The sequence below is a fragment of the Stenotrophomonas sp. YJH_SMC_73 genome, assembly GCF_059370155.1.
Window position 1 is genome coordinate 1 of sequence record NZ_JCAFTJ010000014.1, and the last position, 56,076, is coordinate 56,076.

Sequence of the window (56,076 nt, forward strand, 5' to 3'; positions counted from 1 at the left end):
CCACCCACCGCACTGCCGACGGTACCGTTCAATGCGCCACCGACTGCGCCCACCGTGTTGTTGAGCGTGCCGCCCACTGCACCGCCGACCTGGCCAACCGTGCCGTTCAGTGCGCCACCCACCGCACTGCCGACGGTACCGACAGTGCCGTTCAGAGCGCCACCGACTGCGCCTACCGTGTTGTTGAGCGTGCCGCCCACTGCACCGCCGACCGTACCGACAGTCCCGTTCAGAGCGCCACCCACGGCGCCGCCGACCTGGCCAACCGCGCCGTTGAGCGCGCCGCCCAATGCACTGCCAACAGTGCCGACAGTACCGTTCAGAGCACCGCCAACTGCACCACCGACTGCGCCGACCGTGTTGTCGAGCGTGCCACCCACTGCGCCGCCGACCTGGCCAACGGTGCCGTTCAGAGCTCCACCCACCGCACCGCCGACGGTACCGACGGTGCCGTTCAGTGCGCCGCCAACTGTGCCGACCGTGCCGTTCAGAGCACCGCCAACTGCACCACCGACTGCGCCGACCGTGTTGTTGAGCGTACCGCCCACTGCGCTGCCGACCTGGCCAACGGTGCCGTTCAGAGCGCCACCCACGGTGCCGCCGACCGCACCGACCGTGTTGTTGAGCGCGCCGCTCACGGTGCCGCCAACTGTGCCTGCCGTGCCGTTCAGTGCACCGCCAACTGCACCACCGACCACGCCGACTGTGTTGTTGAGCGTGCCGCCCACTGCACCGCCGACCGCGCCGACTGTGCCGTTGAGTGCACCGCCCACTGCGCCACCGACTGTTCCGACAGTACCGTTCAGAGCGCCGCCCACTGCGCCACCGACCGTGCCTACCGTGCCGTTCAGTGCACCGCCAACTGCACCACCGACTGCGCCCACCGCGTTGTTGAGCGTGCCACCCACTGCACCGCCGACCGCGCCGACTGTGCCGTTGAGTGCACCGCCCACTGCGCCACCGACTGTTCCGACAGTACCGTTCAGAGCGCCGCCCACTGCACCGCCAACCGTGCCAACGGTGCCGTTCAGCGCACCACCCACCGTGCTACCGACCGCACCCGCGGCACCGTGAAGCGTCCCGCCGACAGCATCCACTGCTCCGCCCACCAGACCGCCGACGCCCAGCGCGCTGTGCTGCGCGGCTACGGTTGCCTGCCCGGCCAGCTTCAGGTTGCGATCGGCGACTACTTCCTGGCCGTCCGGCGCCTGCACGCGCACCTTGCCCGCGGCGCCGGCATCGAACGCGGCACTGATGGCGCGATCATGCGTGTCACCCGGCAGTTCCTCCTTGGCCGGCAGCGTGACCGCCGCCGTCGCCCGGGCCTGGCCCTGCCCCACGATGTGATGGCCAGCCACCGCCAGATGCGCGTCGGTGTCGCCGTCGACAGAGGCCTTCAGGGACGAACCGCTGAGGCCCGCTGCCGCCTGGGCACCCGAATCGATCGAAGCGACCTGATGGCCAGCGATGCCGACCTTGGCCCTGGCGCGCGCATCGGCAGCCACGCCCAGCGGCGCCTGCGCGCCCGGCGCAACGTGCGCTGCCAGCGATGCATCCACCTGTGCCGCCTTGATCGCAGTGTTGCCCAGGCCGACAGTGGCGCGTACATCGGCCGCCAGCGCCGGCACGGCCACCTGCTTCGGCGTGGTGTTCGCTGCCAGCTTCACCTGCACGGCGGCCGGCAATACGTCACGCACCACCGGCAGCGATGTGGTGTTCAACTGCAGGCCCAGGCGAGCGTCCGCACTGATCGCAGGGCTGCTCTGCGCCTGTCGCGCGGCGGCAGCCAAGGCCACTTCCGCGTCGACCTTGACCGGCATCGGCTGCGCATACTTCGCCGCAAGCGCTTGCAGGTCGCGCAGCGACTGATTGGTTTCCGATGCCCCTGCGTGGCCGCTGGCCAGCGCGCACAGCAGTGCCAGGGCCAGCGCGGTGGGCATCAGCAGGAAGGCGCGCGGATCGCGTGCGGCACCGCCGCCGCTGTCGCCGGTGGCCAGTTCCGAGGCCACAACCAGAGCATTGAGCTGGCGGTTCCATACACGCCGGTAGATGCGGTTCATGAGCATTTCCCCCGTAGGCGAACAACTGGAATGTCAGTGGACTTGCCGTTAGGCAGGTGACTGACATTTCAGCGGTTGCAACGGTGGCGGCGCACTTCAATCCGGCACGGCAATCGCGCATTCCGGCAAATCCACGGCCGGAATCGGCAGCCGTTTATGCAGAAGCGGCAACATGATCGGCAAGCGGATGTGCAATTCCGGCACGAATGCCGCGAAAACCCTTGCGGGGCTTGGCTCAGGCCGGTTGGCCGATCTGCGCGGGCGCGCGCATCAGGGTATCGCGCGGCAGTTCGCCGAATACCTTGCGGTAATTGTCGGCGAAGCGCGAAAGATCCCACAGGCCGCAGCTGAGGGCGATGGCTTTCACCGAGCGACGGCTGGAATCGGCCATCGACAGGCTGCGGCAGGCCGCGCACAGGCGCAGCATGGAGAGATACCGGTTGGGCGAGGTTCCAAACAGGTCCTCGAACGCATAACGCAGGCCGCGCTCGCTGACCCCAGCCGCATCGCAGATTTCATTCATGTAGATATTGCGGCGCAGGTTGAGCCGCATGAAGTTCTCTGCCCGCTGTGCGATCAGATAATGCGTACGCCGTGCACGGCTGCAACCCGGGCGATCCGCCGCACCGGCACCCAGAAGGGCCTGCACATGCTCGTGCAGCAGGGTTTCAGTTTCTTCCGGCTGCAGGCCTGCACCCTGCCCCAGCTGCAGGTGCAGCTGCTGGTAGTGGCGTGCCAACGGCGTGCCTTCGCTGGCCAGATTGAACAGTGACAGTGCCTGGCCAGCGGGAGGCGTGCTGCGCAGGCTCAGTTCGGTCAGCTTGCGCTGCACCCGTGCCACCGGCAGCAGCATCAGGGTCATGTGCGTGCCTGGGCTCAGGGTGAACTCACTGATGCCTTCCGGCATGATCGTCAACGCCATCCCCGGCGTGAGCGGTACGCCATGGCACCAGCTCAGCGTCTCATCGGTGGCGTGCAGGTACCCGAGCATCGCCCAGTCCGGCGGCAGCATGAAACGGCCGCGGCAGTGGAAACCGCAGCTGATGCTGCAGAACAGGGCTTCCTCGTGCACGCGCGAAGCGAATGCCGCACGTGGCCCATTGCCATCGAGCAGCAGCAGTTCGACATCACAGACACGAAGCACGCCGCTCAGCGTGGCCAGGTCTATCGACCGCAGGCCGCTGTCGCCGCTGTCTCCTACCCCACCATCGACCATGACAGTGTTGTCCCCCGTTGATCCGCCATGCGATGCGGCCCCCACTGCCTGACAGGGCGCGCAGCGATCCAGAAACCACTTCCGTTGTCGTGCAGGCCGCATCGGCTCCGATGCGGCCAACCATGGAAATGCAACAGCTTGAATGCGAGTATGCCCGATAATCGGCGAAGGTAAACCCGCGGGCTGCAATGAAGAAAAAAGATACACAGATGAAGAAAATGTCGGCGCCATTGGCATGGTCCTCGCATGCGCCGGAAAATGGAAATCACATAATCTGCACGACCATGAATCGTTTTGCCTTCGAACGGATTCTCGTCACAGAAACGGCCTGAAAGTTTCAGCATCGCGGGGTTTCTGCCGAATTTGCATATAGGTTCCTGTTGCAGCCAACTTCCATTCAGGCAAAGTCGATAGCACGGTGATCCGGCCAACTGATCCGGCCGCACCCAGGGGGACAGCATGACCACGCACGCATCATTGGATGCCTCGACCACCGGCCCCGGGCCGAGCGGTCGCGACCGTGCGGCTGGCGGCCTGCCTGGAGACGATCACCCTGCTTGAGCACAGCGGGCCCATCCCGCCGTGCCTCCTCCGCCAGGACGCGCGGAGGCCCACGGACGATCCCGGCGGAGCCGGGCCACCGCCCAACGCAGGTGTACTGCATCCGCAGACAGGTAGAGGGAGACATTGGTCATGAACGCATCGATCCGCAAATTCCTGAAGGAAGAAGACGGTGTCACCGCGCTCGAGTACGGGCTGCTGGCTGCCGTCATCGCTGGTGTCCTGATCGCGGTCGGCAACGACCAGATCAAGGGGTTCTTCGAAACGCTGTTCAAGAACCTCTCCGCACTTGCCACCAAGGCGTCGGGCTCGACGACCTGAGCGGCGACCGCGCGCGGCCGGCAGAGCCGCGACGGTGAGGCGCATGGAACCAGGCGAAGACCGTCCAGTGACGGACGACGGAGTGTGCGATGACACTGCTGGGATTGTTGGCCATCGGCGTATGCCTGCGGATCGCGATCAGTGATCTGTATGCCCGTCGGGTGCCCAACGCCTGGCTGATCGCCGCTTGCGTGATCGCCACCGTGGTGATCGTCTTCGGCCAGTTCAGTGCGCCGCGCCAGCCGTGGCTGCCCCACGTTGCCGGCGCGGCGCTCGGCCTGTTGGCGCTGCTGCCGTTCTATGCCCTGCGCTGGATGGGCGCCGGCGACGTGAAGTTCTTTGCCGTGCTGGGGCTGATGCTGGGCTGGCAGGCGCTGCTGCCGGTCTGGCTGGTCGCCAGCCTCGCCGCCGGGTTGCACGCCGTGCTGGTGCTGGCGGGCCGGCGCCTGGGCGTGTTGCTGCCCGGCCACCTGCAGATGCAGGTGAATCGCACCAGCACGCAGTGGCACGCGCATCCGGCCCTGCGCGACATGCAGGCCGCACGCCAGGGACGACGTGGCATTCCCTATGCCGCCTACCTCGCACTCGCCGCCATCGGCTGGGTGCTGGCAAGCATCTACGGAGGTGCACCATGAACATCCGCAGCCCGCGCCGGCAACGCGGCGTCGCCAGCATCGAGTTCGCCCTGATGCTGATGCTCGGCCTGTTGCCGCTGCTGCTGTTCACCTTCTCCGGGGTGATGATCATGGCAGCGCAGCAGACCCTGGCCACCGCCTCGGCCGAAGGTGCGCGCGCCTCGCTGCGCTACGGCACCGCCGGCGAACGGCGCACCGCCGCCTGCGTCGCCGCACGCACCTCGATGCAATGGCTGCTGCAGTTCTCCAAGCAGAACGTGGACTGCAGCGCGGGGGGCAGCAATGCCATCGTGGTGTCCGCGCAGGCGCCCTGCGCCGGCCTGGCCACGGCCCAGTGCATGACCGTGACAGTCAGCTACGACTACGCCAGCCATCCCTTCCTGCCCGGCACCGCCACGCTCTACAAGTGGGTGATGCAGGCTCCCATCCGCAGCGTCGCGGTCGCCCAGCTCGATCTCGGCAGCGGCAACTGATGACCGGTATTTTGGAGACGGTTCCATGCTCAAGTTGACCCGCATCGCTGCCGTCGCCCTGATCGGCCTGGCCGTGCTGCTGGCGCTGATCGCCTTCATGATCGGGCGCAAACCGGCCGCACCGGTCACGGCCGCGCCGATCGCGCACAACGAAGTGCAGGCCATCACGGTGGTGGAAGCCGTGGCGCGCCTGCCCGCGGGCGAGCCGATCAGCGCCAACGACCTGCGCCTGGCCCAGCGCACCTCCCCCGTCGCCGGTGCCGCCACCGGCATCGCCGCCGTGGTCGGCAAGGTGCCGGTGCAGGACATCGCCGAAGGCAGCCCGGTCAGCAGCAGCGCATTGGCACAGGGCTTCTCTCTGCAGCTGCGGCCGGGCGAGCGCGCACTGGCCGTGCCCGTGGACGAACTGGTTGGTGCCGGCAACCGCATCCTTCCCGGTGACTTCGTCGACGTCTTCCTCAACCTGCGCAATGCCCAGCCCGGCATCAACAGCCCCGCCGAAGCCGCGCAGACGCGCCTGCTGCTGTCGCGCCTGCGCGTGCTGAGCTATGGGCAGCAGGACATCGCGCCGGTCGCCTCGGAAGCCACCTCCAATAGCGAGGCCGACACCCGCAACGACCCGCGCGCGGCCGACATCACCGGCAGTGGCGGCAGCCACAGCAGCAATGAAGCCCCGCAACCCGCGCGCAGCGCGGTGCTGGCGGTACCGGTGGCGGACGCCAATCGACTGCTGCTGGGTGCGCAGCAGGGCAAGCTGTTCCTGGCGCTGCGCAATCCCGCTGATACGGGCCTGCCCGACCTCGCACTGTTCCCTCAGTCGCGCGGCGTGATCGATCCGCTGCGTGGGCTCGACGCAGAGCAGCAGCTGGCACTGCAGCGCCCGGAGAACCACGCCTTCGCCGGTATCGACGGCGACGCGCTGGCCGGCCGCGGCAGCGCCCCGCCACGCAGCAACGCGGATGCACCCGCGCGTGCGCCGGCGCCCCGTCGCAGCGCCCCGCGCGCTTCGGGTATCGAGATCATCCGTGGCGACAGTTCCGCCCCCCGTGGCTCCCTTTGACCTGCATCGAGCGCATCCATGACCGAACGTCGCCGCCGTCCACGCCTTTCTCCCCGCCAGCGGTGGCTGGCCCTGCTGCTGGTGCTGCTGGCACCGGCAACGAGCGTGGCCGCCGATGACCTGGTGCTGCAGGCCCGTGAGCAGCGTCCCTGGAACCTGCCGGCCGACCTGGAACGGGTGGCCATTGCCGACCCCGGCGTTGCCGACATCGTGATGCTGCGCGGCCAGCGCCAGGCGCTGCTGGTGGGCAGGATGCCCGGCACCACCACCCTGCTGCTGTGGCACCGCAAGCAGGCCGAGCCGCAACGGGTGACAGTACGGGTGCAGAGCGCCGTACAGGGCGCGGCCAGCACCGGCGGCAACGATCTGGTGTTCACCCAGCAGGACCAGCAGGGCCTTTTGCAGGGAAGCACTGACAGCGTGCTCTCGCACATGCAGGAACAACGCACGGCGGCGATGGCACTGGGCAAGGAAGGTGCGCTTGCCGATACGTCCACCATCAGCAGCGGCGGTGTGGTCCAGGTCGAGGTCAAGGTGGTCGAGTTCAACAAGACCGCGATGAAGCAGATCGGCATCAACTTCCAGAACCGCAACGGCGGCTTCGCCTACGGCTTCGCGCGGCCCGGCACCGGGTTGCCGGGCAACACCGGCCTGCTGCCCGGCATGAAGGAAGGCAACAGCAGCAACGAGGCCGTCTCGCCGATTTCCTCGGCATTCCGCCTTGTTTTCGGCTCGACCAAGGGGCTGTGGAACGCCGATGTCGAACTGCTGCAGGCCAATGGCATGGCCCGCGTACTGGCCGAGCCGACGCTGGTGGCGCTGTCCGGGCAGAGCGCCAGTTTCCTGGCCGGTGGCGAACTGCCGATCCTGGAACCGCAGGGGCTTGGCACTACCACCATCACCTACAAGCCGTTCGGCATCGGCCTGACCGTGACCCCGACCGTGCTGGCAGCGAACCGCATCGCGCTGAAGGTAGCGCCCGAAGCGAGCGACCTGGACTACAGCAATGCCATTGTGCTCAACAACGTGCAGATTCCCTCGATCACCACCCGCCGCGCCGACACCACCGTCGAGCTGGGCGATGGCGAGAGTTTCGTCATCGGGGGCTTGGTCAGCTCCAACATCGTCTCCAACGTCAGCAAGATTCCGCTGCTGGGCGACCTGCCGATCATCGGCTCGTTCTTCCGCAACTTCGATTACAAGCGCCAGGACAAGGAGCTGGTGATCATCGTCACCCCGCGCCTGGTGCAGCCACTGGCGCGCAACACCGAACTGCCGCTGCCCGGCGAACGCGAAGCCAGGCCGCATCTCCCCGAGTGGGGTTCCTGGTTGCTGGGTCCGGTCAGCCAGGACCCGGTGCCCGGATTCTCGCGCTGACTCCATGATGCCTGCGATACCACGCCCATGCCCTACGCCACCGCCCAGCCGCTGCATCCGCAAGGACCGCCAATGAACCTGGTCCTGTACGGCATCGACCGCGAACTGCTGCCCCGGCTGGCCGCCAAGCTGCCGCCGAGCACCGCCCTGCATTGGCAGGACAGCAACGCCCCCACCTCCGCCCAGGACCTGCAACGCGGCCCGCAGAGCCTGGTGCTGCTCGACTTCCGGCCCGAGCATGCGGCCGCCTCGAGCGTGCTGGCGCAGCAGCTGCAGCAGACCCAACCGGACCTGCCCCTGGTGGCCGTGGGCGCCACCAGCGCCGGCCAGGTCGAAGGCGTGGTGATCGCGCTGCGCGCTGGTCTGCGCGATGTACTGGACCTGGACAGTGACGACGCAGGCATCGAGGCGGCCTTGCGGCGCGCCCTGTCTCCGCGCCCGGCAGCGGTTGCCCAGCACGCACACAAGGCACGCCTGATCGTGCTGCTGGGTGTGCGCGCCGGCGTCGGCACCAGCACCCTGGCCGCACATCTTTCGGTGCTGGCGCAGCAGACGCGCGCCCTGGCCCAGGGCGAAGCCGTGCAGCAGGACGGCCTGCTGATGGAGCTGGCGCAGCCCTCCGGCGACCTCGCGCTGTACCTCAATCTCGACAGCCGCTTCCACTACGAAGACGCGCTGCGCAATGCCAGCCGCATCGATGCCACCCTCGCCCGCACGGCCATGGCGCGCCATGACTCCGGGCTGGTGCTGCTGGATCGTGCCAGTGGCAGCGATGCCGTTCCGCCCTCCGATCCTGGCGCGCTGCTGCAGCGCCTGCGCGGCGTGTTCGCCAGCGTGCTGTGCGATGCCGGCGGCTGCCCGTTGCGGCAGCTTCCGCCCTTGTTGCTGGACCAGGCCGACGAGATCTGGCTGGTCACCGATGCCTCGATCGCCACGCTGGTTTCTCTGGACCAGGCCCTGAAGCACCTGGCGGGCCAGCGTGAGCGCGAGAAGCGCCTGCAACTGGTGATCAACCGCCACGATGACAGCAGCGGCATGAGCCCGGAACAGATCGCACGCCGCTTCGAAGTACCGCTGCTGGCGACGCTGCCCGAACGACCGCGCGTGCGCCTGGCCGCCAGCCAGGGACACCTGCTGCTGCAGGATGCCCCGCGCGACCCCTATCTGCGTGCCCTCGCCCCGCTCGTGTCGCGCCTGGATCCGGCCGCCTGCCCGGTCCAGCCGCATGGCCTGCGGGAAAGACTCTCCCTTGCCCTGGGTGGATCGCAATGGAAGACAAGGTAACCCCGTTCCCGCATGCCGTTGCCCGCCCGGTACTGCCCGAATCTGCCCCGGGCCACCTGCCGTTCGCGCAGACCGAGCAGTACCAGAAGGTGCTGTCGGCCGCGCATGAGCATCTGCTCAACAGCATCGAGGACGAGCGCATCGACATCGATTCCTGGGCCCCGGACACCATCGCCCGCTGGGTGCAGGTGCAGACCGTGGGCTTCATCCAGGAATGGCGCATCCCGATCAACGAAGAAGAGATGCAGGTGGTCGCCGAGGGACTGGTCAAGGAGCTGACCGGTTTCGGCCCGCTGGACGACCTGCTCCACGACCCCTCCATCGAAGACATCCTGATCAACGGCTTCAAGGACGTGCACGTTTCGCAGGGCGGACAGCTCAAGCGCGCCACCCAGCGCTTCACCGATGATACCCACCTGCTGCGCATCCTGCGCCGCATCCTCGCCCCGCTCGGCCGCCGGCTGGATGATTCCAATCCGATGGTCGACGCGCGCCTGCCCAACGGTGGCCGCCTCAACGCGATCATCTCGCCGCTGGCGGTGGACGGACCGATGGTGTCCATCCGCAAGTTCCGCAAGGACCCGTTCACCCCCGACGAACTGCTCGCCAAGGGCACCTTCGACGCACCGATGCAGGCACTGCTGAAGGCGATGGTGCTGGGGCGCTGCAACATCCTGGTCTCCGGCGGCACCAGCTCGGGCAAGACCTCGCTGCTCAATGCCCTGGCCAGCTACGTGCCGGCCGATGAGCGCGTCATCACCGTGGAGGACACCGCCGAGCTTTCGCTGAACCATCCGCACGTGGTGCGCCTGGAGAGCCGCATCGGCGGCGCCGAGGGCCAGGGCGCGGTCAGCATCCGCGACCTGGTGCGCAACAGCCTGCGCATGCGCCCGGACCGCATCGTGGTCGGCGAAGTGCGCGGCGCTGAAGTGCTGGAAATGCTGCAGGCGATGAACACCGGCCACGACGGATCGATGGCCACCATCCACGCCAACACGCCGCGCGACTGCCTGTACCGCATCGAGATGCTGGCCGGGTTTGCCGGCTTCCAGGGCAGCGAAGACAGCCTGCGCCGGCAGATCGCCAGCGCCATTGATTTCATCGTGCAGATCTCGCGACTGGGCAGCGGGCGCCGGGTGCTGGTCTCGATCACCGAGATCACCGGGGTCAGCGACAACCTGATCACCACCCAGGAGATGTTCCGCCACGAGGTGCAGATCGATGGCACCGGCCGCGAGACCGACCGCTGGATCGGCCTGGGCTTCCATCCGCATTCGCACAAGCTGGAGCCGTTCCGCCAGCAGCTGCGCGAATCACTCTACGGGGACTTCTGAACATGGGCACCGGCCTGCTGCTGGGCGTGTTGAGCATCATCTCGGTGCTGCTGGCGCTGGCCGTCTGGCTGTGGGGTACCGCCAGCAGCCGTGAACAGCGCCAGGCCTCGCTGCAGCACACCGAGCAGCAGCTGGCACGCGGCAGCACGGCCGGTGCGGTGCCGGCCGGGCCTGCCGTTGCGGCGGCGAACGATTCGGCCCGCCCCGCCAGCAGTGGGAACCGCGCATTACCCTGGGATGGCGTCCTGCAGCGCGCCGGCCTGCAGCCGGGCTGGAAGCTGCCACTGATGCTGCTGGTACCGGGACTGGTGCTTGCGGTCGTGGCGGCGGTGCGGCTGGGCACGGCCTGGATGTTTCCGCTGACCCTTCTGCTGTACCTGCTGGGCTGCTGGCTGTGGGTGATGCGCCGGATCACGAGACTGCGCGCGCAGCTGCTGCACCAGATGCCGGACTTCCTCGACAACCTGGTCCGCCTCACCGCGCTGGGCAACAGCCTGCAGGCCGCGTTCCAGGTGTCTTCGATGCAGACCAGCGCGCCACTGCGCGGCCTGCTGGACACCACGGTGCGCTATGCGCGCAGCGGCATGGAGCTGGATCGTGCATTGAGCCTGGCCGCACAGCCGTACCGGATGGACGTGCTGAAGGTGCTGGCAGTGGTGATCGGGGTGAGCGTGCGCATCGGCGGGCGCGCCGACCAGATCCTGCAGCGCATGGGTGATTTCATGCGCGACCTGGAGCAGGCCCAGCAGGAGCTGGCCGCCACCACTTCGGAAACCCGCATGTCGGCCTGGGTATTGGGGCTGCTGCCACCGGCCAGTGCGGTGCTGATGGCGATCTCCAGCCCGGCGTTCTTCCAGCCGGTGCTGCATGACCCGCTCGGCCACAGGATCCTGCTGATCGCACTGGGCCTGGAACTGCTCGGGGCGTTGCTGCTGTACCGCCTGGCCAAATCGCTATGACCGCCCGCAGCTACCCGGGAGGTGCCCGATGAGCGCCAGCGCCTGGTTCGCCCTTTCGCTGCTGGTGCTGGCAGCGGGCGTCGCCCTGCTCGGCATTGCCGGCTGGGTGCGCAGCCATCGCGAGCACCGCACCTCGGCCGCGCTGAAGACCGCCCTGCAGCCGCGCGAGGAAGCCCGCGACACCGAGGCCACGCGCCGCGACTCGCTGGGCTGGCTCGAGCGCTTCGGGCGCTCGCTCAGTGGTGGCCGCCTGGAGGCCGCGCTGCTGGCCAACGAGGACAGGTTGCTGCTGGACCTGGCCGGCTGGAACACGCGCCGCGGCACCGCCATCTATCTCGGCCTGCGCCTGTTGCTTGCGCTGCTGGTGCTGGCGCTGGCGCTGGCGTTCAGCAGCGCGCACGGTCTGGCCAGGGTGATGGTGGTGATCGGTGCGCTGGCGGCCGGGCTGCTGCTGCCCAAGTTCGTGCTGTCGTCGTGGGTCAAGCGCCGCCGCCGCGCGGTCGAGAACGAACTGCCCTTGCTGATCGACCTGCTGCGCCTGCTGCAGGGCGTGGGCTTCAGCATGGACCAGAGCCTGCAGACGCTGGGCGACAAGCTGCGCGATGCGTTGCCGGTACTGGGCGGCGAACTGCAGGAAGCCAACGTGGCCTACACCCACGGCCGCACCCGCGCGCAGTCACTGCGGCGCTTGAGCGAGGTCTACGCCGATGACGACCTGGCCAGCCTGATGCAGCTGATCCTGCAGGTGCATGCGCACGGCGGCGCCGTGCAGGAACCGCTGCGCCAGTTCAGCATCCGCCTGCGCGAGCAGCGCCGCAACACGTTGAAGGAAAAGGTCGGCAAGCTCTCGGTGAAGATGACCGTGGTGATGATGCTGACCCTGTTGCCGGCACTGATGCTGGTGCTTGCCGGTCCAGCGCTGGTCGCGCTGGCCACCGCCATGTCCAAGATGGGATCGCCCTGATGCCTGCCCTGCGCACCCCCTGCCTGCTGCTTGCCGTCGCCCTCGCCACCCTGGCCAGTGGCTGCGCATCGACCACGCCGAAGTACGTGCGGGCGCCCAGCCTTGCGCCGCCGGAGCCCGATCCGCAGGACAGCCGCAACACCTATCTGGAGCTGATCGAGCGCATGCAGCAGCAGGGCGCCTGGTATGCCTCGCTCGCCCACGTGGAGGCCTTCCGCCAACGCTATGGTGATCGCCCCGCCCTGCGCCTGCTGCAGGCCGACGCCCTGCGCGAGACTGGCCAGAGCGACGCAGCGGTAGCGCTGTATCGCGAGCTGTCCAGCGGGCCACAGGCCGCTGCGGCCGCCCACGGCCTGGGCCTGATCGCTGCACGCCGCGATGACGACGCCGGCAGCGAACAGGCGCTGGCGCGCGCCACGCAACTGCAGCCCTTGAACACCGACTACCTGGGCGACCTGGGTTATGCGCGGCTGCGCGCCGGCCAGTTCGACCAAGCGCGCGAGCCGCTGGCCAAGGCCCTGGAACTGTCGCCAGGCAACGCCAAGGCCACGGCCAATCTCGCACTGTGGGCGCTCCTGCGCGGCGACCAGGCCACCGCGGAGCGCCTGGCGGCACAGGCCAACCTCAACGACGAAACGCGCCGCAGCATCCAGCAGCAGGCCCAGCAGATCCGCACGCGCCTGCAGCAGCGGCAGGCGGCGGCCGCCGTCAACGCCCCTGCGCCTGCGTCCGCGGCCAGCAGCGAACACGGCGCCCGTGCGTCGGGCAGCACCCGGCTGGCAGCCGAACCACGCCGCGAAGCACGTGACGAGCGCGATCCGCAGCGCCTGCCACCGTCGATGCTGGAACGCTTCAGCACCACCGAACACCCGACCGGAAGCACACCATGACTGCGATGCGCCTGACCCGACGCCTGTTGCCCGTGCTGTCCTGCCTGCTTGCTGCCGGTGCCGTGCAGGCCCAGCAACAGCCATTGACCGGACAGATGCTAGGTGGCCCCTTGCCGTCGGCACCGGCCGCAGCACCGATGCAGGCCGAGCCGCTTCCCACCGTGGAGCTGGCCGCACCCGCCGCATCCGCGGCGGTGGCAGCGGTGCCACCGGCACTCCCCGCAACCGACGGTGCCCCGCCGGCAACACCGCGTGCGCGCCTGCAGAGCGGCGAAGCCACCCGCAACCTGTTCCGCCTGCAGGCGTCGGGACAGCAGGCCGGCCAGCGCCTGCCGATCCTGGGTGACCAGGCCACCCTGAGTTATGCGCGTTACCTGAAGAGCTTTGAACACGAGATTCCGGACTTCTTTGAGACCGATGTTGCCCGGTCCAAGGATGCCTCCTCCTCCGGACGCTGAGGTAGGCCATGAAACGCCCACGCCAGTTCAGTTTCGGCCGCGCACGCGGCGGCATGTCGGTCACCATGATGCTGGTCATGCTGGCCTTGCTGGCGATGCTGGGCCTGATCGAGATCGGCTATCTGTTCTGGGCCAAGCGCGATGCGCAGAAGGTTGCCGATCTGGCCGCACTGGCCGGCGCGCAGCGACTGGAGTTGTGCAGCGCGGACAACAGCGACAACAGCGCCGCCCGGCAAAGCGCACTGGCCCAGAACAGGTTCGCAGGCACCTTGCAGGTCCGCTGCGGCAACTGGAGTGCCAGCCGCGGTACCAGCAACCGTTTCGTCACCAGCGTTGATGCCAGCAACCCGCGCAATGCGGTGCAGGTGATCGCCGAGCGCAGCGTGCTGCCCTTCTTCGGCCAGAACACCAGCCTGCCGACCGTCAGCGTGCAGGCGGTCGCCCGCCGCTCGGAGCCCACGGCGGTGTTCGCGGTGGGCTCGCAGCTGCTGCGCACCAATGGCGATTCCGTACTGCTGTCGACCCTGCGCCTGGTCGGCCTGGATGTCAGCAATGCCACGGTGCTGTCCTATGACGGTCTGGCGCAGGCCAACGTCACCCCATCCGGCCTGCTGAAGGCACTCAACATCCCGGTGAGCGCCAACCTCAGCGTGGCCGATTTCAACCGCCTGCTGTCGGTCAACAAGATCTCGCTGGCGCAACTGGTCGATGCCACCGCCACCGTGGTCGGCCGTGACTCGACGGTGGGCGTGCAGCTGCGCGCCCTGTCCGACCTGGTCGCCACCCAGCTGGACATCAACAAGCTCAACATCGTGCTCGGCAGCCAGGCCGGCGGCGGCGGGCTGTTCGCGGAAGTTGTCTCACCCGACGGCACCGTCGGCAGCGCACTGGAATCGAAGATCAACGTGCTCAACCTGATCAGCACCGCCATCTCCATCGCCAACGATGGCAACGGCGTGACGATCAAGGGGCTGGACCTGCTGGGCATCAACATCCAGGGCGGCGTGGTCGAGCCGCCGTCGATCGCCATCGGCGGCGTCGGCACCCGCGCCTACAATGCGCAGGTGCGGCTGATGGTGGACGTGGACAGCAACAACCTGTTCGCGCTTGGGCCGCTGCTGAACCTGCTCGGCACGCGCCTGCACCTGCCGCTGCACGTCGACGTGGCCAACGGCATGGGTACCCTGACCGGCATCCAGTGCGGCGGCAGTCCCCCCAAGGCCACCATCCAGGTCGATTCATCGGTGCTGCGTGCCTGCGTCGGCAACGTCGACCCCGCACAGCGATTCTCCAAGGCCAATGTCTGCGACGCCACGCTGCAGAACGAACAGCTGTTGAAGCTGCTGGGCCAGCCGCTGATCAACGACAGGATCACCCTGCCCGCCCTCACCGGCTCACAGAACCTGACCCTGGCTGCGGGCGAGACCGGCTCGACCCGGATCAATCCGCTCGCGATCGGTGACGCAGTGTCGAGCCTGGTCAACGAGCTGCTGCGGGTGCTGTCGGGCATGCTCAGCTCGCCCAAGCAGGGCATGAGTGCCAACGACACGGCCAAGGCGCTGGCCGATCGTTACCTGCAGGCGGCCTTTCCCACTGGCGGACGCTACAACGTCGACCAGGTCATCCCGCTGCTGCGCGATGGCGATCCGGCACGCAACCTCGCCCCGCTGGGCAACTGGACGGTGAAGAATGGCGTCCCCAAGCCCTGCCTGCTGGGCCTGACCACCTGCTGGGAAGACGGTTCGGTGTGGACCGGTTACAGGACGACCGTCACCGGCCAGGGCCTGGGCCTGCTCGATGGCCTGCTCGGCTCGCTGGTCGGCGGCCTGCTGATCAACCGCTGCGACAGCCTGCTCGGCAACCTGATCGACTACAACGGCTGCGTGCGCAACAACCTGGCGTCGTACATCCAGACCGCGCCGGCGGGTTTCCTCGATGGCGCCAGTGGCAGCGGCGTCGCCAACCCGGACGGAAGCGTCAGCTGCAGCGGCCTGCTGTGCACCGTGCTGAAGCCGATCCTGGCCGCACTGCGACCGGTGCTCAACAGTGTCGGCACTCTGCTGACCAACCTGCTGGCCAGCGTGCTGGGCCTGGAACTGGGCCGGACCGACGTCAACGTGCAGTCGATCCAGTGCAGCGCGGCACAGCTGGTCTATTGAAATCGCGCCGTGACCGCCGCCCTTGGCGGCGCCCGCGCCCATGCTAGACTCCCGGCGGGGAACCACCTTCATCTCAACCCACACTCATCCGTGGATGGTCTAGACATGCGAGAAACTTCAGGGGGCGCGGTCTTCGCCCGGCACGCGCGCAACGCAGCAGTGCTGGCCGTGGCCATGATGCTGGTGGCACCGGCGGCGATGGCCGCGCGTGGCGACCGCGAGGCTGCAGCCGAACCGGCGCGCAGCGCGCCGGTGGTGCGCAATACCGTGGACGAGCTCAAGCAGTTGATGGATTCGCGCCAGCTGACCGAGTTGCGCACCACCTACAACGGCAACTACGGCGCCAGCCTGCTGTTCAACGCCAATACCCTGACCTACTACGTCGCCCTGTTCCAGGAGAAGAACTTCTGGCGAGTGATCAAGACCGATGCGGTGGACAACGCCGAACGTGTCTACCGCACCTTCGCGCAGCAGTCCGAGCAGCTGGCCCAGGTCTACATCGACACCACCCGCCTGGAAGCCGGCAAGCGCTACACCGAGCGCCTGGTGGCCTACAACGAAGAACGCCTGCGCACCCTGCAGCAGGAAATGGAACAGCAGCAGGCACAGTCGGCGCAGGTCAGCGCCGCCCTGCAGCAGGCCCAGCAGCAGGCAGTCAGCCTCAGCACCGATGTGCAGAGCACCAACAGCCAGCTGGACGCCCTGCAGCGCCGCATCCAGATCCTGCAGGCCGAACAGGGCAACCCGGAGTTGAGCCTGCCCAAGCCGGACAGCGTGCCCTCGCCGGCACCGGCCGCCACCAGCGACGGCCGCTGAGAGCTGCACTCACGGCATTGCACACGACGGCGCCCCAGGGCGCCGTTGTTGTTTTCGGCGCTTCAGTGCACAACTTCACTGGCAGGCGTCGTAGACTGCATCATCCAGCTGCCGGCGCTGCACGAAATCCAACCGCCGACGTTTGAGCAGCGCCTGTCCGCGCTGGCGGCGCACACGCTCGCAGGCCGCCGCATCCGTACTGATCGTGATCAATGCGCCCTGCGCCCGGACGGCACGACGCGGGCGACGCGACGGCTTCGATGGCGTGACTGCGGGAACCACCGCCCCACGGGACAATGACTGCTCCGCCGGGACATCCCAGCGCCACGCCGCCCGGCCCTGGCAGGGTGTCTGCTGGTAGACCGGATGCGGTCCATCCACGCATTTGTAGACATTGGTCTGAGCCGGCGCGGCCATCGGCAACAGCAGGCACAACAGCAGGGACCATCGCGTGGCGGGCATCCGGGCATTCCACAGGCGGGCTGCGGACATCCTCGGCGCGCGACTCGGGTCCCGCCAGAGCGATATGCGTCACATCCTCTGCAATCCAGCACAGCGGTGCAAGTCCGTCGCCGGCACCTGCGCTGTACTGCCGAAGGCACCGGCAGCCTGCCGGTGCCTTCCCTCCCTTCCGCCAAGGAACCTGCAATGAGCAACTTCGTCACCGTCGCCGACGGCGCCCGCATCTTCTACAAGGATTGGGGCAACGGCCAGCCGATCGTGTTCGCCCACGGCTGGCCGCTGTCGTCCGATGCCTGGGACCCGCAGATGCTGTTCATGGGCCAGAACGGTTACCGCGTGATCGCCCACGACCGCCGCAGCCACGGCCGTTCCAGCCAGACCTGGGACGGCAACAACATGGACACCTACGCCGACGATCTGGCTGCAGTGATCGAGGCGCTGGACCTGAAGGACGCGATCCTGGTCGGCCATTCCACCGGCGGCGGCGAAGTGGCCCACTACATCGGCCGCCACGGCAGCACGCGCGTGGCCAAGGTGGTGCTGGTCGGCGCCGTGCCGCCGCTGATGCTCAAGACCGCCGGCAACCCGGCCGGCACCCCGCTGGAGGTCTTCGACGGCATCCGCAAGGGCACCGGCGGCGACCGTTCGCAGTTCTTCAAGGACCTGACCACCCCGTTCTTCGGCGCCAACCGCGATGGCAACACGGTCACCCAGGGCATGCGTGATGCGTTCTGGCTGCAGGGTATGCTCGGTGGCGTCAAGGGCCAGTACGACTGCGTGCACGAATTCTCGGAAGTGGATTACACCGAAGACCTGAAGAAGATCGACGTGCCGGCACTGGTCGTGCACGGTGATGACGACCAGATCGTCCCGTTCGATGCCTCGGCCAAGCTCTCCTCGCAGATCATCAAGAATGCCGAACTGAAGGTATACGCCGGTGCCCCGCACGGCCTGACCATCACCCACGCCGAGCAGTTCAACGCCGACCTGTTGGCGTTCGCGCGCAGTTGATGTGCCGCGGCGGCACTGTAACGGTGCCGCCGCCCCTTCGATCGCAAAAAGGGGACGGAGGGGATTAAGTCGTTTGTGCACAAACGACTTAATCCCCTCCGTCCCCTTTTTTTTCAGATGTCGGTGTGGTGATGCGGCACAGCGACAGGCAGCGGGTCATGCCCACCCACGAAGTGGCGCACCACCGGCGCACGCTCACCGCGATGCAATCCGCGCAGCACTTCCTGGATCGCCCTGTCGTCGGCGGTGATGCGTTCGTGCTGGCGCAGGTGCTCCAGCCACGACGGGGTCACGAAATACTCCAGGTGGATGCCTGGACTGGCCACGTCCTCGACCACGCCCCAGACCACGGCGCCATCGCGGCGGCGGATGGTGCCCAGTGTGCGCATCTGCGCCTGGAACGCGGCGCGATCAGCATCGTCAATGCGGTACTCGATGGTCACCAGCACCGGGCCTCGATCATTGGATACCGGTACCGACAGTTCGGGGGCTGGCCAGTGCCCCGCCGGACGCAGGTTCAGGTCTTCGGTGCCGGCGATGCGCACGCGCCACACCAGCAACCCGCCGATGACCGCACCCGCGGCAGCCACCAGCAGGGCCAGCTCCGGCGAGGTGCGCTGAGCCAGTGCGCCCCAGCTCAGGCCGCCGGCGGCCATGCCGGCAGAGAACACCATGATGTACAGCGCCAGCGCACGCGCACGCACCCACGCCGGCACTGCGGTCTGCGCCGCGATCTGCAGCGACGACAGCACGGTGATCCAGGCAAAGCCATTGACCAGCATCACCAGCGGCAGCACGTACCAGCTTCGGGTCAGCGCCAGCCCGACCAGGCTCATGGCCAGCGACAGGGTCGCCAGCAGCACCAGCAGGTCGCGATCCAGCTGCGCGCGCAGCTTCGGCAGCAGCAGCGCACCCCCCACCGCACCGATGCCGATGCAGCCGAGCAGCATGCCGTACTGGCCCGCCCCGCCCTGCATCTGCCCACGCACCACCACCGGCAGCAACGCATTCATCGCTGCGGCGAAGAAGAAGAAGCCGACCGACTTGATCAGCACCGCCTGCAACCGCCCGGCGCGGCTGGCATAGCGCAGGCCCGCTTTCAGGCCCGCACCGAAGCCTTCCGGCGGCAGGCTGGACTGCTTCGGGTCGCGCTTCCAGCCCCACACCACGAACAGCATCGCGGCGAAGGTGATGGCGTTGAAGCCGAAGGCCCAGACCGCACCGAGCTGGGCGACGATCACGCCGCCGATGGCCGGGCCGATCGAGCGCGCGATGTTGATGCCGATCGAGTTCAGCGCCACCGCCGAGGCCAGCATCGGCTGCGGCACCAGTTCGGACACGATAGCGGCCTGCGCCGGCATCGCCATCGCCGCACCGCAGCCCATGCAGAAGGTCAGCAGCACCAGCAGCTGCGGGGTCAGCATGTCCATCGCGGTCAGCGCAGCCATCACGGCGGCGACCAGCAGCATCCAGCCCTGGGTGGCCAGCAGGTACCTGCGGCGATCAACGATGTCGGCCAGGGTTCCGGCGGCCAGTGCCAGCAGCACGATCGGCAAGGTGGTGGCCGACTGCACCAGGGCCACCATCAACGGCGAGCCGGTACGTTCGGCCATCACCCAGGCGGCGGCCACGTCGTTGACCCAGGTGCCGATGTTGCTGGCCAGGATCGCCAGCCAGATCGAGCGGAACATCTGGATCTTCAGTGGGGACCAGGCGCCTGCGGCCTGTGCGGGGGGTTGCGACGCGGTTGCGTTCACCATTGCCATGCTCCAACGATCGAGGCGAACAGCGTGTCCCGGCCGCCGGCCTGCTTCAGTGCAGGCCCGGCATCGACCCAGGCCAGCTGCAGCTGCCATTGCCAGTGTTCGCTGGCCTGCCAGCGGGTTTCGGATTTGTACTGCGTGCCGATGCGGCGCGCGCCGCCGGCGCTGCCCGGCAACGCCACCAGCGGTGCCGGCGTGGTGTAGACCGCATCGGCGCGACGATGCTTCCAGGCCATCTGTACGCCCAGTTCCGTGGTCACCGCGTCGTGCAGGCGCAGTGTCAGGGTCGGCTGGACGTCCATCAGGTTGGCCGGGGCCAGCAGGCTGGCCTCGCTGAAATAGGCCGATTTCGGGAACAAGGCATTGAAGGTGCCCAGGCGGCCGTCGTGCAGATTGCCATCGCCACTGGCGATGTCGGCCTTCAGCCCCAGACGCGGCTGCAGCGGCAGGTCCGTCCAGCGCCACCCCGTATCGGTGGCCAGCGTCCAGGCGTGGATAGCGAGCGTGCCAGCGGTCGTTCGCAGTTCACCGCCCTGCGCCACCAGCTCGCTGTTCCAGTCCAGTGCACCAGCCTGGCCGAACCAGCGCGCGCCCAGGGTCTGCCGACGTTCGGTGCCGCTGCCGGCGGCAAAGCGCGCGCCGTCGCGACGGTAGTCCAGCAGGTACAGATCCCATTGTCCCGCGCCCCGCCCGCGTGCCGTGGTGGCATAGACACCCCACAGGTGGGCGCCGTGTTCGCCGCGATCATCGAGGGCACCCGGTCGGTTCTCCAGCGGACGCAGCGCCATCAGTTCAAGCGTGCCGGATCTACCCTTCCAACCCACGCGCGCACCGTCGAACGCCAGGCGGATGTTCGGCCCATCGCGCACCGACAACAGCCGCGAGCTGCCATAGCCGGCTTCCTGCCGGCCGAGTTGCAGATGGAAGCCACCGCGCTGCCAGCGCCAGTACGCCTGCTGCACGTCCAGCGCGCTGCGGTCGGTGCGGCCGGGTCCACCTGCCTTGCCATTCTCGGCATGCACGCCCAGCTGCACCCGTGCCTGCCAGTTGTCCTCGACATACGTGGCCGACGCCAGTGCACGCAGCAGACCGTAGCCGTCTTCACTGCCGCCGATACCGAATCGGGCCGGGTGGTAGTACAGGCCACGCACGCGCAGTGAGGCATCCCACTGCAATTGGCCGTCGCCGACGTCGCTGCAGCGGCCGCCGTCGCAGGCCAGCCCCAGCGCTGGCGCGGCCAGCAGCGCCAGGCTCAGAAGGCGAAGCACGAGCATCCCATCGCGCCCCAGAACGCGGTCAGGTCATCGGTGGGTGCCGCATGCCGGGCCGCATGCCCGTGCGCGCCGTGGGTGCTGCAGGCGACACCGTGATGGTGGCGATGGGCGGCGGCCAATCCGGTGGCAGCACCGCCGACGTGGTAGCCACCGAAGCGGTTGACCGGCGACCAGTCCGGCATCGCCGGCGGCAGCTGCGGCGCCAGGCCGGCGTAATCGCCGTCGGCGTGCACGATGCGGCCGCCGACCACGGTCAGCAGGCTGGTGATGTCGGCGATCTGCGCGTCATCAACGCGGAAGAAGTCGGCCGAGAGCAGGATGAAGTCGGCCAGCTGGCCCACCTTCAGCGTGCCCTTCACCGCTTCGTCGCCGGAGAGCCAGGCGCTGCCCTGGGTCCACAGGCGCAGCGCCTGTTCGCGCTCGAGCAGGTTCTCATCGCCATACAGGGCCAGCCCGCCCACGGTGCGCCCGGTCACCAGCCAGGACAACGCCACCCACGGGTTGTAGCTGGCCACGCGGGTGGCATCGGTACCGGCACCGACCGGCACGCCTTCGGCCAGCATGCGCTTGACCGGCGGCGTGTGCCGCGCCGCCTGCACGCCGTAGCGCTCGACGAAGGCTTCGCCCTGGTAGGCCATGCGGTGCTGCACGGCGATGCCGCCGCCCAGCGCGCGGATGCGTTCGATGTTGCGCGGGGTGATGGTCTCGGCGTGGTCGATGAACCAGTGCAGGCCATCGAACGGCACCTCGCGGTTGACCTGTTCGTACACATCGAGGATGCGGGTGATGCTCTCGTCATAGGTGGCGTGGATGCGGAAGGGCCAACGCTTCTCGACCAGCAGTTTCACCACATCGTGCAGTTCCGGTTCCAGCTCAGGCGGCAGTTCCGGGCGCGGCTCGTTGAACAGCTCGAAGTCGGCCGCGGAGAACACCAGCATTTCGCCAGCGCCGTTGTGGCGCAGCAGGTCATCGCCCTGGCGCGGCTGCAGTATCTCGCTCCAGCCGCGGAAGTCGTCCACTTCCTTGCCCTTGTTCTGGGTGAACAGGTTGTAGGCGATGCGCACCGTCAGCTGGTCATCGCGATGCAGCTGCTCGATGACCTGGTAGTCCTCGGGGTAGTTCTGGAAACCACCGCCAGCGTCGATCACCGAGGTGATGCCGAGCCGGTTCAGTTCGCGCATGAAGTGGCGCGTCGAGTTGGCCTGGTACTCGATCGGCAGGCGTGGCCCCTTGGCCAGCGTCGCATACAGGATCAGCGCGTTGGGCTTGGCCAGCAGCAGCCCGGTCGGGTTGCCCAGCGAGTCACGCACGATCTGCCCGCCCGGTGGATCCGGCGTGTCCTTGCTGTAGCCGCAGGCGCGCAGCGCGGCGCGGTTGAGCAGCGCGCGGTCATACAGGTGCAGCAGGAACACCGGCGTATCCGGCGCAATGTCGTTGAGCTCCTGCAGCGTCGGCAGGCGCTTCTCGTTGAACTGTGCGGCAGTGAAGCCACCGACCACGCGCACCCACTGCGGTGCCGGGGTGCGGTCGACCTGGGCCTTCAACATGTCCAGCGCGTCGCCCAGCGAGCGCAAACCGTCCCAGCGCAGCTCCAGGTTGTAGTTCAGGCCACCGCGGATCAGGTGGGTATGGCTGTCGTTTAGGCCGGGCAGCAGGCGCCGGCCCTGCGCGTCGATCAGGGTCGCTTCATTGCCCCAGCCGCGCATGATCTCCTCATCGCTGCCGACAGCGACGATGCGGCCCTCCTGAACGGCCAGCGCCTGCGCGTGCGGCTGCTGCGGGTCGAGTGTGGTGATGCGGGCATTGCGGATGACCAGCGTGCTCATGCGACGCTCCTTGGAAGTGGAATCGAGTGCGGCAGCGGCGCGACCGGCCAGGCCGAGCGCAACCGCGGCACCGCTGGCCAGCACCACGTTGCGGCGGCCGTGGTCGAGGGGATCGTGACTCATGCGAAAGCTCCCGGAAGTCGTGGACCGTCCAGCGCCCAGGCCCCCGGCCCGGCCAGGGCGATGGCCAGCAGCACCGTGGCCCACATCAGCGGGTACTCACTGCCGCCGCGCATCCAGAACCAGCCCCTGGGCAAGGCCAACAGGACGGTGAAGCCGATGAAGGCAGCGGCGGCAAGCGCGGCGATGCGGGTCTGCCAGCCCAGCAGCACGGCCAGCCCGGACAGCACCTGCAGCAGGGACAACAGCAGCGGCAACGGCGCCACTGCCGGCAGCCCGAAACCGCGCAGCTCGGTGGCGAAGCCGGCCAGCCCCGGTCCGCCGAACCAGCCAAACAGCTTGCCCAGCGCGTGAGGCAGCAGGAAGCCGCCTGCCGCCACCCGCAGCATCAGCAGGGCCAGGTCGAGGCCGTGGCCGGCCAGCATGCTCAGTGCCCGCCTTCCTGCGCGCCGAACATGCGCTTGGCGTACTGGATGCCGATGCCATAGCCGCCGGCGTGGTCGCGGGCGATGCCGGTGGTCAGGTCGTAGGTTTCACCGCGTGCCCAGTCACGCTGCAGTTCAAGCAGGTACTGCACGCTGGTCATCGGCACGGCGCCGGCCTGCACCATGCGGGTGATCGCACGCTCGTGCGCTTCTTCGCTGACATCGCCACAGGCATCGGTGATCACGTGGACCTCGAAGCCCTGCGCCAGCGCCGACAGCGCCGGACCCACGATGCAGACACTGGTCCACAGGCCGGCAAGAACCAGCCGGCGCTTGCCGATGCGGTTGATCTCATCGATTACCGGCTGGTCTTCCCAGGTATTCATCGAAGTGCGGTCGAACACCGGCTGGCCCGGGAAGATCTGCGGCAGTTCCGGGAACATCGGGCCGGAGAATGACGTCTCGGCCACCGTGGTCAACACGACCGGCACGTTGAACCCCTTGGCCCCCTTGCTGATCAGCGACACGTTGTTGCGCAGCGCGGAGATGTCGATCGTGTGGGTAGCAAATGCCATCTGCGACTGGAAGTCGATCAGCACCAGGGCATGGTCGGTGGGCGACAGCAGGGCCGGGGCGGGCGTGGCGGTGGCAAGGCTCATGGGTGGACTCCGTGGGAAACATGATCAGGGGGAAGCAGCAGGGCCGCATCGCCGGCCCGATACTGGCCGGGGCTGCAGCCGGTCTCGGCGCGGAAGCTGCGGACGAAATGGCTCTGGTCGAAGAAGCCCAGCTGCTGGGCCAGGCACGCCATCGGCAACTGCGCGCTGGGCAGCAGTTGGCAGGCACGCTGGATGCGGCGGCGGCGCACGTAGCGCAGCGGGCTGGCACCGGTGCCGCTACGGAACAGGCGCACCAGGTGGAAGCGGCTGACACAGGCAGCCTGCGCCAGCTCGGTCACCCGCAGCGGCTGCGACAGGTGCTCATCGACATAGCGCAGGGCGCGCTGCAGTGCGGCGGCCTGCTGCGGGGCAAGTGGGATGGCGGACGGATCGGGCGGACTGACGGTGGCCATGCGGGGCGCCGCGAGGGGGTGGCCCATGGTGCGTGGCCGGCGCACGATGCCCTACCCCCGTCGGTCGAGGCCGGCACCTACCCGAATGGGGGAGGCCGACGGCCGAGCAGGCGGCGCCCGAACAAGCGCGCATCCACCGAGTAGGCGCCCGGCCCCAGCATCAGCAGCGCCGCAGGCAACGCCACCAGCGGCCACGGTGCCTGCTGCGCGAACATGGTCGCGGCTGCCATCAGGGTCGCCAGCGGCGTCAACACGCCCAGCACGAGCATGGCCGCCGCCAGCCCGCACAGCACCGCCCCCCAACCAGCATGCGTGCCAGGCGCGCACAGCGCGGCGGCCAGGCACAGCCGCAGCCACAGCAGGCCGATGCCCGGACCGCGATCAGGGAACATCACGAACAGGCGCTGCATGGCCGGGCTCCAGGGGTCATGCCGGCGTGATAGCCGACCACGGCGGCCACTGCCTACCCCGTTCGGGTCACCCCGGACTGCCCCGCACCTGCCAGAATGCGCGCCATGCGTGGCCGCCCCTTCCCGTTGCAACGTCACCTGCGGACGCTGCTGACCTGCCTGCTGCTGTTGACCGCCCTGCCCGCCCTTGCCGTGCAGCGCCCGCCGGTGAGCGGCGGGTTGCCCGATTACGAGCACACGGCCTGGCGCGTCGGCCAGGGCGCCCCCGGTGACATCTGGGACATCACCCAGGACCGCGATGGCCTGTTGTGGCTGGCCACCGGCTCAGGGCTGTACCGCTTCGACGGTCGTCGCTTTGAACGCCAGGCCGCTCCCGCGGGCAGCCATTTCCCGTCCACCAACATGGTCACCCTTGCGCGGGGCCGCGACGATGCACTGTGGATCGGCTACTTCCAGGCCGGCATCAGTCAGTTTGCGCGCGGCCAGCTGCACAACTACGGCCGCGACCAGGGCGTGCCGGTGGGTGTGGTGCCACACTTCAGCCAGGACCGTGACGGCCGGCTGTGGGCCGCGATCAATGGTGGACTACGCCAATTCACTGGCCAACGCTGGCAGCCGCTGCCCGCTGGCATGGGGGTGCCGGAACATCGCGTGCAATGGCTGCTGCACGACAGCCGCGGCACCTTCTGGGTACTGGCCGACCTGAAGATCTGGGTGCGCGCGGCCGGCCAGGCGGCCTTCAAGGACACCGGCATCGCCGTTTCGCAGATGGCGACGCTGGCCGAAAGTCCGCAGGGGGAAGTGTGGCTGGCCGACCGCGTGCGCGGTACGTCGCCGCTGGCCAACGCACGAGGCCTGCTGCCGGACAGCGAGCGCGAGGCACGACGGTTGCCGGAGCTGGTGGCGGCGCGCCTGCAGTTCACTGCCGATGGCGCGCTGTGGGCAACGATGAGCCCGCATGGCGGTGTCGCCCGGGTCACCTTCGATGGCGACCGCGCCATACGCATGGAGCGCTTCGATTCGCCGCACGGGCTGACCGCCACCTCGGCCGTGCCGATCATCGTTGATCGCGAAGGCAATCTCTGGGTCGGCACCAATCTCGGCCTCAACCGCTTCCGCGCGCGCAGCGTGCACACGCTGGCGGTTGGTCCCAGTGATCCCTACCGCTCGCTGGTGCGGGCCAGCGATGGCCATGTGTATGGCTATGGCGAAGACCTCAAGCCCTACGACCTCGAGCGCACCCTGCTCGATGGCAGCGCCACGCAGCTGCAGGCCGCCGCGCGCCAGGCAGCTGCCCCGATCTGGCAGTTCGACTGGGTCAACCTTGCGCGCACCGTGGCCGGCCGCACCACGCGGATTCCGCTGCCTGCGCCGTTCACCGGGCAACCACTGCATGCCCTGCTGTTCCCCGACGACGAACAGGCCTGGGTCTGCACCGGCGAACGGGGGGTGCTGCACTACCAGCAGGGCCAGTGGCAACGCGAACGCCGCCTGCCCGAACAGGCCTGCTCGTCACTGGCGCTGGATGCCAACGGCCAGCTGCTGCTCGGCTATGCAGACGGCCGGCTGCGCCGCATGGGGGCGACGCAGATCGAAACCTTCGACGCCAGCCACGGCCTGTCGGTCGGGCCGATCACGGCGGTACTCGATCATCAGGACCTCCTGCTGGTAGCCGGCGAGGCCGGATTGGCCGTGCGCCCGGGCAATGGCCGGTTCGTTCAGGTGAGCACCGACATGGCCGGCGTCATGGAAGGCATCACCGGCATGGTGGCCGATGCGAATGGCTACCTCTGGCTCAATGGCAGTCGTGGCCTGGTCCGGCTCGGGAGCGATCAGCTGCGGCGCGCACTGCGCAGCCGGCAGCCGGTGACGCCCCGCCTGTTCGATGCGGTGGATGGCATGCCGGGCATCGCCCTGCAGAGCGGACCGATCGCCACCACCGCGCTGGCCAGCGATGGCCTGTTGTGGCTGGCCACCAACCAGGGCCTGGCCTGGCTGGACACCACCCGCTCGCACGTCAACACCATGGCGCCCAGCGTGCGCATCGGCGACGTGCTGTACGGCAGTGAACACCAGCCACTGCGCGACGGCCTGCGCCTTCCGGCCGGCACCAGCCAATTGCAGATCGATTACGTGGCGCTGTCGTTGGCGCGCCCGGAGCGCAACCGCTACCGCTATCGCCTGTCCGGGGTCGACGACGGCTGGCAGGATGCCGGCAGCAGCACGCGCGCGTATTACACCAACCTCGCACCGGGCAATTACCGGTTCGAGGTGGAAGCCGCCAACGAAGACGGCATCTGGAGCACTGCACCCGCCAGCCGCACCTTCCGCATCGCCCCTACCTTCATGCAGACCCTGTGGTTCAAGCTGCTGTGCGCCGCCGCGGTGCTTGCGCTGCTGGTCCTGGCGGTGCGCATCCGCAGCGGGCAGCTGGCTGCACTGTTCCGTGCGCGCCTGCAGGAACGCCATGGCGAACGCGAACGCATTGCCCGCGACCTGCACGACACGCTGCTGCAGGGCAGCCAGGGCCTGATCCTGCGGCTGCACGCGATCAGCCAGTCGCCGCAGACCCCGGACAGGGTGCGCGGCCAGCTGGAATCGGCGATGCAGCTGGCCGAACGCAACCTGGCCGAGGGCCGGGAGCGGGTCAACGCACTGCGCGACGGTCCTTTCGCGGGCCGCGACCTCGCTTCGGCGCTGGCCGATGTTCACGCCGAATACGCCGGGCACGGCACCAATCCGCTGCGCCTGACTGTGGAAGGCGCAACACCACCGCTGCAGGCCGATGCCGCCGAGGAAGTGTTCCTGATCGGCCGCGAGGCCATCCGCAATGCACTGCGCCACGCCAATGCCAGCGCCATCGAGGTAGAGCTGTCCTACGGCGCGCGGTGCTTCCTGCTGCACGTGCGCGACGATGGCGTCGGCATCGCCGACGAAAATGCCGGGCATGGCCATTGGGGCCTGCAGGGCATGCGTGAGCGCGCGCAGCGCCTCGGCGCGGAGCTGCGGCTGTGGACCCGCCCCGGGCTGGGCACTGAAGTCGCGCTGGCGGTTCCCGCCCGTCGCCTGTATCACCGCCGCCCATCGCGTTGGCGCTGGCCCTGGAGTAGAAGCCACCATGACTGAGTCCCCTGCCCCGATCGGCGTGCTGGTGGTCGACGACCACCCGCTGCTGCGTGACGGCCTGGCCGCGCTGCTGGGCGCCCATTCCGACCTGCGCCTGCTCGGCGAGGCCGCCGATGGCGAGGAAGCCATCGAGCGCTATCAGCAGCTGCAGCCGGACGTGGTGCTGATGGACCTGCAGATGCCACGCCTGGATGGTGTGGAAGCCATCGTGCGGATCCGCGCGATGGACCCGCGTGCGCGCATCATCGTGCTGACCACCTATCGCGGTGACGTGCGTGCGGTACGGGCGCTGCAGGCCGGCGCCAGTGCGTACCTGTTGAAGGACATGCTGCGCCACGAGCTGGTCGATACGATCCGCATGGTCGCTGGCGGCCGGCGCGCACCGATACCACCGGCAGTCGCTGCGAGCATTGCCGCACATGTGGTGGAGGACCGGTTGTCGCCGCGCGAGACGGAGGTGCTGCGGCATGTGGCCGGTGGCCTGTCGAACAAGCGCATCGGCGAGCGCATGCAGATTTCCGAGCAGACGGTGAAGGCGCACATGAAGAGCCTGATGGACAAGCTGGGCGTGGGTGATCGCACGCACGCGGTGACCCAGGCGCTGCGGCGCGGCATCATCAGCCTGGACGACAGCGGTCACGATTAGGGGGTTGTTCGGCAGGGCTTGCAGCCCTGCACCTGCCGCGGCATTCAAGCAACAGCAACAGCAGAAGCGGCATTCCGTGGGTTGGCGGGGCGGTGTCGGAGTGCGGGGACGCTGCAAGTACGTCCCTGCAAGCTTGGCAGCCGCATCCATGCGGCTGACACCCCGCACTCCGACACCGCCCCACCTCTGACGGATTCCGATGGCGTTTGGTAGGTGTCGACCTTGGTCGACACTTCTGTCAGATATCGAAATCAATCAGGGGTCAGATCCGTTTTCCTTCGGAAAACGGATCTGACCCCAAGAGCCGTTCCAACAGACCGCAGGAACCTGTCGAAGGCTACTGAAAATCCGCTGTTTGCGCTGTTGCCGGCCAGCGGCCGGCACTACCGCAGGTGCAGGGCTGCAAGCCCTGCCGAACACCACCCCTACTTCAAACGCAGCAGCAGACTGCCGCCCGCGCACATCACCGCCAGCCAGGCCACGCCGTGCCACCCCCACTGCGCCAGCGCCAGGCTGCCCAGCGCACCGCCAGCGGCCATGCCGATGAACATGCCGGTGAACAGCAGCGCGTTGAGCCGGCTGCGTGCCGGCGGCACCAGGCCATAGACCAGCGTCTGGTGCGCCACCAGCGCCGACTGGAAACCGAAGTCGAACAGCAGCGCACTCACCACCAGCAGCGGCAGCAGCGCGGCGGCCGGCAGCCAGGCTTCGGCCAGCAGCAGGCCGAAGCCCAGCAGCGCCACCGCGATCGCCAACCGCGCCACGGCATGGCAACCCAGGCGATCAGCGAAACGTCCTGCGAACGGTGCGGCCAGCGCACCGGCCGCACCCGCAATACCGAACGCACCCGCCGCCGCACTGCCCAGGCCCAGGCGGGCATGCAGCATCAGCGCCAACGTCGACCAGAATGCGCTGAAGCCGACCGCCAGCAACGACTGGCTCGCCACCGCGCGGCGCAGCTGCGGCTGCTCGCGCCACAACGCCAGCAACGAGCCCAGCAACGCCGGATAGCGCAGCGTGCTGGTCGGTGCGAAACGCGGCAGCGCACGCGCCATCACTGCGCCCATCGCCGCCACCGATACCGCGGCCAGCACGAACTGCGTGCGCCAACCCCATGCCTCGGCCACCACGCCACTGACCACGCGCGACAGCAGGATGCCGAGCAGCAGGCCGGTCATTACCCGGCCGACGATCTGGCCGCGCTGTGCATCCGGCGCCAGGACCGCAGCGGCCGGCACGATGTCCTGCGCCAGCGTGGCCATCAACCCGACCAGCAGGCTGGCCATCAGCAGGCCCGGCAGGTGCCCGGCCATCGCTGCGGCGCCCAGTGCCAACGCCAGCAGCGCGGACTTCAACAGGATCAGGTGGCGGCGGTCGAAGCGGTCGCCCAACGGTGCCAGCAGCAGGATGCCCAGCGCGTAGCCGAGCTGGGTCAGGGTCGGCACCAGCCCGGCGGCGCGCTCACCTGCGCCAAGGTCCTGCGCGATCAGGCCCAGCATCGGCTGGCTGTAGTACAGCGAGGCGACCGAAAAGCCGGCGCCGGCCGCCATCGCCAGCACCAGCGGGGTGGAAGGCGCGTTCGCGGGTGCGACGACGGACAGCGAAGGGGTAGACATGGGGGAGTCCGGTGGAGGAAGTGGGCGTATCCTGCCCGTATTCGCCATGCGTCTGTAGTAGGCTCCTGCACATATACTTCATACGTGACACGCATGAATGACCTCGCCACCGGCGCCGATCGCCTGGATCTGCTGCGCACCTTCCTGCGCATCGTCGATGCCGGCAGCCTGTCTGCCGCCGCCGTGCAGCTGGGCACCACCCAGCCGACGGTCAGCCGGCGCCTTCAGGCACTGGAGCGGCAGCTCGGCCTGCGCCTGCTGCAGCGCTCCACCCATGGCCTGCAGCTGACCGAAGATGGCCTGCGCTGCCAGCGCCATGCGCAACGCGTGGTCGACGAATGGGAGTCGCTGCAGGCCGAACTGCACGGCGAACCGGAAACGCTGCGCGGACGCCTGCGGGTGATGGTGCCGCATGCCTTCGGCCAGGCGCAGCTGCTGCCGACCATGCTCGCGTTCCTCGCCCAGCACCCACAGCTGAGCCTGGAGTGGATCCTGGAAGATCGTCGCCCGGATTTCATCGCCGAAGGCATCGACTGCGCGGTGCGGGTGGGACCGGTCGACGAACCGCGCATGGTCGCACTGCCGCTCGCCGAAGTGCCGCGCATCGTCGTGGCAGCGCCCTCGCTGGTGCAGGCCACCGCGATCAGCACACCAGAACAGGCGCAGGCACTGCCGTGGATTTCACTGGTCACCTACTACCGCGAACGCCTGCTGCTGCATGACGCGCAGGGGCGTGCGCATACCCTTTCGATCAGCCCGCGCCTGCTCAGCGACAACCTGTTCGTGGTGCAACAGGCCGCATGTGCTGGGCTGGGTGCAGCGGTGGTCTCGGCCTGGCTGGTGGCCGGAGACCTCGCACAAGGGCGGCTGGTGCAGCTGCTGCCGGACTGGCAGGCGCCGGCGCTGCCGGTACACGTGGTATTTCCCGCCGCGCGCCAGCAGCCGCCACGGCTGCGCGCCTTCATCGATGCGATGAAGGCCGCACTGCCGCAGCTGCACGGAATGCGGCCGGCACCGCGTTAGGTCACCGACCGCATCGAAGCCACAGGGTCGGATCCCTTCCCACGGGGAAGGGCTCTGACCCTGTCGATCACCGCGCCTTCGCCGCCTCGGCATTCCACGCCGCGACCTTGGCCCTGGTGTCGGCCAGCATCTTGTCCAGCGCGGCGCGGTCATACACGTTGCCACGCAGGATCACGCTGTCGATCTTTTCGGTGGCGGCAATGTCCTGCAGCGGGTTGGCGGTCAGCAGCACCAGATCGGCGGCCTTGCCTTGAGCAACACCCCCGTAACGATTCATCTGGCCGAACCAGGCCGGGCCGGAACGGGTCGCCGCCGACAGCGCCTGCGGCGCGCTCAAGCCTTCCTTCACGAACAGCTGCAGCTCCTGGTGCAGGGCGATGCCCGGGAAGTTGAACGAGTTGAGGAAGCCCGCATCGGTGCCGGCGATGATCGTCACGCCGGCTTCCTGCAGCATCGGCAGCACGGCGGCCACCTGGTGGTACTGCGCGTGGCGCGCTTCGATCTGCGCTGGCGTTGCCTTGGCGGCACGTTCAACGCGCCACTGGTAGGTCGCGCGCAGGCCCGGGCCGATGTAAGCCAGGTACGGATCGTTCGCGTGGTCATCCTGGTCAAGGAAATCGAGGATGCGGCCACCGTTGAGGGTCGGGGTCACGAACACGCCGCGCCTGGCGAAATCGCGGTAGGCATGCATCGCCGTATCGCGGTCGAAGCTGGCGTCGAGGCGGCGGTTGGCTTCGGCGCGGTCGATGCGGCCGGCACCGAAGTCGCCGGCAATCTGCGCCTCGTCCTTGCTCCCGGCCTTGAATGCGTAGTCCAGATGCTCGATCGAGGCCAGCCCGGCATCGATTGCCTGCTCCACGGTCAGCGCCATCGGGATGTGCCCCGACGCCTTGAATCCGGCATTGCGCGCGGCATTGGCCGAGTACAGGAACAGTTCCGGCTTCAGCGTGCTGTCGGTGATCTTCACGAAATCGACCTTGTCGTGCTGCAGGCGGGTGATCGCCTTGTCGACGTCGGCCTTGCTGCCCACTTCGATCGTGCCCTTCCAGACCGGCTTGAGGCCTTCGATCTTCGCGCCCGAGCTGAGCAGCCGCGGACCGAACAGCGTGCCCTTGGCAATTTCCCCGCGCCACTGCAGCACCTGCTCGGGCAGGTCGCCGGAACAGTCACGCACCGTGGTGATGCCGTGCGCGATGTACAGCGGCAGCAGTGCCTTGTTCTCTTCGATCAGCGCCGGGCCACCACCAAAGTGCACGTGCATGTCCCACAGGCCCGGGATCAGGTACTTGCCCTTGGCATCGATCTGGCGGGCCGCACTCCATTGGCTGCGCAGCTGCGCGTCCGGGCCGACGGCGACGATGTCCTCGCCACGGATCACCACGCTCTGCCCGGCCCGGGTACTGGCGTGCTCGACATCGACCACGGTGGCATTGTGGATCAGCAGGTCGGCGCGCCCGGCGGCAGACGCCGACAGCGGTGCCACCGCAAGGAGGATGGCAAGGGACAACGGACGGGAACGGAACATGGACAGCATCCTGATGGGCACGCCCAGCGTGCGGGTGGAAGGGGTTTGCATTCAGCGCACCGCGCCGTGCTGGCGCAGCAGGGTCTCAATTCCGGTATAGCCGCGCTGGCGCGCATGCGCCAGCGGCGTCACGCCGTCGCCGTCGGCCAGCTCCGGGTCGGCACCGGCCTCCAGCAGCAACTGCACGATCTGCAGGTGGCGCGCACCGCCATCGCCGAGCAGGATTGCTTCCAGCAGCGCGGTCCAGTGCAGGCGGTTCACATGATCGACCGCCACGCCCGCGCGCAGCAGCGTACGTACGGTGGCGACGTGGCCACGCTCGGCGGCCGGAATCAGCGCGGTGCCGCCATAGCGGTTGGTGCTGCGCAGATCGGCGCCATGCGCCAGGGTCATCGCCAGGATCTCGTCCAGGCCGCGCGCACCGGCGTACAGGTAGGCGCTGTCCTGCAACGCGTCCTTGGCGTTGACGTCTGCCCCGGCCTCGATCAGCTCACGCGCGGCATCCACGTTGTTGCCCTGCGTGGCCAGCAGCAGCGCGGTGCGGCCCTGGCCATCGCGCGCCTCCAGCGTGGCGCCATCCTCGATCGCCTGTCGCACCGCATCGGCGTCGCCGCGGCTGGCAGCATCCCGCAGGCGCGCGTCTGCGTCGGCCCTGGACGTGGCGGTGCAGGCGGGGGTGACCATGGCCAGCAGGCACAACAGCAGCATGCGCGTGAACGGCGCAGGCCAGCCAGCGGAATGATGGACGCGCATGACAGTGTCTCCTCATGTCCGTCGCCACGGAACGCCGTGCGACGGTAGCAACAGCCGGGCGTTGCCGGCCCCTGCCCTGCATGGTAGAAGTCGGCCTGGGTATCCAGAAGTGAAATGTTCAAATGCAAGACAGTGCCAAATCGAATAGAACCCTGTTCGAACTGGACCTGCTGCGGGCGCTGGTGATGGTGGCCGACTGCGGCAGCTTCACCACGGCGGCCACGCGCCTGCATTCGACCCAGTCCACGGTCAGCCAGAAGGTGCGCCGGCTGGAGGAACTGGCCGGGCATCGCCTGCTTGAACGCGGCCATCGCGACGTGCACCCCACCGATGCCGGCCACACCCTGCTCGGCTATGCGCGACGCATGCTCGACCTGAACGAGGAAATGGCGCAGGCGCTGGCCGGCGCCACCGTGGAAACCGCGGTGCGCATCGGTGTCCCCGAGGACTTCGTCAACGCGCAGACCACACGCATGCTGGCCGCTTTCAGCCGCCGTCACCCGCAGGTGAAGCTGGAAATCAGCAGCGGCCTCAGCCGCGACCTGGCCCACGGCTTCGACCACGGCGAGCTGGACCTGGTTCTGGTCAAGCAGCGCCGCAACAGCCGCCAGGCGGTGCATTGCCGGCGCGAGCCGATGCACTGGATCGACAGCCTGCGCAGCAGCTGCCTGCAGCAGGACCCGCTGCCGCTGGTCACCTTCCCGCCGCGCGGGCTGTACCGCGACGAGATGATCCATGCCGTGGAAGCGCTGGGCCTGCGCTGGCGCATCGCCTTCACCAGCTCGTCGCTGAGCGGCATCCAGGGCGCGGTGGCCGATGGCATCGGCATCAGCCTGCTGCCACGCCGCGCGGTGAGCCGCGATCATCGCATCATCGATGGTGAGCGCGACCTGCCGGTGATCGACAACTACGAAATCGGCCTGCTGCATCGTGCGGACGCCGACGATGCGGTGCGCGCGCTGGCCAGCGAGCTGTGGCGGCAGGTGCAGCGCGAACCGGATTGACCACTGCAACTGCGGTAGCGTGGGCCGCTGGCCGGCAGCCGCGACGGCAACATCGTCCCGCGTGGGGTCAGATCCGTTTTCCGAAACGGATCTGACCCCGAAGCGAAATCCGCGCATTGACCATCGAAAGCTGATCACGCCTGTCGCGCGGAAGTCACGGCTCTGCCGCTAGAGTGCCTCCTGTTTCCGTGCTCCACGGCATCGTGTCATGTCCGACGAAATCCCCGCCCGCTTCGACCCCCTGCCCGCCGCCCTGCAGACGCACCTGCAGCACCAGCGCTCGCTGATCGCCGCGCGCGTCGCCGCCGGCTTCCCGACGCTGCCGGTGCAATGGCCGCTGGCGGCCAGCACGCTGCAGCGCGTGATCGATGCCGAGCTGATCGAGCCTGACGACTGCGATGGCTGGGAAGCGCTGGGCGTGGCGTTCGGCGATACCCTGGCCCAACGCGTGCCGGGCCTGGCCTGGATGCAGGTCACCGACGCCTGGGGCATCGATGCAGTGCTGCGCTATGCCGACAGCAGCCTGCAGATCGGCGCCAGCACACTGCTGCTCAAGCGCGTCGAACAGGGCGAAGTCATCGACATCGCCCACCTGCTGGCGTGGCTGGAAGCGTTCGTCGCTACCCGCGCCGACGATTACGCCTGACGACACATCGAGGTGGATCCATGCCATGCGTGGATGAATGAGACCACGCGATGGCTCCCTCCACGCACGGCGTGGATCTACAACCAACGGCCGTCAACCACCACCCGGCGCTCCACCGGCACCCCGGCCACGGCCGCCGGGCCATGGTCCGCACGCACGGCCACGAACGTCGCCGGCCGGCCTTCGGCGATGCCGTGCTGCGGCAGCCCGATCACCTGCGCGGCATGGGTGGTGACCATGTCCAGCGCCAGCATCAGGTCGCCATCGGTGTAGAAGCCCGAGCGGTAGCCCAGCAGCATCGCGCGCTGCAGCAGGTCCCCATTGCCATACGGCCACCAGCAGTCGCGGATGTTGTCATTGCCGGCGAACATGCGCACGCCGGCGTCGTGCAATGCACGCAGCGGCGGGAACGGATGGTCGCCCGGCGCGTTGCTCATGATCGCAACGCCCGCCGTGGCCAGTGCTTCACCCACCTGCAGCGCGCGCGCCAGCGGCACGTCGCCCAGCGAGTAGGCATGGCTGACCGCAACGCGTCCCTGCAGGCCGGCGGCACGGGTGCGTGCGGCGATGCGCAGCAGCTGGGCCAGTCCGGTTTCGCCGGGCTCATGCAGGTGGATGTCCAGCTGCACGCCATAGCGCTCGGCCAGGCCGAACAGCAGGGCCAGCTGGCCTTCGGCATCGCCGTCGAGCGTGGTCGGATCTATGCCGCCCAGCACCTCCACCCCTGCGGCAAGGGCCTGCTCCAGTACGGCGGCGGTGCCGGGACAGGACATCACCCCGGCCTGCGGGAACGCCACCAGCTGGATCCGCATGATGTCGGCGCAGCGCAGCGCGGCCTCGCGCACTGCTTCGAGATGACGCAGGCCGGTGCTGCCGTCGACATCGACGTGACAGCGCATCGCCACCGTGCCGAAGCGGCTGCACTGGCGGATCAAGGCCTCGGCACGGTCCACCATTGGCGCCGCGCCCGCCACCGCGGCCTTCTCCACCGCCAGCCGCTCTCGCAGGCTGTTCACCGGCTGATGCGGGTGCCAGCGGTCGCCGACGAAGCTCTTGTCCAGATGAATATGGCCGTCGACCAGGCCCGGCAGGACGGCACAGCCCTGCAAGTCGACGGGTTCCGCACCCTCGCGCGGCGCAGCATCACCGTTGAGACCACTGATACGACCGTTGTGGATGTGGAAATGCAGCGGCGCGCCCTCGCGATCAACCGCGCCATGGACGAACTGAAGCGTCATCGGAAACTCCCGGAAAGCCAAGTCATGGCGCCATCCTGAGCGCTGGCACTGCCATCGGCCAACGAAATATCTGGATGCCATACATTCATCAGAACGATGAATGCCGCCGCGACGGCGGCTCGCAGCCACGCCGTGCACACGCCTGAACGGGTACCATAGGCACCTGTTTCCGCTGTGATGCCGCATGGGCCCGTCCGACCGCCACGATCGTCTCCGCCGCTGGCAGGCCGCGTCCCTGCTGGCTGCTGCCCCGATGGCCAGCCTGTCCGCCACTGATGCGGCCGCCACCGCGCCGCTGCAGGCGCCGCCTGGCCAACAGCGCATCGCCCCGGCGGCGCTGGTCGAGCGGCTGCACCAGCGTGTGCTTTCCGGGCAGAGCGCCACCGCCACCCTGGAACACTGGTGCGCCGAACACGGCCTGGCCGAACAGGCGCGGGTGCGCGCGGTGCGTGTACACGGCCAGGACAAGACAGCACCGGCCGACGTGCTGCAGGCACTGGGTGCGAAACCCGGCACCGCCCTTCGCTACCGCCGTGTGCAGCTGGTCTGTGGCAGCCGCGTACTCTCCGAGGCCGACAACTGGTACCTGCCGGACCACCTCAGTCCCGCCATGAACCAGGTGCTGGACAGCACCGACGAACCCTTTGGCCGCGTGGTTGGCCCGCTCGGCTTCCAGCGCCAGACACTGGCTGACCAGACCTTCTGGCCACCGCGTGGCGAAGGCGACCGCAGCGTGATCCTGGAAGTGCGCGCCCTGCTGCGCGATCGCCAGCAGCAGCCCTTCAGCTACGTCATCGAGTCGTACCTGCAGCAGGCACTGCCCTAGGCCACCGGCGCCCGCCATCACAGCGGACATCGACACAGCAGAAGGCCCGGCATTGCCGGACCTTCTGTTTGCCAGCCGGATCAGCGGAACCGGTAGTCCAGCTGCAGCCAGTACTGGCGGCCATACGGGTCGTAGTTGCCAACCGGATAGAACGGCCAGCCGCCACCGTTCCTGTCCGCTGGCGGGCGGCTGTCACGCAGGTTGTTGACGATCACGCCCACCGACAGGTTCTCGCCGAACTGGCGGAACACACTGGCGTTGTAGGTCATGTACGGCGCGATGCGGCCACTGCCATCGGTCTTCGGCAGTGAACCGAAACGGTTGCCGTACAGCGTGGTGGTCCAGTCACCCTGGTTCCAGGTGATGCTGCCATTGGCCTTGCTGCGCCACTGGTAGTCATCCAGCGAATTGCGGATGTCACGCTCCGGATCATCGGAGAACTGCCGGTACGTGTGCTCCAGCACCACGGTATAGGCCAGGCGCATAGTGAAGCGGCCATAGCGGCCGGCATCGAAACGCCAGTTACCCTTCAGGTCCAGGCCACGCACCGATTCGGAGGCCGCGTTGATCGGATTGATCAGCACGCGGGTCACCTGGTCCGGCTGCACGGTTGCAGTGGACGGGTTGCGGATCACCCGCGACAGCGCGTCCTGGCACAGCGGTGAACCGATATCGCGCGCTTCGCCACCCAGCGTGCGGCCCAGGCGGCAATCGGCTTCGTCGCGCAGGATGCGGCTGGTATCGAGGCTGGTGACCTCGTTGTCGATGCGGATGTCGTAGTAGTCGGCACTGAAATCCAGGCCGGACAGCGGCGACCAGACCACGCCGAAACCATAGGATTTAGCGGTTTCCGGCTGCAGCTGCGCGTTGGCGCGGTTGCTGTAGTCGATCGACAGGCCGTTGTAGTCGCAGTTGTCGTACGACTGGCCTGCGGTGCGGCAGCGCCAGTAGTCGGTCATGCCCGGGTTGTAGCCGCGGGTCTCGGTCGCGAACACATAGTTCATGTCCGGCGCACGGAAGCTGGTCGCAGCAGAGCCGCGGATCAACAGGCTCTCGATCGGGCGGAACTCGGCGCCGAAGCTCCAGGTCGCCTTGCCGATGTGCTCGCCACCGGCGCGATACTGGTCATAGCGACCGGCCAGCGTCGTGGTCAGCGATTTCAGCAACGGCAACTGCAGCTCCACGCCGGCCGCATAGCGGTCACGATCACCGCCGGCACCGATACCGGCGCTGGTGTTCCAGAACTCGCCTGTGCCCAGTCGCGGGTCCGGGCGGTTGCGGTAGCCCTGGCTGCCGGCCTCGACCACCGCCGCCAATGCAGCGTCGCCACCGGGCAGCGCGAACAAACGGCCGTTGACGCTGGCGCTGAAGGTCTGCAGCCACGCCGCATTGCGGCTTTCCTGGTAGCCGGACAGGCCCTCGTATTCGCCCGGGGTCAATGGTTTGAACAGGCGTGCCGGGTCGGGCGCATAGACCTCAACGCCATTGCGTACGCCCAGCTTCGGACCGAGCAGGTATTCGTTGATTCCGGCCAGCAGCACCGGTCGGCGGGTACGGTTCTCGTAACGCGAGCGGCTGTAGACCGCTTCGTAATCCCAACCGCTGTCGCCGATCTGGCCACGTGCGCCGACATTGAACGACCACGAGTTTTCCAGGAAGCGGTTGGCATTGCGCGGCAGGCCGCCGATTTCCTCCGGCGCGAAGCGGCGGTACCAGCTTTCCAGGTTGCCGGTGGTCTGGTTGTAGAAGTAGTTGCGGGCCGAGGTCCAGGTCGGTGCACGCGTGTTGTTGTAGATCCGCGCGCTGCCCACGGCGACATCGGCGAACAGGTCGGTGGTCTCGTTGACGTGGAAGGTCAGCAGACCGTAGCCGTTGAGATTGCGCTTCTGGGTCTGCACGGTCCAGTAGCTGGCGGCGGCCTCGTTGCTGCCGCAGTACCAGCCCTGGCGCGGGTTTTTGGCACGGAACACGCTGCCGCCATAGATGTCCGACGCGGCGTCGCAGCCGTTGACGCCCGGATCGATGTTGCGGCCGGTGGCAGCATTGCGCCGATAGGCGATCGCGGTCGCCTGCGGCGCCTTGCCGGCCGGGTCATCGTCCAGCGAATCCATGAAGTCGCGCTGGCGCGCGTGGATCGCCTTGCGCACGTCGAACTCGAAACCGAACAGGCCGTCCCAGCGCTCGCCGGAACTGCCGCCCACCACCTGCACGCGCTGGTTGTCACCGCCGCCCTGCTGGGTGCCGCCGGCGCGCACGTTCACGTCCACGCCTTCAAAGCGATCCTTGAGGATGATGTTGACCACACCGGCAATGGCGTCGGAGCCGTACACCGCCGACGCACCGGCAGCCAGCACTTCGATGCGTTCGATCAGGGCGCTGGGAATGTTGGCCAGGTTGACAACGTTCACCGAGCCTTCGTAGGCCAGCGGGTAGTCGGCCTGGCGACGGCCGTTGACCAGCACCAGCGTGCGGTTCGGACCCAGCCCGCGCAGATTGATGGTGTTGGCGGCCGGCGTGAACGTATTGCCGAAATCCTCGCCCTGCACGTTGCCGGTGTTCTCGGTCAGCGCGCTGAGGGCGTCGAAGGCATTGCGGTAGCCCTGTGCGTCGATCTGCTCGCGGCTGATCACCGTCACCGGCGAGGGTCCCTCGACACTGGCACGTGGAATGCGCGAGCCGGTGACCTTCACTTCCTGCAATGTGGTGGGCGCGCTTTCCTGCGCGAAGGCCGGCAGCGAGGCCAGCATCAGGGACGACAGCGCGAGCACCAGCGGACGCGGGCGCATCGCCTTGTGGGAGGCGGACATGGGCTTCCTGGGGGAGTGGGCGGGTGGTACGGGAGCCGCAGCCGGTACGACACATAACGATCCCGTAACGAAAGTGTCCTGAATGGGTGGTTTCAACGGAAATGACCAGCCCTGATGGGCTTATGCCTGAACCGAATCAGACGCGTTTACGGCACCACCCCACTTTTGCAATGAATTGCATGGCCTGGCGCGTCGGTGATGCGCATCGTGCCGGGATGACCAACAGCGCCCCTTCCACCCACTTCGCCCCACTGCGACCCGTCCTGCGCCGCCACTTGCTCCACCTCCAGGCCACGCCCATCACCCTGCGTTCGTTCCAGCGCACCGACCTGCCACGCTGGCGTGCCTTCGACGACCGTCGCCAGCGCGGCCAACGGCCGTCCTACGGCATTGATGAAGAGGCGCGGTTCCTCGCCAGCGTCTATCGTTCACGCCTGCAGGAAGACAACGACCTGCTGGTGCTGGGTGTGTTCGACGACGTGCAGGGCGTACTGCACGACCAGCTGCATATCCGCCTGCAGTCGCTGCACTCGCGCTGCGCCGAGCTGCAATCGCTGCAGCAGCGGCACCCCCATCCGCAGGCGGCACTGCGGGCACTGTGCCCGTTCCTGTTCGACGATGTCGGCCTGCACCGCCTCTTCGTGCTGCTGCCGCCAGGCTGCACCAGCCCGTTTGCCCAGGCGCTGCAGGCCCATGGGTTCATCCGCGAAGGGATCCTGCGCGACTACCATCTGGACGCGCAGGGATGGCATGACCGTCAGCTGCTGGCGCTGACCGCGTCGGCCTGGCGCAGCTGCCAGCAGCCGATCGGCTAGCGCACCCGCTCCAGTGCCGCACCGGCACCGGTCAAGACCGTGCAGGCATGGTCCTGTAGTTCCTCGCCGCTGGCATCGTTGCCGCTGGCGGCATCCACGCGGGTAGCCAGCAGGATGAAGCCGGGCCCGCCCTGCACCTCGCCGCGCCCGGCCACCACCAGGCTCCACTGGCCCACATCGCCCACGCCGCTCAGGCCATAGGCCAGCAGATTGAGCGGATTGGCGGTCAGTTCTGCACCGGGCAGCAGATAGGCCTGGTACTGATGCCCGCGCAGCGGCACCGGAAACGGTGACCAGCGCGGACCGAGCGCACCGGCATGTGCATCCAGTGCCTGCAGCACATCCGCGCGCAGGCAGTCGACATGGATATGCAGCTGGTGCTGCGAGCGACCGTGCGGCGAATTCAGTGCCAGGCTGGCCACGCTGCGCGGCAGCGGCCGGCCCAGGGCCTGTTCGGTATGCCCGCGCGCCTGCCAGGCGGCCGCAAAATAGTTGGGCACCCCACGCTGGTACAGGCCGTGGCTCTCGATGCCACTGACCTTGTCCAGCGGCATCAGCAGGAACTGGTAGTCACCGTGCGCATCCTTGACCAGCACGTCGCGGCGGTCGGCCGCCGTCTCCACCCGCAGGCAACTGCCACGCGGTCCTTCCACCGCCTTGCAGTCACGCTCGATCAAGCGCCACAGCGCATCGGAATGGGCCGGCGGTGGAGGTGGCGCGCTGGCGCAGGCGGACAACAGCAGCAGGGACGACAGCAGCAAAGGGCGCAGGGACACGGCAGCAACTCACGGAACAGGCACGGCAGACAGCGCCGCGCTGCATTCTAGCCAGTGCAGTCCTGCAGTCAGTAGGTGCCGAACGGCACTTCAACCACGAACGGGGCCTCGCCGTCGCCGCCCTGCAGGGTGTAGCGGTCCAGCGCGCCATCGTCATCGGCGTGCGGCTGGCGCTGGAAATGCAGGGAATAACGGTTGTCGCCCAGCAGGACGGCACTGCCATCGTCCTCCAGCGCGGCGCCCTCGGGGATCAGCAGCCCGCCCAGGTCGCTGTAGGCCCCGGGCACATCGGCGAAGCCGTAGTCTGCCAGTTCGTCCACCCGCTGCATCGCGTAGACATGCGGCAGATAAGGACGCGCCGGGCTGCGGCCATTGCTCAGGTCGGTCACCCAGGCCTGCGGCAGGTGGTACTGCTCGCGCAGCGCGGCCACGCCCAGCGACGGGCTGGCCACCTGCAGGCAACACACCGCCCGCTTGCCCTCACGGTCGAGGACGGCGAAACGGTCGCCGCGGGTCGCCGCCTGCGGCAGCATGGCGAAGGCCAGATTGCGCTGGGCCGGCGCGTAGCCGGCCTCGGTCTGAAGGTTGCGCCACGCGCCGAACACCGGCGTTTCCGCGGCTGCGGCCGGCACTGGCTCGGCGGCAGTGGCGGCGCACGCCACGGCCAGCACCGATACTGCAAGTACCGTTATCGCCCTGCGCTTGTCGCGGAAACTGTCTGCCGTCATACCGAATCCAGCACCTGCACCGGAATGGCCCGGCCTGCCCGCTGGCGCGATGCCAGTCATCCCTCCCACTATGCAATGACCATGCTGTGCCGGCAATGACCGGGGCGCTGACGCCTTTCGCGCGCCGGGTGCTATCGTTCCGCCCATCTTCCCTGCGCAGGAGCGCTGCATGTCCGCCTTCCGTCTGTCCCTGTTGCTACCCGCGTCGGCCCTGCTGCTGTCGGCCTGCGTCAGCACCCCCGGTCCGCAGGTCAAGGGTACCGGCCACTGCGACGCCAGCCAGCTGGGCTGGGCAATCGGCCAGCCCGCCAATGAGCCCAACATCCGCCGCCTGTCCAGCGAAAGCGGTGCCGGCCTGGTCAACCCGATCGGCCCCAACACCATCACCACCAAGGACATCCGCCACGACCGCCTGCGTGTGTACGTGGACAAGGACAACATCATCACCGCCACCCGCTGCGAGTAGGCGCTGTAGAGCCGAGCCCATGCCCGGCTGCGCTTCCGTGACAGCCGAGCGCAGGCTCGGCTCTACAGCTCAGGGCTCGGTATACCCCGCGCAGTCCGGCAGCGCCTGGTCGGGGTGGAACACCCCATCACTGAAGCGGAACAACCGCGTGTAGCTGCACGCCGGGTCCTGCTCGGTGCGCAGGTCCTTCTTCTTCAACGGCCCCTTGGCCAGCGAATCCTCGAAGCGTGAGACACCGGCCGGGAACCGCGTCGCCACCGTCTGGTAGCGCAGCACCGGCATGCCCCCGGCGGCGGTATCCAGCGCCAGCCTTGCCGAGAACCCGTACTCGTCGTGGCAGGCGCCTGCGCGCTGCTTCATGTCCTGCTCGCTGAAACAGGCGCGGATCATCGCGTTGCCCAGCCATGGCAGGGTCAGCACGTCGTCGTCCACCTGGATGTCATCCTGCAGGTGACGCACGCGCGCCAGCTGCAGCGTGGACGCGTCGGCACCACCGCCTGAGTACATCGTGCTGAATTTGACGATACCGCCCACCAGCACGTTCTGGCGGGCGCGCTGCCGCGGGTCGCTCACTGCCTCATCGCTGCCAACGCCAGGCGCAAGCCGCACGATCCACGGCCACAGCGAAAGCTCGCTTTCCTGCGGCACGTCGATGCTGACGTGGTAGACGTGCGGCTCGCTTTCGCCGGCCTCCCGTTCAGAGACTTCCAGCGTCGTCGGCCGATCGCCGTCCTCGGCCACCGGCTGCACACGCACGCACCAGGCACGATCGAGGGTGCAGTACTGCATGCGTGCTTCGCCCTGCCCTCCCTGTTCCAGCACCTGCCCCAGCGGCTCCATCACGTTGCCGGCGGCGTCGCGCTGCTGCGGCAGGATCGCGGACTGCGCCAGCAGCGGTGTTGCCAGCAATGCAGCGCACAGGGTCGCGCGGGCAACGATGGTGGGCATGGGCGGCTCCTGCGTACGGGATTCCGATGGTAACCGCTGTCCGGGTGGGGCTGAGCTATGCTCGACGGCTGTCTGTCGGGAAGAGCAGCCGAGCATGGGCTCGGCTCTACATCATCCGCAGTCGCAGCCACCCCACCCTTTTTCCTTCGAGGTCTGGCCGATGCCCGGATTGAACGTATTGCTCGGGTCCAGCTGCCGATAGAACCCGGCCAGGGCCGGCTTGGCCGGGTACAGGTGGCCGACATTGTGCTCGGCCGGATACTCGGCGCCGCGCTGGTCCAGCAGCGCCCACATCGCGTGCTCGATCGCCATCGGGTCTTCGCCCTTGCGTGCGATGTAGTCCTGGTGGAACACATGGCACAGGAAGTGCCCGTAATACAGCTTGTGCAGCAGGCGGCCATCGATATCGGCCGGCAACTGCTCGAACCAGTCGGCATCATCGCGGCGCAGGGCGATGTCCAGCGCCACGATATCCTGCACCTGGTCCCGATGCACTTCGCGGTAGCGCACCGCCGCGCCGGCCACCGCGAAGCGATGCAGGAACGCCTTGCGCCCCTCATCGGCCGTGCAGTGGAAGTAACCACCCTCATGATCGGCGAAGAAGCCGCGCAGCCAGGCCTCGGTTGCCGCCGCGTCCTGTGCGGAGACCTTCAGCAACAGGTGATGCTCGTAGCGCTGGCGGAATTCACCCATGCGCCTGGGCAGGTGCGAGGGCAGCAGGCCGGTCAGCACCTGCATCACCCGGTCGGTCACCCCGCGCAGGCCCAGCCGCTCGAACCATCCATCGACCCGGCTCTTCAATGCGAACGCGGCGGGCACACGGGAAGTGCCGAGGCGGTCGATCAACAGGAAGCTGTCCTTGCCGTAGCGCTCGCCGATGTCATAGGCATCGCGGTGGATGTACTCGCCGGCAATAGGCAGGCGCTCGAAGCCGGTCAGCAGCTGGCGTCGGATCGCAGTGAGGCTGTCGGTGCGGTTGCTGCCGATGTAGAAGACCTCGGCGGGCTCCTTTTCGAAGGTATCCAGGCGCACCGCGAACACCGCCAGCTTGCCGGCCGAACCGGCCGCTTCGAAGTGGCGGCTGGGGTCGGCGTTGAAGCGTGCCGGCGTATCGGCATCGACCCGGCGCACTTCCTCGGCGTAGCGTGGATCAGACGCGGCGCGGCCATCGCCGTCACCCACGTCGTCAGCGGCATAGTCACCGGCCTGCAGGCGCTGCAGGATCTGCTCGGGCGTATCACCCAGCGCGATGCCGAGGTGGTTGACCAGCTGCAACTGGCCCTGCGCATCGACCTGCGCATACAGCGCCAGCTCGGTATAGGCCGGGCCACGGCGCACCAGCGCGCCGCCGGAGTTGTTGCAGATGCCGCCCAGCACCGAGGCGCCGATGCAGGAGGAGCCGATCACCGAATGCGGTTCGCGGCCCAGCGGTGCCAGGGTCTGCTCCAGGCGGTCGAGCGTGGCGCCGGGCAGGCACAGCACCTGGCGGCCCTCGTTCAACAGCTGGATGCCGGTCAGGCGCAGCGTGCTGACCAGCACGATCGGGCGCCCATAGTCGTCCCCATCCGGGGTCGAGCCACCGGTCAGGCCGGTATTGGCCGCCTGCAGGATGATCGCCGCTCCGCCCTGCACCGCTGCCTGCAGCACATACCACAGTTCCAGCAAGGTACCTGGGCGCACCACCGCCAGCACCGGGCCATCGCCGAAGCGGTAGCCACGACGGAAGCGGCGCGTGGCCTTGTCGCCGGTCAACACATGGCGGCTGCCGACCGCGTCGCGCAACTGCGCCAGCACGGCGTCATGGCCACTCATGGCAGGTTGACCAGCGAATCGCGCCCGATGTCGGCAATACGGTGCGCGCCGGTCAGTGTCATCGCCACGCGCATCTCCTTGGCGATCAGGTCCAGCAGGTTGGCCACGCCGGCCTCGCCCTGCGCGGCCAGCGCATAGACGAAGGCGCGCCCCAGCAGCACGGTATCGGCCCCCAGCGCCAGCATGCGCACCACGTCCAGGCCGGTACGGATGCCCGAATCGGCCAGGATCTTCAGGTCGCCCTGCACCGCATCGGCGATGGCCGGCAATGCACGTGCGGTAGACAGCACGCCATCCAGCTGGCGACCACCGTGGTTGGAGACCACGATGCCATCGGCACCGAACCTGACCGCATCGCGCGCATCATCCGGGTCGAGGATGCCCTTGATCACCATCGGGCCCTTCCAGAACTCGCGGATCCACTCCAGGTCCTTCCACGAAATGGACGGATCGAAGTTGCTGCCCAGCCAGCCGATGTAATCCTCCAGCCCGGTCGGGTTGCCGCGGTAGGTGGAGATGTTGCCCAGGTCATGCGGACGGCCGAACAGGCCGACGTCCCACGCCCAGTGCGGATGGGTGACGGCCTGGCCGATGCGGCGCAGCGAGGCATTCGGGCCGCTCATGCCGGAGTGTGCATCACGGTAGCGCGCGCCCGGCACCGGCATGTCCACGGTGAACACCAGCGTGGTCACGCCGGCGGCCTGTGCCCGCTCCAGCGCATTGCGCATGAAGCCACGGTCGCGCAGCACGTACAGCTGGAACCACATCGGCCGCTGGATGGCCGGTGCCACTTCCTCGATCGGGCACACCGATACGGTGGACAGGGTGAACGGGATGCCCCGGCTGTCGGCCGCGCGCGCCGCCTGCACTTCACCGCGGCGGGCATACATGCCGGTCAGGCCGACCGGCGCCAGCGCCACCGGCATTGCCAGCGTTTCGCCGAACAGCTCGGTTTCCAGGCTCAGGTCGGACATGTTGCGCAGGATGCGCTGGCGCAGCGCGATGTCGGACAGGTCGGAAACGTTGCGCTTCAGCGTGTGCTCGGCATACGCGCCGCCATCGATGTAGTGGAACAGGAACGGCGGCAGCCGGCGTTGCGCTGCGGCACGGTAATCGGTGGAGGCGGAGATGATCATGGGGTCAACCGTGTGGGGAAGGCAGGCGCGAGGCCCGCGCACGCCGGGCTTCGTTGTCATCGAGCGTGCGCAGCGTGGTGTGCACGAACTCGAGGTGGGCATGCGCGGCGGCGCGCGCGCGTTCGGGGTCGCCGGCCAGCACCGCATCCATCATTTCGCGGTGCTGGTCGGACAGGGGCGAGAAGGTCCTCGCTGAGGTGTAGAGCTTCTCGCGGCTCTGCGAGATGTTGGTCTGCAGCAGTTCGAACAGGCCGCGCATCACCTGCAGCAGCACCAGGTTGTGGGAGGCCTCGGCGATGGACAGGTGGAAGGCCGCGTCAGCCTCTGCTTCACCGGTGGGGTCGTCCTTGCCGTGCGCGTCCATCATGGTCTGGAAGGCCTGCGCGATGCGCGTACGGTCCTCATCGGTGGCTCGCAGCGCCGCATGCCAGGCAGTGGCACCTTCCAGCGCGTGGCGGATCTCCAGCACGTCAAAACGGTATTCCGGGTCGCCCTGGAACAGCGGCAGGTACGGCGCCAGCGGTTCATCCAGCGCCTGCCGCGCGCGCGCCGCCGGTTCGGCCACGTAGGTGCCGCCACCGATGCGTGCGGTCAGCAGGCCCTGGCTGGCCAGCTGCGCGATCGCCTCGCGCAGCGCGGTGCGCGAGACCCCCAGCTGCACCGCCAGGGTGCGCTCGGCGGGCAACCGGTCGCCCGGCCGCAGCCGCTGTTCCTGCACCAGGCCGCGCAGCTGCGCGGCCACCCTGTCCGAAATACGTTGCGTGCTCATGGCGCCATTGTGGCCCGAAGCGCACAGCGGGTGGTCGGCCAGCCATGCATGGCTCAGGGAATCATCCAGGTCAGCCAGTAGGCCTGGGCCAGGGTGATCAGGCCGACCATCGTGGTGAAAATCAGGCTGTGCTTGACGGTGAAGCGGAACAGGTCCGACTCCTTGCCGGCCAGGCCGACCGCCGCGCAGGCAATGGCGATCGACTGCGGCGAGATCATCTTGCCGGTAACGCCACCGGTGGTGTTGGCCGCCACCAGCAGCACGTCGGATACGCCGATCTGCTGCGCGGTGGTGGCCTGCAGCGCCGAGAACAGCGCATTGGACGAGGTATCCGAACCGGTCAGGAACACGCCCAGCCAGCCCAGGAACGGCGAGAAGAACGGGAACGCATCGCCGGTGTGCGCCAATGCCAGCGCCAGTGTTGCCGACAGGCCCGAGTAGTTGGCGATGAAGGCGAAGGCGAGCACCATGCCGATCGAGTAGATCGGCATGCGCAGCTCACGCACGGTTTCGCCGAAGGTCTGCAGCGCCGAGCGGGCCGGCATGCGCAGTGCGATGATCGCGATCACCGCCGCAAGGATGATCGCGGTGCCGGTGGCCGAGAACCAGTCGAATTTGTAGATCGCCTCATAGCTGAGCGGCGCGTCGACGATCGGCGGCATCTTCTGCACCCTCTGGTCCAGGCCCGGCACCGGGAGCTTGAGCACCCAGCCTTCCAACGGGCCGCCTGCCGCGAACAGCGACTTGAACGGCTTGATGCTCCACAGCGTGACCATCGCGGTGAGGATCAGGAACGGCGACCACGCCTTGGCGATCTGGCCGACGCTGTAGCGTGGTGCCTCCAGTGCCTGCGCGGCCGCCTCGGCGCTGGTTTCGGTATCGAAGCGGAAGATCCGTACCGGCTTCCAGCGGCGCAGGAACAGGGTCAGGCACACCAGCGACGCCAGCGAGGCGGTGATGTCCGGCAGCTCCGGGCCGATGAAGTTCGAGGTGAGGTACTGCGCGATGGCGAACGAGCCACCGGCCACCAGCACCGCCGGCCAGGTTTCCCTGATGCCACGCCAGCCATCCATGATGGCCATGATCCAGAACAGCACGATCACAGTCAGGAACGGCAGCTGGCGGCCGGCCATCTGGCCGATCTCGAATGCATCCAGGCCGGTGACCTGCCCGGCCACGATGATCGGGATGCCCATCGCACCGAACGCCACCGGCGCAGTGTTGACGATCAGGCACAGGCCGGCGGCATACAGTGGCTTGAAGCCCAGCCCGACCAGCAGCGCCGCCGTGATCGCCACCGGCGCACCGAAGCCGGCCGCGCCTTCCAGGAAGGCACCAAACGCGAAACCGACCATCAGCATCTGCAGGCGCTGGTCTTCGGTCACCGACAGGATCGAGGCGCGGATGATGTCGAACTGACCGGTCTTGACCGAGACCTTGTAGAGGAACACCGCGCCGATGATGATCCAGGCGATCGGCCACAGGCCGTAGACGAAGCCGAAACCGGCCGCGCCCAGCGCCTGGCTCAACGGCATGCGGTAGAACAACAGGGCCACGCCAAGCGCGATGGCCACGGTGATCGTGCCGGCCAGCCAGCCCTTCATGCGCAGCACCGCAAGGGCAACGAAGAAGAACGCGATCGGCAGCAGCGCGATCAGGCTGGACAACCACAGGTTGCCGGCGGGGTCGTACAGGTGTTGCCAGGGCTGCATGAAGGCTCTCGACTGGGGCGGGATGTGCTCCACCGCAGGCGGTGGGTCGCCGTGGCTGTCGATTATTGGTCGTACCAATAATGATTTCGATCAGACCACTTGCAGCTGATTTAACCGCCGCTCCGACGAAGTGCCTATTAGACCATAGGGCTAGACTTCATATTGGTCCGACCATTACGGCTCTCATGGTAGTGGCGGCCGCTGGCCGGCAACTAGACCTTCCCTACGGAATCCTTTTCTCCAACCGCCGCATCACCGCCAGCACCAGCACGCACAGCACGCTCACCCCGATGGCGATCACGTACTTGCTGATCCCCACCGCAATCCCGATGGCCGCTGCCATGATCAGCGAGCTGGCCGTGGTCAGGCCGCTGACCTGGTCCTCGCGTGACCCACGCAGGATGGTGCCAGCGGCAACGAAGCCGACACAGGCCACCACCGCTTCGATCAGGCGCACCGGATCGACCTGCAGCAGGTCGCGGTAGCGCTCCTGCTGGAAATGCTCGGCCACCGAGTCGCCGAGGCCGACGATCAGCGCAGCGGCCCCCGCGATCAGCATGTGCGTACGCAGGCCAGCGGCGTGCTTGCCCATCTCGCGCTCGACGCCCAGCACGCCGCCGAACAGCATCGCTGCGGCTACGCGCAGCAGGATCGAGACATCCTGGGTGAGTTCCATGGTCAAGCTCCGGGGTTTTCCCGGAGCGTCGCGTGGCCCCCGTGGCACAGAGGTGAAGGCCACGCCACAGTCCGTTCACCCGGTAGCGCCGGGCGACACCCGTCGGCACCGCACCCTGCGTTCAACGCATCACTGCGCCAGGTAGCCACCATCGATGGCGTAGTACGCGCCGGTCGCAAACGAGGCGTCGTCGCTGGCCAACCAGGCCACCAATGCCGCTACTTCCTCGGCCGTGCCCAGCCGCTTCAGCGCGTGCCGTCCTTCCAGCGTGGCGCGCACCTTCGGGTCCATCTTCTCCAGCAGCGGCGTGCTGATGAAACCCGGACCCACCGCGTTGACACGGATGCCGTCGGCCGCATGTTCCCACGCGGCGGTCTGGGTCAGCCCGACCACGCCGTGCTTGGCCGCCGCATAAGCGGTGGAACCGGCATAGCCCACCTGGCCCAGGATCGAGGCCATGTTGATGATGCTGCCGCCGGTTCCAGCGGCCCGCATTGCCTGGATCTGCGCACGCTGGCACAGGAACACACTGGTGAGGTTGACGTCGATGACCCGCTGCCAGCCCTCGATCGGATAGTCGCCGCTGCTGGCCGCCGGCCCGCCGATACCGGCGTTGTTGACCGCCACATGCAGGCCGTCAAGTTCCTTGACCGTGCGCTGCACCGCCGCCTCCACTGCTGCATCGTCGGTGACGTCCAGCGCGATGCCGATGGCCTGTGCGCCGGTGCTGCGCAACTGCGCCACGGTGGCATCCACCGCATCCTGCTTGAGGTCCCAGACCGAAATACGGGCACCGGATGCGGCCAGCGTCTGTGCCACGGCCAGGCCGATGCCCGACACGCCGCCGGTCACGATCGCGGTCTTGCCGGTCAGCTGGTAATCAATCATCTGCATTCTCCATCGGTGGGGGGAGCGATGCGGCGCGCGGCCGCCAATCCATCACCTTACGCCGGCCGCTGTGACGAGCAGACCAACAGCCTGTCCGCGGATGATCGTTCCAGCAATGAAACCTCAACCGAAGTTCATGTAGGGAATCAAGTACGGATATAGCGGCAAAACGCTGGCGTATGTCCGGCACCCCGTTCAACTTGGCCGTAATGACCAATCGGTTTGACCGTATTCAAATCCCCTGCGAATGATTCGCAGCGACAATGGGAAACGTTTCCAGTTTCTTCGACACATTTTTTCCAACCTGGCGTTTTCCGGCCTTCCAGGCTGCCCGCTACGCGGGGCAGCACATGGGCCATGGTGCCAGCGCCTCCCCTCCTGTACGTGCCGAGCGATGTCCCGATACTTCACCTTTGCCGATTACCGCCGCTTCGGCCAACGCCACGGCTTCGATTACCGCGCTGATCCGGAACACCTGCGTGACGACCAGTGGGCCGGCCGCGGCGAAGTCAACGAACAGTTCATGCGCGGTGGCATGAGCCTGATCGCCTCCGACGTGCATAACCGGTTCCCCTATGTGGCGACCGCGCAACAGCGGCCCGGGCTCGCCATCCGCGTGATGCTGCAGGGTCAGGTCGACGTGCGTATCCCGCGACGCGGAAGTTTCACCCTGCGTGCCGGCACCGCGATGACCGCCCACCATCGCGACCAGATCGAGATGACCGGCGCGCACCCCGGCGAAACGCGCCTGCGCGGGGTCAGCGTGATCGTGCCGGGTGGCATCGCCGCGGATGTTTTCCAGATGCCACAGCTGGAAAAAGCGCTTGGCACGCACCTGGAATGCCGCCACTGGGCCATTCCCCACGCCATGCTGCCGGTGCTGGGCCAGTTGTTCGACAGCCCGTGGCAGGACGGCATCGACGCGCTGTGGCGCGAAGGCGTGGCATTGCAGCTGCTGGCCCTCGGCCTGCAGGCCGAGGATCTGCAGACCGACCCGGTGCGCACGCTGCGTGCCGGCCAGCGCGAGCGCCTGGAACGGGTACGCAGTTACCTGCATGACGACCCCAGCCATGCACACAGCCTGGTCGAGCTGGCCCGGCTGGCCTGCATGAGCCCCAGCTCATTGCGCCGCCATTTTGCCCAGCAGTATGGAAGTTCGGTGTTCGACTACCTGCATGAACAGCGCATGCGCCATGCCGAACAGGGCCTGCGCGAAAACGGATGGACGGTTGAGCAGGCCGCCGCCGCCAGCGGCTACCGCCACCCCAGCAACTTCGCCGCCGCGTTCCGCAAGCGCTTCGGCCTGGTCCCCAGCCGCTGGCGTACGGGCCCCTCGAAGGTGGGGTGAGGATCCCCGCTCCGGTAGGTGTCGACCTTGGTCGACACGCTCTCGCGCCGTCGCGGATGCCGGCCAGCGGCCGGCACTACCGCCGCCGGGCATCGCGCACCCGGCGTACCTCATCAACCTCAATACACCGGCAGATCGATGTAACTGGCCTGCGCTGCGCTGTGCCAGACCCGCTGCGTGGCCTTCTGGTAATCGCCCGGCTTGGCCAGGTAGATGTTCGGCACGTACGTCTGCGGATTGCGGTCATACAGGGGGAACAGGCTGGACTGCACCTGCACCATCACCCGATGGCCCTTCTGGAAGGTGTGGTTGGCGTTGGGCAGGTCGAAGCGGTACGGCAGCACCTGGTTGGCGGCCAGCGGCTTCGGATCGCTGAAGCTTTCGCGGTAACGGCCACGGAAGATCGCCAGCGACACCGGCAGCTCGTAGCCACCCATCTCCGGCGTCGACGCTTCCTGGTCCGGATACACGTCGATCAGCTTCACCACCCAGTCGCTGTCGGTGCCACTGGTCGAGGCCTGCAGGTGAACCACCGGTGCGCCGCCGATGCGCAGCGGCGCGGTCAGCGGTTCGGTGATGAAGGTCAGCACGTCCGGGCGGCCATCGACGAAGCGCTGGTCCTTCACCAGCCAGGTGGTCCACATGTCGCGGTCGCCGAAGCGGACCGGGCGCGGCACGAACGGTACCGGCTTGGCCGGGTCGGACACGTATTCCTCGAAGTCCCCCTCGCCCGCCGCCGGTGCCTGGAACGCCAGCTTGCCGCCAGCGCGCAGGTACAGCGGCTTGCTGCTGGCGGCACAGCCCTTGTCGCAGCTGCGCGGCCAACCCTTCAGGCGGTCCCAGTGGTTCTCGCCGGTGTTGTAGATCAGCACCGGCGGCGTATCGGCCTTCGGCGCGCCATCCACCAGGTACTGGTCGAAGAACGGCTTGAGCACATCGCGACGGAACTGCAGCGCGGTATCGCCATCGAACTTCAGCGCACCCAGCTCGCTGCCGCCGTAGTTCACCTGGCTGTGCCGCCACGGGCCCATCACCAGGTAGTTGCGGTTGTTGCCGCTGTCGCGCCCTTCCATCGCCTGGTAGGCGTGGTTGGCACCCCACATGTCTTCCTGGTCCCACAGGCCCTGCAGCCACATGGTCGGCACCTTCAACGGTGTCTTGGCCATCACCGCGTCCAGCGCCTGGCCCTGCCAGAAGCCATCATAGGCCGGGTGCTCGACCAGCTTCTTCCACCAGGTCAGCTGGTCCACGCCGGTGAAACGCGCGTAGTCACCGGCCGAACCGAGGCGCAGGAAGGTGCTGTAGTCGTCATAGCCGAGGCTGGGCAGCGGCGTGCCCTTGCCGCGCTTCTCGGTCTGCATTGCGAAATAGTTGAAGTTGACCTGGCGGAACGCACCGTAGTTGAGCCAGTCGTCACCCATCCAGCCATCGACCATCGGGCTCTGCGGCGCGGCCACCTTCAGTGCCGGGTGCGGGTCGGTCAGCGCCATCACCACGGTGAAACCCTCGTACGACGAGCCGAGCATGCCGACCTTGCCGTTACTCTCCGGCACGTTCTTCACCAGCCAGTCGATGGTGTCCCAGGCGTCGGTGGAGTGATCCACCCTGGTGTTGTTCAACGGCCCGCGCAGCGGCCGGGTCATCACGTAATCGCCTTCGGAGCCGTACTTGCCACGGATGTCCTGGAACACGCGGATGTAGCCGCCGTCGACGAACACCTCGTCGCCCTGTGGCAGCAGGTCGCGCATGCGCGGCGAGTCACTGCGGTTGGCACGGCCAGCAGCGTCGTAGGGGGTGCGGGTCAGCAGGATCGGGGCATTGCGGGCACCCTTGGGCACCACGATCACCGTATACAGCTTGGTGCCATCACGCATCGGCACCATCACCACGCGCTTGTCGTAGTCACGACCGACATCGGGGGCAACGAAGGGCTTGCCGCTGATGTCCGGGGTCATCGGCGGGGTATCGGCGGCCAGCACGGCGCTGGACAGGCAAAGGGCAATGGCTACAGCGACGGCACGCACACGCATGGACAACCCCTCCCGGCAGGAAAGCTCCAAGCCTACTCCTGCCCCGAGCCATGAAGTGTGTGCGGGCTTTGCATTCTGCGGTGGATGCAGGCAGGACTGATGGCACATGTGCGGCCAATGTGGGAGCAGTGCGTCCTGTAGAGCCGAGCCCACGCTCGGCTCAGACCGCCGCGACCTACCCGAAGAGCAGCCGAGCGTAGGCTCGGCTCTACAACATCAGGCTACCGGCACTTCATGCAGGGCCAGCCAGCGCCAGCGCCCGGTTTCCTGCCGCAGCACCGCCAGTGACTCCCGCCATGCAGGCGTGCCGCCATCGAGCGAATGCCCTTCGCGATAGCGCAGCACCGCCAGCGGTGAAGGCGCTTCCACCGCGTGCACGGCGTCGATGGAAATCCGCAGCCCGGGGCGCGCCCCGTGACCGCCCGCGAACAACGCCTGCACGGCTTGCCGATCCAATCGGCGACCCGCGATGCCGACCATGCTGAAGTCCGCGCTGAAGTGCGCCATCAGATCCTCCAGCGCATCGGCGCCGACATCGGCACGGAACCAGGCCTGCAGCTTGTCGTGCAGGTGGTGGATTTCATGTTCTGCGGTGGTATCCATCAGATGTTCTCCGGTTGCGAAAGGGTGAGCAACTGCGGCCGGCGCAGCAGCGCCATCGGCAGCAGGGTCAGTACCGCGGCCAGACCCAGCGCCATGCCGGTGGCGTGGGCCGGCAGCCATTGCATGGCCAATGCCAGCAGCAGCGCGATGGCCGCAGTGCCCAGGCAGAAGCTGAGCTGGCGGTTGAGGTTCCAGAGTGCACTGGCATCGCCCAATGCTTCGCCCTCGACCCCATGGAAGGCCAGCGTCTGCGCGGTGCTGCTGCACAGGCTGCCGCCGGCGCCCATCAGCGCGAACAGCAGCCCGGCCAACGCGAAGGCCGGCTGCGGCAGCAGCGCCATCAACAGCAGGCCGCTGGCCTGCAGGAGCATGCCCGTACGCAGTACCGTGGCCGGGCCGAAGCGCGCCAGCAGGCGCTTGCTGGCCGTGATCGCAATGGCCGAGGCCAGCGCCCAGGGCAGCATCAACGCGCCGATGCGTGCCGCGCTGTAACCGGCCTGGTGCAGCTGCAGGGTACTGACCAGCTGGCTGCCGATGAACACACCGGGCACTGCCAGATAGACCAGCATCGCCAGGCGCAGGCCCCGATGGGACAGCAGCGACCAGCGCAGCAGGGGCTGCGCCTGCTGCCGTGCATGCCGCAGGTGGGCCGCCGCCAACAGCATTGCGATCAACAGCAGTACGGCACCGGCGGCCCGATGGCCGGGTTCACCCAGCCAGGTCAACGCCAGCAGCAGCGCGCCCAGCGCCAGCATCGCGGTGGACAGCGCATAGGCCTGCAGGCGCGGCGCACTGCGCGCGCCATCGGCCGGCATCCAGGCCAGCACCAGGCTGATCGCCACCACCGCCAACGGCAGGCTGGCCCAGAGCACGCCGCGCCAGGACAACCACTGCACCAGCAACCCGCCCAGCGCCGGCGCCAGTGCGGGCACCAGCAGCGCCACCAGCAGGATGCGGCGGGTCAGCGCGCCACGCTGGTCCGGCGTGCACTGTCGGTACGCTGCCGCCTGTGCCACCGGAATCAGCAGGCCACCGGCCAGCCCCTGCAGCAGGCGCCAGCCCAGCAGCCAGCCGATACCCGGTGCGGCGCCGGCCAGCACAGCGGCAACCGCGAACAACAGCAACGCCACCAGCAGCAGGCGACGCTCACCACAGCGCGCGGCCAACCAGGGCGCCAGCGGAATCACCACGCTCAGGCCCAGCATGTAGGCGGTGCCCACCCAGGCCAG

The 56,076-nt window shown here is 67.9% G+C and carries 50 protein-coding genes (1 of these 50 only partly in view); 23 read left to right on the plus strand and 27 right to left on the minus strand.

Features of this window, described 5'->3' with window-relative positions; translation table 11 throughout:
- Together AC5P8R_RS18940 and AC5P8R_RS18945 are read right to left on the minus strand one after the other, a co-directional pair.
- Positions 1 to 2,060 (minus strand): ESPR domain-containing protein (locus tag AC5P8R_RS18940; RefSeq protein ID WP_495223729.1); only part of this gene is annotated, 2,060 nt, incomplete at its 3' end.
- A 235-nt stretch (positions 2,061 to 2,295) separates the two neighbouring features.
- Positions 2,296 to 3,276, minus strand: a complete 981-nt coding sequence (locus AC5P8R_RS18945) for an AraC family transcriptional regulator (RefSeq protein WP_032962548.1) — start codon at positions 3,274 to 3,276, stop codon at positions 2,296 to 2,298.
- A 693-nt stretch (positions 3,277 to 3,969) separates the two neighbouring features.
- On the opposite strand from AC5P8R_RS18945, the gene AC5P8R_RS18950 reads away from it, so the two are divergent.
- From AC5P8R_RS18950 to AC5P8R_RS19010, 13 genes are all read left to right on the plus strand, one after another.
- Positions 3,970 to 4,158: a Flp family type IVb pilin gene (locus tag AC5P8R_RS18950; protein ID WP_005416979.1), complete on the plus strand. Its 189-nt coding sequence runs from the start codon at positions 3,970 to 3,972 to the stop codon at positions 4,156 to 4,158.
- A gap of 89 nt (positions 4,159 to 4,247) precedes the next feature.
- Entirely contained in the window at positions 4,248 to 4,793 is a 546-nt protein-coding gene (locus tag AC5P8R_RS18955; RefSeq protein ID WP_046431106.1) for an A24 family peptidase, read from the plus strand.
- A complete protein-coding gene (locus AC5P8R_RS18960) occupies positions 4,790 to 5,266 on the plus strand; it encodes a TadE/TadG family type IV pilus assembly protein (RefSeq protein ID WP_032962550.1) in 477 nt (158 codons plus the stop codon). The genes AC5P8R_RS18955 and AC5P8R_RS18960 overlap by 4 nt, the downstream gene beginning before the upstream one ends.
- A gap of 25 nt (positions 5,267 to 5,291) precedes the next feature.
- Positions 5,292 to 6,326, plus strand: a complete 1,035-nt coding sequence (gene cpaB, locus AC5P8R_RS18965) for a Flp pilus assembly protein CpaB (RefSeq protein WP_495223730.1) — start codon at positions 5,292 to 5,294, stop codon at positions 6,324 to 6,326.
- Positions 6,327 to 6,344: 18 nt separating this feature from the next.
- Positions 6,345 to 7,703, plus strand: coding sequence for a type II and III secretion system protein family protein (locus AC5P8R_RS18970; RefSeq protein WP_032962552.1), 1,359 nt, complete (start codon positions 6,345 to 6,347; stop codon positions 7,701 to 7,703).
- Positions 7,704 to 7,730: 27 nt separating this feature from the next.
- Positions 7,731 to 8,987, plus strand: coding sequence for a CpaE/TadZ family protein (locus AC5P8R_RS18975; protein WP_041863560.1), 1,257 nt, complete (start codon positions 7,731 to 7,733; stop codon positions 8,985 to 8,987).
- A complete protein-coding gene (locus AC5P8R_RS18980; protein WP_014647459.1) occupies positions 8,972 to 10,321 on the plus strand; it encodes a TadA family conjugal transfer-associated ATPase in 1,350 nt (449 codons plus the stop codon). The genes AC5P8R_RS18975 and AC5P8R_RS18980 overlap by 16 nt, the downstream gene beginning before the upstream one ends.
- Before the next feature lie 2 nt (positions 10,322 to 10,323).
- A complete protein-coding gene (locus AC5P8R_RS18985; RefSeq protein WP_495223731.1) occupies positions 10,324 to 11,280 on the plus strand; it encodes a type II secretion system F family protein in 957 nt (318 codons plus the stop codon).
- 28 nt (positions 11,281 to 11,308) lie between these two features.
- Positions 11,309 to 12,244, plus strand: a complete 936-nt coding sequence (locus tag AC5P8R_RS18990) for a type II secretion system F family protein (protein ID WP_495223732.1) — start codon at positions 11,309 to 11,311, stop codon at positions 12,242 to 12,244.
- Positions 12,244 to 13,134 (plus strand): tetratricopeptide repeat protein, encoded by an 891-nt coding sequence (locus AC5P8R_RS18995; protein WP_032962555.1) that lies wholly within the window; start codon positions 12,244 to 12,246, stop codon positions 13,132 to 13,134. Before AC5P8R_RS18990 ends, AC5P8R_RS18995 begins: the two co-directional genes overlap by 1 nt.
- The gene (locus AC5P8R_RS19000; protein ID WP_049440896.1) at positions 13,131 to 13,592 is read left to right on the plus strand and encodes a DUF3613 domain-containing protein; all 462 of its coding nucleotides are present in this window, start codon (positions 13,131 to 13,133) and stop codon (positions 13,590 to 13,592) included. The genes AC5P8R_RS18995 and AC5P8R_RS19000 overlap by 4 nt, the downstream gene beginning before the upstream one ends.
- A gap of 8 nt (positions 13,593 to 13,600) precedes the next feature.
- Positions 13,601 to 15,751 (plus strand): TadG family pilus assembly protein, encoded by a 2,151-nt coding sequence (locus tag AC5P8R_RS19005; RefSeq protein WP_075077223.1) that lies wholly within the window; start codon positions 13,601 to 13,603, stop codon positions 15,749 to 15,751.
- 105 nt (positions 15,752 to 15,856) lie between these two features.
- Positions 15,857 to 16,567, plus strand: a complete 711-nt coding sequence (locus tag AC5P8R_RS19010; protein ID WP_014647465.1) for a DUF2968 domain-containing protein — start codon at positions 15,857 to 15,859, stop codon at positions 16,565 to 16,567.
- A gap of 75 nt (positions 16,568 to 16,642) precedes the next feature.
- Here AC5P8R_RS19010 and AC5P8R_RS19015 read toward each other — a convergent pair whose 3' ends face one another.
- On the minus strand, positions 16,643 to 17,029 hold the full coding sequence (locus AC5P8R_RS19015; protein WP_014647466.1) for a hypothetical protein: 387 nt from the start codon (positions 17,027 to 17,029) through the stop codon (positions 16,643 to 16,645).
- Positions 17,030 to 17,215: 186 nt separating this feature from the next.
- Here AC5P8R_RS19015 and AC5P8R_RS19020 point away from each other — a divergent pair, with 186 nt between their 5' ends.
- On the plus strand, positions 17,216 to 18,040 hold the full coding sequence (locus AC5P8R_RS19020; protein ID WP_014647467.1) for an alpha/beta fold hydrolase: 825 nt from the start codon (positions 17,216 to 17,218) through the stop codon (positions 18,038 to 18,040).
- A gap of 113 nt (positions 18,041 to 18,153) precedes the next feature.
- Here AC5P8R_RS19020 and AC5P8R_RS19025 read toward each other — a convergent pair whose 3' ends face one another.
- From AC5P8R_RS19025 to AC5P8R_RS19055, 7 genes are all read right to left on the minus strand, one after another.
- On the minus strand, positions 18,154 to 19,800 hold the full coding sequence (locus AC5P8R_RS19025) for an MFS transporter (RefSeq protein ID WP_495223733.1): 1,647 nt from the start codon (positions 19,798 to 19,800) through the stop codon (positions 18,154 to 18,156).
- Complete coding sequence (locus AC5P8R_RS19030) at positions 19,794 to 21,077, minus strand: alginate export family protein (protein WP_329889973.1); 1,284 nt, start codon at positions 21,075 to 21,077, stop codon at positions 19,794 to 19,796. Before AC5P8R_RS19030 ends, AC5P8R_RS19025 begins: the two co-directional genes overlap by 7 nt.
- Entirely contained in the window at positions 21,056 to 22,903 is a 1,848-nt protein-coding gene (locus AC5P8R_RS19035) for an amidohydrolase (RefSeq protein ID WP_495223753.1), read from the minus strand. Before AC5P8R_RS19035 ends, AC5P8R_RS19030 begins: the two co-directional genes overlap by 22 nt.
- A gap of 119 nt (positions 22,904 to 23,022) precedes the next feature.
- Positions 23,023 to 23,448 carry a DoxX family protein gene (locus AC5P8R_RS19040; RefSeq protein WP_288495276.1) on the minus strand — a complete coding sequence of 142 codons (426 nt, stop codon included), beginning with the start codon at positions 23,446 to 23,448 and terminating at the stop codon, positions 23,023 to 23,025.
- Between the two features lie 2 nt (positions 23,449 to 23,450).
- Entirely contained in the window at positions 23,451 to 24,107 is a 657-nt protein-coding gene (locus AC5P8R_RS19045) for a hydrolase (RefSeq protein WP_014647472.1), read from the minus strand.
- On the minus strand, positions 24,104 to 24,520 hold the full coding sequence (locus tag AC5P8R_RS19050; protein ID WP_014647473.1) for a helix-turn-helix transcriptional regulator: 417 nt from the start codon (positions 24,518 to 24,520) through the stop codon (positions 24,104 to 24,106). Before AC5P8R_RS19050 ends, AC5P8R_RS19045 begins: the two co-directional genes overlap by 4 nt.
- Positions 24,521 to 24,597: 77 nt before the next feature.
- On the minus strand, positions 24,598 to 24,930 hold the full coding sequence (locus tag AC5P8R_RS19055) for a hypothetical protein (RefSeq protein WP_046431144.1): 333 nt from the start codon (positions 24,928 to 24,930) through the stop codon (positions 24,598 to 24,600).
- Between the two features lie 96 nt (positions 24,931 to 25,026).
- On the opposite strand from AC5P8R_RS19055, the gene AC5P8R_RS19060 reads away from it, so the two are divergent.
- Together AC5P8R_RS19060 and AC5P8R_RS19065 are read left to right on the plus strand one after the other, a co-directional pair.
- Positions 25,027 to 28,056: a sensor histidine kinase gene (locus AC5P8R_RS19060; RefSeq protein WP_046431146.1), complete on the plus strand. Its 3,030-nt coding sequence runs from the start codon at positions 25,027 to 25,029 to the stop codon at positions 28,054 to 28,056.
- Complete coding sequence (locus AC5P8R_RS19065; protein ID WP_014647476.1) at positions 28,049 to 28,702, plus strand: response regulator; 654 nt, start codon at positions 28,049 to 28,051, stop codon at positions 28,700 to 28,702. The genes AC5P8R_RS19060 and AC5P8R_RS19065 overlap by 8 nt, the downstream gene beginning before the upstream one ends.
- A 425-nt stretch (positions 28,703 to 29,127) precedes the next feature.
- Here the strand turns inward: AC5P8R_RS19065 and AC5P8R_RS19070 are convergent, their stop codons facing one another.
- Entirely contained in the window at positions 29,128 to 30,318 is a 1,191-nt protein-coding gene (locus AC5P8R_RS19070; protein ID WP_014647477.1) for an MFS transporter, read from the minus strand.
- 93 nt (positions 30,319 to 30,411) lie between these two features.
- On the opposite strand from AC5P8R_RS19070, the gene AC5P8R_RS19075 reads away from it, so the two are divergent.
- Positions 30,412 to 31,341: a LysR family transcriptional regulator gene (locus tag AC5P8R_RS19075; protein WP_014647478.1), complete on the plus strand. Its 930-nt coding sequence runs from the start codon at positions 30,412 to 30,414 to the stop codon at positions 31,339 to 31,341.
- Positions 31,342 to 31,408: 67 nt separating this feature from the next.
- On the opposite strand, the gene AC5P8R_RS19080 is transcribed toward AC5P8R_RS19075, so the two are convergent.
- Positions 31,409 to 32,866, minus strand: a complete 1,458-nt coding sequence (locus tag AC5P8R_RS19080) for an amidohydrolase family protein (RefSeq protein WP_495223734.1) — start codon at positions 32,864 to 32,866, stop codon at positions 31,409 to 31,411.
- A 51-nt stretch (positions 32,867 to 32,917) separates the two neighbouring features.
- Positions 32,918 to 33,619 carry an ankyrin repeat domain-containing protein gene (locus AC5P8R_RS19085; protein ID WP_169410361.1) on the minus strand — a complete coding sequence of 234 codons (702 nt, stop codon included), beginning with the start codon at positions 33,617 to 33,619 and terminating at the stop codon, positions 32,918 to 32,920.
- 122 nt (positions 33,620 to 33,741) lie between these two features.
- Between AC5P8R_RS19085 and AC5P8R_RS19090 the strand changes: the two genes are divergently transcribed.
- Complete coding sequence (locus AC5P8R_RS19090) at positions 33,742 to 34,623, plus strand: LysR substrate-binding domain-containing protein (RefSeq protein WP_134966972.1); 882 nt, start codon at positions 33,742 to 33,744, stop codon at positions 34,621 to 34,623.
- A gap of 208 nt (positions 34,624 to 34,831) precedes the next feature.
- A complete protein-coding gene (locus AC5P8R_RS19095) occupies positions 34,832 to 35,269 on the plus strand; it encodes a DUF3806 domain-containing protein (RefSeq protein ID WP_069118246.1) in 438 nt (145 codons plus the stop codon).
- Positions 35,270 to 35,346: 77 nt separating this feature from the next.
- Here the strand turns inward: AC5P8R_RS19095 and AC5P8R_RS19100 are convergent, their stop codons facing one another.
- A complete protein-coding gene (locus AC5P8R_RS19100) occupies positions 35,347 to 36,507 on the minus strand; it encodes an amidohydrolase family protein (RefSeq protein ID WP_032960248.1) in 1,161 nt (386 codons plus the stop codon).
- A 184-nt stretch (positions 36,508 to 36,691) separates the two neighbouring features.
- Here AC5P8R_RS19100 and AC5P8R_RS19105 point away from each other — a divergent pair, with 184 nt between their 5' ends.
- Positions 36,692 to 37,333, plus strand: a complete 642-nt coding sequence (locus AC5P8R_RS19105; protein WP_049440926.1) for a hypothetical protein — start codon at positions 36,692 to 36,694, stop codon at positions 37,331 to 37,333.
- 80 nt (positions 37,334 to 37,413) lie between these two features.
- Here AC5P8R_RS19105 and AC5P8R_RS19110 read toward each other — a convergent pair whose 3' ends face one another.
- On the minus strand, positions 37,414 to 40,140 hold the full coding sequence (locus tag AC5P8R_RS19110) for a TonB-dependent receptor plug domain-containing protein (protein ID WP_495223735.1): 2,727 nt from the start codon (positions 40,138 to 40,140) through the stop codon (positions 37,414 to 37,416).
- Positions 40,141 to 40,319: 179 nt separating this feature from the next.
- Here AC5P8R_RS19110 and AC5P8R_RS19115 point away from each other — a divergent pair, with 179 nt between their 5' ends.
- Positions 40,320 to 40,955 (plus strand): GNAT family N-acetyltransferase, encoded by a 636-nt coding sequence (locus AC5P8R_RS19115; RefSeq protein WP_329889978.1) that lies wholly within the window; start codon positions 40,320 to 40,322, stop codon positions 40,953 to 40,955.
- Here the strand turns inward: AC5P8R_RS19115 and AC5P8R_RS19120 are convergent.
- The gene (locus tag AC5P8R_RS19120) at positions 40,952 to 41,731 is read right to left on the minus strand and encodes a CDP-diacylglycerol diphosphatase (protein WP_046431172.1); all 780 of its coding nucleotides are present in this window, start codon (positions 41,729 to 41,731) and stop codon (positions 40,952 to 40,954) included. The two genes, AC5P8R_RS19115 and AC5P8R_RS19120, sit on opposite strands and share 4 nt — an antisense overlap.
- 68 nt (positions 41,732 to 41,799) lie before the next feature.
- Entirely contained in the window at positions 41,800 to 42,459 is a 660-nt protein-coding gene (locus tag AC5P8R_RS19125) for a decarboxylase (protein WP_329889979.1), read from the minus strand.
- 169 nt (positions 42,460 to 42,628) lie between these two features.
- Here AC5P8R_RS19125 and AC5P8R_RS19130 point away from each other — a divergent pair, with 169 nt between their 5' ends.
- Positions 42,629 to 42,925: a hypothetical protein gene (locus tag AC5P8R_RS19130; RefSeq protein ID WP_014037553.1), complete on the plus strand. Its 297-nt coding sequence runs from the start codon at positions 42,629 to 42,631 to the stop codon at positions 42,923 to 42,925.
- A gap of 69 nt (positions 42,926 to 42,994) precedes the next feature.
- Here the strand turns inward: AC5P8R_RS19130 and AC5P8R_RS19135 are convergent, their stop codons facing one another.
- From AC5P8R_RS19135 to AC5P8R_RS19165, 7 genes are all read right to left on the minus strand, one after another.
- Positions 42,995 to 43,873 carry a hypothetical protein gene (locus AC5P8R_RS19135; RefSeq protein WP_495223736.1) on the minus strand — a complete coding sequence of 293 codons (879 nt, stop codon included), beginning with the start codon at positions 43,871 to 43,873 and terminating at the stop codon, positions 42,995 to 42,997.
- A gap of 111 nt (positions 43,874 to 43,984) precedes the next feature.
- A complete protein-coding gene (gene dld, locus AC5P8R_RS19140; protein ID WP_169410359.1) occupies positions 43,985 to 45,685 on the minus strand; it encodes a D-lactate dehydrogenase in 1,701 nt (566 codons plus the stop codon).
- Positions 45,682 to 46,821: an FMN-dependent L-lactate dehydrogenase LldD gene (gene lldD / locus AC5P8R_RS19145; RefSeq protein WP_049407546.1), complete on the minus strand. Its 1,140-nt coding sequence runs from the start codon at positions 46,819 to 46,821 to the stop codon at positions 45,682 to 45,684. Before lldD ends, dld begins: the two co-directional genes overlap by 4 nt.
- 4 nt (positions 46,822 to 46,825) lie before the next feature.
- Positions 46,826 to 47,590, minus strand: coding sequence for a transcriptional regulator LldR (lldR, locus tag AC5P8R_RS19150; RefSeq protein ID WP_014647493.1), 765 nt, complete (start codon positions 47,588 to 47,590; stop codon positions 46,826 to 46,828).
- 53 nt (positions 47,591 to 47,643) lie between these two features.
- Positions 47,644 to 49,302 carry an L-lactate permease gene (gene lldP / locus AC5P8R_RS19155; RefSeq protein ID WP_046431188.1) on the minus strand — a complete coding sequence of 553 codons (1,659 nt, stop codon included), beginning with the start codon at positions 49,300 to 49,302 and terminating at the stop codon, positions 47,644 to 47,646.
- Positions 49,303 to 49,525: 223 nt separating this feature from the next.
- Complete coding sequence (locus AC5P8R_RS19160; protein ID WP_014647495.1) at positions 49,526 to 49,978, minus strand: MgtC/SapB family protein; 453 nt, start codon at positions 49,976 to 49,978, stop codon at positions 49,526 to 49,528.
- Between the two features lie 129 nt (positions 49,979 to 50,107).
- Positions 50,108 to 50,866, minus strand: a complete 759-nt coding sequence (locus AC5P8R_RS19165; RefSeq protein WP_014647496.1) for an SDR family NAD(P)-dependent oxidoreductase — start codon at positions 50,864 to 50,866, stop codon at positions 50,108 to 50,110.
- A 394-nt stretch (positions 50,867 to 51,260) separates the two neighbouring features.
- Between AC5P8R_RS19165 and AC5P8R_RS19170 the strand changes: the two genes are divergently transcribed.
- Positions 51,261 to 52,214, plus strand: a complete 954-nt coding sequence (locus AC5P8R_RS19170; protein ID WP_495223737.1) for a helix-turn-helix transcriptional regulator — start codon at positions 51,261 to 51,263, stop codon at positions 52,212 to 52,214.
- A gap of 119 nt (positions 52,215 to 52,333) precedes the next feature.
- On the opposite strand, the gene AC5P8R_RS19175 is transcribed toward AC5P8R_RS19170, so the two are convergent.
- From AC5P8R_RS19175 to AC5P8R_RS19185, 3 genes are all read right to left on the minus strand, one after another.
- Positions 52,334 to 54,244, minus strand: a complete 1,911-nt coding sequence (locus AC5P8R_RS19175) for a CocE/NonD family hydrolase (protein ID WP_032957710.1) — start codon at positions 54,242 to 54,244, stop codon at positions 52,334 to 52,336.
- Positions 54,245 to 54,460: 216 nt separating this feature from the next.
- Positions 54,461 to 54,847: a DUF4440 domain-containing protein gene (locus AC5P8R_RS19180; RefSeq protein WP_014647499.1), complete on the minus strand. Its 387-nt coding sequence runs from the start codon at positions 54,845 to 54,847 to the stop codon at positions 54,461 to 54,463.
- Positions 54,847 to 56,076 carry the 3' portion of an MFS transporter gene (locus AC5P8R_RS19185; protein ID WP_142234901.1) on the minus strand. The gene runs 129 nt beyond the window's last position, so 1,230 of the gene's 1,359 nt are visible here — the last part of the coding sequence; its start codon lies off the right edge, out of view; its stop codon occupies positions 54,847 to 54,849. The genes AC5P8R_RS19180 and AC5P8R_RS19185 overlap by 1 nt, the downstream gene beginning before the upstream one ends.

Excerpts from the sequence above, each read along its gene's own strand:
- lldP (WP_046431188.1), bottom strand. The coding sequence starts at position 49,302 with ATGCAGCCCTGGCAACACCTGTACGACCCCGCCGGCAACCTGTGGTTG.
- AC5P8R_RS19105 (WP_049440926.1), top strand. The coding sequence starts at position 36,692 with ATGGGCCCGTCCGACCGCCACGATCGTCTCCGCCGCTGGCAGGCCGCG.
- AC5P8R_RS19135 (WP_495223736.1), bottom strand. The coding sequence starts at position 43,873 with ATGCCCACCATCGTTGCCCGCGCGACCCTGTGCGCTGCATTGCTGGCA.
- AC5P8R_RS19000 (WP_049440896.1), top strand. The coding sequence starts at position 13,131 with ATGACTGCGATGCGCCTGACCCGACGCCTGTTGCCCGTGCTGTCCTGC.
- AC5P8R_RS18960 (WP_032962550.1), top strand. The coding sequence starts at position 4,790 with ATGAACATCCGCAGCCCGCGCCGGCAACGCGGCGTCGCCAGCATCGAG.
- AC5P8R_RS19050 (WP_014647473.1), bottom strand. The coding sequence starts at position 24,520 with ATGGCCACCGTCAGTCCGCCCGATCCGTCCGCCATCCCACTTGCCCCG.
- AC5P8R_RS19170 (WP_495223737.1), top strand. The coding sequence starts at position 51,261 with ATGTCCCGATACTTCACCTTTGCCGATTACCGCCGCTTCGGCCAACGC.
- cpaB (WP_495223730.1), top strand. The coding sequence starts at position 5,292 with ATGCTCAAGTTGACCCGCATCGCTGCCGTCGCCCTGATCGGCCTGGCC.
- AC5P8R_RS19080 (WP_495223734.1), bottom strand. The coding sequence starts at position 32,866 with ATGTTCCGTTCCCGTCCGTTGTCCCTTGCCATCCTCCTTGCGGTGGCA.
- AC5P8R_RS18990 (WP_495223732.1), top strand. The coding sequence starts at position 11,309 with ATGAGCGCCAGCGCCTGGTTCGCCCTTTCGCTGCTGGTGCTGGCAGCG.
- AC5P8R_RS19060 (WP_046431146.1), top strand. The coding sequence starts at position 25,027 with ATGCGCGCCATGCGTGGCCGCCCCTTCCCGTTGCAACGTCACCTGCGG.
- AC5P8R_RS19025 (WP_495223733.1), bottom strand. The coding sequence starts at position 19,800 with ATGGTGAACGCAACCGCGTCGCAACCCCCCGCACAGGCCGCAGGCGCC.
- AC5P8R_RS19010 (WP_014647465.1), top strand. The coding sequence starts at position 15,857 with ATGCGAGAAACTTCAGGGGGCGCGGTCTTCGCCCGGCACGCGCGCAAC.
- AC5P8R_RS18955 (WP_046431106.1), top strand. The coding sequence starts at position 4,248 with ATGACACTGCTGGGATTGTTGGCCATCGGCGTATGCCTGCGGATCGCG.
- AC5P8R_RS19090 (WP_134966972.1), top strand. The coding sequence starts at position 33,742 with ATGCAAGACAGTGCCAAATCGAATAGAACCCTGTTCGAACTGGACCTG.
- lldR (WP_014647493.1), bottom strand. The coding sequence starts at position 47,590 with ATGAGCACGCAACGTATTTCGGACAGGGTGGCCGCGCAGCTGCGCGGC.
- AC5P8R_RS19100 (WP_032960248.1), bottom strand. The coding sequence starts at position 36,507 with ATGACGCTTCAGTTCGTCCATGGCGCGGTTGATCGCGAGGGCGCGCCG.
- AC5P8R_RS18995 (WP_032962555.1), top strand. The coding sequence starts at position 12,244 with ATGCCTGCCCTGCGCACCCCCTGCCTGCTGCTTGCCGTCGCCCTCGCC.
- AC5P8R_RS18985 (WP_495223731.1), top strand. The coding sequence starts at position 10,324 with ATGGGCACCGGCCTGCTGCTGGGCGTGTTGAGCATCATCTCGGTGCTG.
- AC5P8R_RS19005 (WP_075077223.1), top strand. The coding sequence starts at position 13,601 with ATGAAACGCCCACGCCAGTTCAGTTTCGGCCGCGCACGCGGCGGCATG.
- AC5P8R_RS18950 (WP_005416979.1), top strand. The coding sequence starts at position 3,970 with ATGAACGCATCGATCCGCAAATTCCTGAAGGAAGAAGACGGTGTCACC.
- AC5P8R_RS19045 (WP_014647472.1), bottom strand. The coding sequence starts at position 24,107 with ATGAGCCTTGCCACCGCCACGCCCGCCCCGGCCCTGCTGTCGCCCACC.
- AC5P8R_RS19165 (WP_014647496.1), bottom strand. The coding sequence starts at position 50,866 with ATGATTGATTACCAGCTGACCGGCAAGACCGCGATCGTGACCGGCGGC.
- AC5P8R_RS19115 (WP_329889978.1), top strand. The coding sequence starts at position 40,320 with ATGGCCTGGCGCGTCGGTGATGCGCATCGTGCCGGGATGACCAACAGC.
- AC5P8R_RS19040 (WP_288495276.1), bottom strand. The coding sequence starts at position 23,448 with ATGCTGGCCGGCCACGGCCTCGACCTGGCCCTGCTGATGCTGCGGGTG.
- AC5P8R_RS19055 (WP_046431144.1), bottom strand. The coding sequence starts at position 24,930 with ATGCAGCGCCTGTTCGTGATGTTCCCTGATCGCGGTCCGGGCATCGGC.
- AC5P8R_RS19085 (WP_169410361.1), bottom strand. The coding sequence starts at position 33,619 with ATGCGCGTCCATCATTCCGCTGGCTGGCCTGCGCCGTTCACGCGCATG.
- AC5P8R_RS18970 (WP_032962552.1), top strand. The coding sequence starts at position 6,345 with ATGACCGAACGTCGCCGCCGTCCACGCCTTTCTCCCCGCCAGCGGTGG.
- AC5P8R_RS18975 (WP_041863560.1), top strand. The coding sequence starts at position 7,731 with ATGCCCTACGCCACCGCCCAGCCGCTGCATCCGCAAGGACCGCCAATG.
- AC5P8R_RS19180 (WP_014647499.1), bottom strand. The coding sequence starts at position 54,847 with ATGGATACCACCGCAGAACATGAAATCCACCACCTGCACGACAAGCTG.
- AC5P8R_RS19070 (WP_014647477.1), bottom strand. The coding sequence starts at position 30,318 with ATGTCTACCCCTTCGCTGTCCGTCGTCGCACCCGCGAACGCGCCTTCC.
- AC5P8R_RS18945 (WP_032962548.1), bottom strand. The coding sequence starts at position 3,276 with ATGGTCGATGGTGGGGTAGGAGACAGCGGCGACAGCGGCCTGCGGTCG.
- AC5P8R_RS19035 (WP_495223753.1), bottom strand. The coding sequence starts at position 22,903 with ATGAGCACGCTGGTCATCCGCAATGCCCGCATCACCACACTCGACCCG.
- AC5P8R_RS19030 (WP_329889973.1), bottom strand. The coding sequence starts at position 21,077 with ATGCTCGTGCTTCGCCTTCTGAGCCTGGCGCTGCTGGCCGCGCCAGCG.
- dld (WP_169410359.1), bottom strand. The coding sequence starts at position 45,685 with ATGAGTGGCCATGACGCCGTGCTGGCGCAGTTGCGCGACGCGGTCGGC.
- AC5P8R_RS19020 (WP_014647467.1), top strand. The coding sequence starts at position 17,216 with ATGAGCAACTTCGTCACCGTCGCCGACGGCGCCCGCATCTTCTACAAG.
- AC5P8R_RS19110 (WP_495223735.1), bottom strand. The coding sequence starts at position 40,140 with ATGTCCGCCTCCCACAAGGCGATGCGCCCGCGTCCGCTGGTGCTCGCG.
- AC5P8R_RS18980 (WP_014647459.1), top strand. The coding sequence starts at position 8,972 with ATGGAAGACAAGGTAACCCCGTTCCCGCATGCCGTTGCCCGCCCGGTA.
- AC5P8R_RS19160 (WP_014647495.1), bottom strand. The coding sequence starts at position 49,978 with ATGGAACTCACCCAGGATGTCTCGATCCTGCTGCGCGTAGCCGCAGCG.
- AC5P8R_RS19075 (WP_014647478.1), top strand. The coding sequence starts at position 30,412 with ATGAATGACCTCGCCACCGGCGCCGATCGCCTGGATCTGCTGCGCACC.
- AC5P8R_RS19130 (WP_014037553.1), top strand. The coding sequence starts at position 42,629 with ATGTCCGCCTTCCGTCTGTCCCTGTTGCTACCCGCGTCGGCCCTGCTG.
- AC5P8R_RS19015 (WP_014647466.1), bottom strand. The coding sequence starts at position 17,029 with ATGCCCGCCACGCGATGGTCCCTGCTGTTGTGCCTGCTGTTGCCGATG.
- AC5P8R_RS19175 (WP_032957710.1), bottom strand. The coding sequence starts at position 54,244 with ATGCGTGTGCGTGCCGTCGCTGTAGCCATTGCCCTTTGCCTGTCCAGC.
- lldD (WP_049407546.1), bottom strand. The coding sequence starts at position 46,821 with ATGATCATCTCCGCCTCCACCGATTACCGTGCCGCAGCGCAACGCCGG.
- AC5P8R_RS19125 (WP_329889979.1), bottom strand. The coding sequence starts at position 42,459 with ATGACGGCAGACAGTTTCCGCGACAAGCGCAGGGCGATAACGGTACTT.
- AC5P8R_RS19095 (WP_069118246.1), top strand. The coding sequence starts at position 34,832 with ATGTCCGACGAAATCCCCGCCCGCTTCGACCCCCTGCCCGCCGCCCTG.
- AC5P8R_RS19065 (WP_014647476.1), top strand. The coding sequence starts at position 28,049 with ATGACTGAGTCCCCTGCCCCGATCGGCGTGCTGGTGGTCGACGACCAC.